Annotated in this window: 48 protein-coding genes, 1 tRNA gene and 1 pseudogene; 23 read left to right on the forward strand and 27 right to left on the reverse strand. The window is 74.6% G+C overall.

All coding sequences use genetic code 11. The features are described 5' to 3' along the window. A pseudogene (locus E9529_RS08380) lies at nucleotides 1-185 on the forward strand (uroporphyrinogen-III C-methyltransferase); the annotation flags it as partial. On the opposite strand, the gene E9529_RS08385 reads toward E9529_RS08380, so the two are convergent. Together E9529_RS08385 and E9529_RS08390 are read right to left on the reverse strand one after the other, a co-directional pair. Continuing rightward, nucleotides 182-808, reverse strand: coding sequence for a class F sortase (locus E9529_RS08385; RefSeq protein WP_236830697.1), 627 nt, complete (start codon nucleotides 806-808; stop codon nucleotides 182-184). The pseudogene E9529_RS08380 and the gene E9529_RS08385 overlap by 4 nt on opposite strands. Next, nucleotides 786-1628 (reverse strand): hypothetical protein, encoded by an 843-nt coding sequence (locus E9529_RS08390; protein WP_236830698.1) that lies wholly within the window; start codon nucleotides 1626-1628, stop codon nucleotides 786-788. Before E9529_RS08390 ends, E9529_RS08385 begins: the two co-directional genes overlap by 23 nt. 253 nt (nucleotides 1629-1881) lie before the next feature. On the opposite strand from E9529_RS08390, the gene E9529_RS08395 reads away from it, so the two are divergent. From E9529_RS08395 to E9529_RS08405, 3 genes are all read left to right on the forward strand, one after another. Beyond that, nucleotides 1882-2586: an ABC transporter ATP-binding protein gene (locus E9529_RS08395; RefSeq protein ID WP_236830699.1), complete on the forward strand. Its 705-nt coding sequence runs from the start codon at nucleotides 1882-1884 to the stop codon at nucleotides 2584-2586. A 194-nt stretch (nucleotides 2587-2780) separates the two neighbouring features. After that, a complete protein-coding gene (locus E9529_RS08400; RefSeq protein WP_236830700.1) occupies nucleotides 2781-3641 on the forward strand; it encodes an ABC transporter permease in 861 nt (286 codons plus the stop codon). A gap of 3 nt (nucleotides 3642-3644) precedes the next feature. Then, a complete protein-coding gene (locus E9529_RS08405) occupies nucleotides 3645-3935 on the forward strand; it encodes a helix-turn-helix transcriptional regulator (RefSeq protein ID WP_236830701.1) in 291 nt (96 codons plus the stop codon). A gap of 119 nt (nucleotides 3936-4054) precedes the next feature. Here E9529_RS08405 and ygiD read toward each other — a convergent pair whose 3' ends face one another. Together ygiD and E9529_RS08415 are read right to left on the reverse strand one after the other, a co-directional pair. Beyond that, a complete protein-coding gene (ygiD, locus tag E9529_RS08410) occupies nucleotides 4055-4906 on the reverse strand; it encodes a 4,5-DOPA dioxygenase extradiol (RefSeq protein WP_236830702.1) in 852 nt (283 codons plus the stop codon). Between the two features lie 83 nt (nucleotides 4907-4989). Beyond that, nucleotides 4990-5685 (reverse strand): (2Fe-2S)-binding protein, encoded by a 696-nt coding sequence (locus tag E9529_RS08415; protein ID WP_236830703.1) that lies wholly within the window; start codon nucleotides 5683-5685, stop codon nucleotides 4990-4992. A 133-nt stretch (nucleotides 5686-5818) separates the two neighbouring features. On the opposite strand from E9529_RS08415, the gene acs reads away from it, so the two are divergent. From acs to E9529_RS08430, 3 genes are all read left to right on the forward strand, one after another. Beyond that, complete coding sequence (gene acs, locus E9529_RS08420; protein ID WP_236830704.1) at nucleotides 5819-7768, forward strand: acetate--CoA ligase; 1950 nt, start codon at nucleotides 5819-5821, stop codon at nucleotides 7766-7768. A gap of 165 nt (nucleotides 7769-7933) precedes the next feature. After that, complete coding sequence (locus E9529_RS08425) at nucleotides 7934-8434, forward strand: phage holin family protein (protein WP_236830705.1); 501 nt, start codon at nucleotides 7934-7936, stop codon at nucleotides 8432-8434. A gap of 5 nt (nucleotides 8435-8439) precedes the next feature. Further along, complete coding sequence (locus E9529_RS08430) at nucleotides 8440-9366, forward strand: alpha/beta fold hydrolase (RefSeq protein WP_236830706.1); 927 nt, start codon at nucleotides 8440-8442, stop codon at nucleotides 9364-9366. Between the two features lie 93 nt (nucleotides 9367-9459). Here E9529_RS08430 and E9529_RS08435 read toward each other — a convergent pair whose 3' ends face one another. Genes E9529_RS08435 through nth form a run of 5 tightly spaced genes read right to left on the reverse strand, consistent with a single transcriptional unit; the run spans nucleotide 9460 to nucleotide 13094 of the window. Further along, nucleotides 9460-10641 (reverse strand): MarP family serine protease, encoded by a 1182-nt coding sequence (locus E9529_RS08435; protein WP_236830707.1) that lies wholly within the window; start codon nucleotides 10639-10641, stop codon nucleotides 9460-9462. A gap of 2 nt (nucleotides 10642-10643) precedes the next feature. Next, nucleotides 10644-11132, reverse strand: coding sequence for a plastocyanin/azurin family copper-binding protein (locus E9529_RS08440; RefSeq protein ID WP_236830708.1), 489 nt, complete (start codon nucleotides 11130-11132; stop codon nucleotides 10644-10646). After that, nucleotides 11129-11881 (reverse strand): CoA pyrophosphatase, encoded by a 753-nt coding sequence (locus E9529_RS08445; RefSeq protein ID WP_236830709.1) that lies wholly within the window; start codon nucleotides 11879-11881, stop codon nucleotides 11129-11131. Before E9529_RS08445 ends, E9529_RS08440 begins: the two co-directional genes overlap by 4 nt. Further along, nucleotides 11878-12450 carry a TlpA disulfide reductase family protein gene (locus E9529_RS08450; RefSeq protein ID WP_236830710.1) on the reverse strand — a complete coding sequence of 191 codons (573 nt, stop codon included), beginning with the start codon at nucleotides 12448-12450 and terminating at the stop codon, nucleotides 11878-11880. Before E9529_RS08450 ends, E9529_RS08445 begins: the two co-directional genes overlap by 4 nt. Beyond that, on the reverse strand, nucleotides 12450-13094 hold the full coding sequence (gene nth, locus E9529_RS08455; RefSeq protein ID WP_236830739.1) for an endonuclease III: 645 nt from the start codon (nucleotides 13092-13094) through the stop codon (nucleotides 12450-12452). The genes E9529_RS08450 and nth overlap by 1 nt, the downstream gene beginning before the upstream one ends. Here nth and E9529_RS08460 point away from each other — a divergent pair. The 3 genes from E9529_RS08460 to E9529_RS08470 all read left to right on the forward strand — a co-directional run bounded on the left by E9529_RS08460 (nucleotide 13077) and on the right by E9529_RS08470 (nucleotide 15379). Continuing rightward, nucleotides 13077-13334, forward strand: coding sequence for a hypothetical protein (locus E9529_RS08460; RefSeq protein WP_236830740.1), 258 nt, complete (start codon nucleotides 13077-13079; stop codon nucleotides 13332-13334). The two genes, nth and E9529_RS08460, sit on opposite strands and share 18 nt — an antisense overlap. A 178-nt stretch (nucleotides 13335-13512) precedes the next feature. Further along, a complete protein-coding gene (locus E9529_RS08465) occupies nucleotides 13513-14187 on the forward strand; it encodes a Crp/Fnr family transcriptional regulator (RefSeq protein ID WP_236828584.1) in 675 nt (224 codons plus the stop codon). Nucleotides 14188-14320: 133 nt separating this feature from the next. Then, nucleotides 14321-15379 (forward strand): iron-siderophore ABC transporter substrate-binding protein, encoded by a 1059-nt coding sequence (locus E9529_RS08470; RefSeq protein ID WP_236830711.1) that lies wholly within the window; start codon nucleotides 14321-14323, stop codon nucleotides 15377-15379. A 56-nt stretch (nucleotides 15380-15435) separates the two neighbouring features. Here the strand turns inward: E9529_RS08470 and E9529_RS08475 are convergent, their stop codons facing one another. Genes E9529_RS08475 through E9529_RS08485 form a run of 3 tightly spaced genes read right to left on the reverse strand, consistent with a single transcriptional unit; the run spans nucleotide 15436 to nucleotide 16861 of the window. Continuing rightward, a complete protein-coding gene (locus E9529_RS08475; protein WP_236830712.1) occupies nucleotides 15436-16227 on the reverse strand; it encodes an NUDIX domain-containing protein in 792 nt (263 codons plus the stop codon). Next, nucleotides 16224-16694: a RidA family protein gene (locus tag E9529_RS08480; protein ID WP_236828587.1), complete on the reverse strand. Its 471-nt coding sequence runs from the start codon at nucleotides 16692-16694 to the stop codon at nucleotides 16224-16226. Before E9529_RS08480 ends, E9529_RS08475 begins: the two co-directional genes overlap by 4 nt. Beyond that, nucleotides 16691-16861 (reverse strand): DUF4177 domain-containing protein, encoded by a 171-nt coding sequence (locus E9529_RS08485; RefSeq protein ID WP_236828588.1) that lies wholly within the window; start codon nucleotides 16859-16861, stop codon nucleotides 16691-16693. The genes E9529_RS08480 and E9529_RS08485 overlap by 4 nt, the downstream gene beginning before the upstream one ends. A gap of 182 nt (nucleotides 16862-17043) precedes the next feature. On the opposite strand from E9529_RS08485, the gene E9529_RS08490 reads away from it, so the two are divergent. The 3 genes from E9529_RS08490 to E9529_RS08500 are packed head-to-tail and all read left to right on the forward strand — an operon-like array spanning nucleotide 17044 to nucleotide 21549. Next, nucleotides 17044-18036, forward strand: coding sequence for an ArsA-related P-loop ATPase (locus E9529_RS08490; RefSeq protein WP_236830713.1), 993 nt, complete (start codon nucleotides 17044-17046; stop codon nucleotides 18034-18036). Continuing rightward, on the forward strand, nucleotides 18036-19259 hold the full coding sequence (locus E9529_RS08495; RefSeq protein WP_236830714.1) for an ArsA family ATPase: 1224 nt from the start codon (nucleotides 18036-18038) through the stop codon (nucleotides 19257-19259). The genes E9529_RS08490 and E9529_RS08495 overlap by 1 nt, the downstream gene beginning before the upstream one ends. Before the next feature lie 40 nt (nucleotides 19260-19299). Further along, nucleotides 19300-21549 carry a transglycosylase domain-containing protein gene (locus E9529_RS08500; RefSeq protein ID WP_236830715.1) on the forward strand — a complete coding sequence of 750 codons (2250 nt, stop codon included), beginning with the start codon at nucleotides 19300-19302 and terminating at the stop codon, nucleotides 21547-21549. A gap of 55 nt (nucleotides 21550-21604) precedes the next feature. On the opposite strand, the gene E9529_RS08505 is transcribed toward E9529_RS08500, so the two are convergent. Then, on the reverse strand, nucleotides 21605-22057 hold the full coding sequence (locus E9529_RS08505) for a GatB/YqeY domain-containing protein (protein WP_236830716.1): 453 nt from the start codon (nucleotides 22055-22057) through the stop codon (nucleotides 21605-21607). Nucleotides 22058-22108: 51 nt separating this feature from the next. On the opposite strand from E9529_RS08505, the gene E9529_RS08510 reads away from it, so the two are divergent. The 3 genes from E9529_RS08510 to E9529_RS08520 all read left to right on the forward strand — a co-directional run bounded on the left by E9529_RS08510 (nucleotide 22109) and on the right by E9529_RS08520 (nucleotide 25005). After that, nucleotides 22109-23020, forward strand: a complete 912-nt coding sequence (locus E9529_RS08510) for a metallophosphoesterase (protein WP_236830717.1) — start codon at nucleotides 22109-22111, stop codon at nucleotides 23018-23020. Between the two features lie 49 nt (nucleotides 23021-23069). After that, nucleotides 23070-23143: transfer RNA gene (locus tag E9529_RS08515), tRNA-Pro, on the forward strand. 68 nt (nucleotides 23144-23211) lie between these two features. Next, complete coding sequence (locus E9529_RS08520) at nucleotides 23212-25005, forward strand: prolyl oligopeptidase family serine peptidase (RefSeq protein WP_374201332.1); 1794 nt, start codon at nucleotides 23212-23214, stop codon at nucleotides 25003-25005. 58 nt (nucleotides 25006-25063) lie between these two features. Here E9529_RS08520 and E9529_RS08525 read toward each other — a convergent pair whose 3' ends face one another. Together E9529_RS08525 and E9529_RS08530 are read right to left on the reverse strand one after the other, a co-directional pair. Beyond that, nucleotides 25064-26110 (reverse strand): aspartate-semialdehyde dehydrogenase, encoded by a 1047-nt coding sequence (locus E9529_RS08525; RefSeq protein WP_236830719.1) that lies wholly within the window; start codon nucleotides 26108-26110, stop codon nucleotides 25064-25066. Continuing rightward, entirely contained in the window at nucleotides 26107-27375 is a 1269-nt protein-coding gene (locus E9529_RS08530) for an aspartate kinase (protein ID WP_236830720.1), read from the reverse strand. Before E9529_RS08530 ends, E9529_RS08525 begins: the two co-directional genes overlap by 4 nt. Before the next feature lie 74 nt (nucleotides 27376-27449). Between E9529_RS08530 and E9529_RS08535 the strand changes: the two genes are divergently transcribed. From E9529_RS08535 to leuA, 3 genes are all read left to right on the forward strand, one after another. Beyond that, on the forward strand, nucleotides 27450-29045 hold the full coding sequence (locus E9529_RS08535) for a phospholipase D-like domain-containing protein (RefSeq protein WP_236830721.1): 1596 nt from the start codon (nucleotides 27450-27452) through the stop codon (nucleotides 29043-29045). A 495-nt stretch (nucleotides 29046-29540) separates the two neighbouring features. Then, nucleotides 29541-30176: a helix-turn-helix domain-containing protein gene (locus E9529_RS08540; protein WP_236830722.1), complete on the forward strand. Its 636-nt coding sequence runs from the start codon at nucleotides 29541-29543 to the stop codon at nucleotides 30174-30176. Nucleotides 30177-30374: 198 nt separating this feature from the next. Continuing rightward, the gene (leuA, locus tag E9529_RS08545; protein ID WP_236830723.1) at nucleotides 30375-32111 is read left to right on the forward strand and encodes a 2-isopropylmalate synthase; all 1737 of its coding nucleotides are present in this window, start codon (nucleotides 30375-30377) and stop codon (nucleotides 32109-32111) included. Between the two features lie 21 nt (nucleotides 32112-32132). On the opposite strand, the gene mnhG is transcribed toward leuA, so the two are convergent. The 8 genes from mnhG to E9529_RS08585 all read right to left on the reverse strand — a co-directional run bounded on the left by mnhG (nucleotide 32133) and on the right by E9529_RS08585 (nucleotide 40565). Further along, nucleotides 32133-32585 carry a monovalent cation/H(+) antiporter subunit G gene (gene mnhG / locus E9529_RS08550; protein WP_236830724.1) on the reverse strand — a complete coding sequence of 151 codons (453 nt, stop codon included), beginning with the start codon at nucleotides 32583-32585 and terminating at the stop codon, nucleotides 32133-32135. Next, nucleotides 32582-32923, reverse strand: a complete 342-nt coding sequence (locus E9529_RS08555; protein ID WP_236830725.1) for a monovalent cation/H+ antiporter complex subunit F — start codon at nucleotides 32921-32923, stop codon at nucleotides 32582-32584. Before E9529_RS08555 ends, mnhG begins: the two co-directional genes overlap by 4 nt. Beyond that, a complete protein-coding gene (locus E9529_RS08560; RefSeq protein WP_236830726.1) occupies nucleotides 32920-33510 on the reverse strand; it encodes a Na+/H+ antiporter subunit E in 591 nt (196 codons plus the stop codon). The genes E9529_RS08555 and E9529_RS08560 overlap by 4 nt, the downstream gene beginning before the upstream one ends. Then, nucleotides 33507-35246, reverse strand: a complete 1740-nt coding sequence (locus E9529_RS08565) for a Na+/H+ antiporter subunit D (RefSeq protein ID WP_236830727.1) — start codon at nucleotides 35244-35246, stop codon at nucleotides 33507-33509. Before E9529_RS08565 ends, E9529_RS08560 begins: the two co-directional genes overlap by 4 nt. Next, nucleotides 35243-35782: a Na(+)/H(+) antiporter subunit C gene (locus E9529_RS08570; RefSeq protein WP_236830728.1), complete on the reverse strand. Its 540-nt coding sequence runs from the start codon at nucleotides 35780-35782 to the stop codon at nucleotides 35243-35245. Before E9529_RS08570 ends, E9529_RS08565 begins: the two co-directional genes overlap by 4 nt. Continuing rightward, the gene (locus tag E9529_RS08575) at nucleotides 35779-38664 is read right to left on the reverse strand and encodes a Na+/H+ antiporter subunit A (RefSeq protein ID WP_236830729.1); all 2886 of its coding nucleotides are present in this window, start codon (nucleotides 38662-38664) and stop codon (nucleotides 35779-35781) included. The genes E9529_RS08570 and E9529_RS08575 overlap by 4 nt, the downstream gene beginning before the upstream one ends. An 84-nt stretch (nucleotides 38665-38748) precedes the next feature. Further along, the gene (locus tag E9529_RS08580; RefSeq protein ID WP_308195266.1) at nucleotides 38749-39411 is read right to left on the reverse strand and encodes a response regulator transcription factor; all 663 of its coding nucleotides are present in this window, start codon (nucleotides 39409-39411) and stop codon (nucleotides 38749-38751) included. Continuing rightward, nucleotides 39408-40565 (reverse strand): histidine kinase, encoded by a 1158-nt coding sequence (locus tag E9529_RS08585; protein WP_236830730.1) that lies wholly within the window; start codon nucleotides 40563-40565, stop codon nucleotides 39408-39410. Before E9529_RS08585 ends, E9529_RS08580 begins: the two co-directional genes overlap by 4 nt. Nucleotides 40566-40710: 145 nt before the next feature. Between E9529_RS08585 and E9529_RS08590 the strand changes: the two genes are divergently transcribed. Continuing rightward, on the forward strand, nucleotides 40711-41424 hold the full coding sequence (locus E9529_RS08590) for a hypothetical protein (RefSeq protein ID WP_236830731.1): 714 nt from the start codon (nucleotides 40711-40713) through the stop codon (nucleotides 41422-41424). Between the two features lie 114 nt (nucleotides 41425-41538). Here the strand turns inward: E9529_RS08590 and E9529_RS08595 are convergent, their stop codons facing one another. Genes E9529_RS08595 through E9529_RS08605 form a run of 3 tightly spaced genes read right to left on the reverse strand, consistent with a single transcriptional unit; the run spans nucleotide 41539 to nucleotide 45274 of the window. Then, nucleotides 41539-43359 (reverse strand): ABC-F family ATP-binding cassette domain-containing protein, encoded by a 1821-nt coding sequence (locus E9529_RS08595; protein WP_236830732.1) that lies wholly within the window; start codon nucleotides 43357-43359, stop codon nucleotides 41539-41541. 26 nt (nucleotides 43360-43385) lie between these two features. Next, nucleotides 43386-44678: an MFS transporter gene (locus E9529_RS08600; RefSeq protein WP_236830733.1), complete on the reverse strand. Its 1293-nt coding sequence runs from the start codon at nucleotides 44676-44678 to the stop codon at nucleotides 43386-43388. Next, entirely contained in the window at nucleotides 44675-45274 is a 600-nt protein-coding gene (locus tag E9529_RS08605; protein ID WP_236830734.1) for a helix-turn-helix domain-containing protein, read from the reverse strand. Before E9529_RS08605 ends, E9529_RS08600 begins: the two co-directional genes overlap by 4 nt. Before the next feature lie 196 nt (nucleotides 45275-45470). Here E9529_RS08605 and E9529_RS08610 point away from each other — a divergent pair, with 196 nt between their 5' ends. The 3 genes from E9529_RS08610 to E9529_RS08620 are packed head-to-tail and all read left to right on the forward strand — an operon-like array spanning nucleotide 45471 to nucleotide 47912. Then, nucleotides 45471-46484 carry a pirin family protein gene (locus E9529_RS08610; protein WP_236830735.1) on the forward strand — a complete coding sequence of 338 codons (1014 nt, stop codon included), beginning with the start codon at nucleotides 45471-45473 and terminating at the stop codon, nucleotides 46482-46484. A 46-nt stretch (nucleotides 46485-46530) separates the two neighbouring features. After that, complete coding sequence (locus E9529_RS08615) at nucleotides 46531-47463, forward strand: pirin family protein (protein ID WP_236830736.1); 933 nt, start codon at nucleotides 46531-46533, stop codon at nucleotides 47461-47463. Between the two features lie 14 nt (nucleotides 47464-47477). Further along, complete coding sequence (locus E9529_RS08620; RefSeq protein ID WP_236830737.1) at nucleotides 47478-47912, forward strand: PPOX class F420-dependent oxidoreductase; 435 nt, start codon at nucleotides 47478-47480, stop codon at nucleotides 47910-47912. Between the two features lie 48 nt (nucleotides 47913-47960). Here E9529_RS08620 and E9529_RS08625 read toward each other — a convergent pair whose 3' ends face one another. Then, the gene (locus E9529_RS08625; RefSeq protein ID WP_236830738.1) at nucleotides 47961-48719 is read right to left on the reverse strand and encodes a VOC family protein; all 759 of its coding nucleotides are present in this window, start codon (nucleotides 48717-48719) and stop codon (nucleotides 47961-47963) included. Nucleotides 48720-48814 lie beyond the last annotated feature (95 nt).

Genomic DNA, 48814 nt, shown 5'->3' on the forward strand with positions numbered 1-48814 from the left:
CCCTGATCCCGCACGGCCGCGACCCGCACACCCCCGTCGCCGTCGTCACCGCCGGCTCCACCCCCCCCCAGCGCGCCCTGCGCCCCACCCTCGCCGACCTCCCCACCACCCTCACCCAGCACGCCGTCCGCCCCCCGGCCGTCTGGGTCGTCGGCGACGTGGCGGGGCTCACCGCGGAGGGCTAGGCGCCGGCCACCGTCGCGAAGACCACGGTGTTGTCGGTGCTGGTGCCTGCGGCGTCGTCGAACTCGCCGCCGCAGGTGACCAGCGCGAGGTCGGCCTCCGCCGGGTGCCCGTTGAGCGCGTCGGAGAGCGCCGGGGTGGCCTTGTCCAGCCCGGTCAGCGGCTCGCCCAGCACGGTCAGCCGCAGCGCCGCACCGGCGGCGTCGCGCAGCACCACCTCGTCGCCGGGGCGGAGCTCGTGCAGCCGGTCGAAGACGGCGTCGCCGCCGTCCTGCTGGTGCCCGAGGACCACCGCCATCCGCCCCGACCCCGGCGCCGGGCCGTCGGACCACCACGAGGTGGTCAGCATCGACTCGGGGACGCCGTAGCCCTCGACGGTGCGCCCGGTGAACGGGTTCTCGTAGGTGACCGTGCCGCGGTGCTCGACGGGCGCGTCGACACCGATCGCGGGGATGGCCAGCCAGGCCGGTTCGACCGGCCCTGCTGCCGCCTGCTCGGACAGCGCGAACACGTCGTCCCCGGCCGGCGGGCGGGCGTTGACCACCCACAGCACCGCGAGGCCGGCCGCCAGGACGACGACGAAGGCCGCGACGGTGCGCAGGTCAGGCCCCCGGGCCGGCCGCACGGCGGGACCTCAGCCAGCCGGCGCTCCCCGCGCCGGCCGCGAGCGCGACGACGAGGCCGGCCAGCGCCGGCGAGGGCCCGTCGTCCTCGGCGTCCCCGGCGGTCGGGGCGTAGCCCGGGTAGGACACCGGCTGGGCGACCGGGTGCTCGACCGGCGCGGGCGCCGCCGGCCCGGGGACGTGCGGCTCGGGCGCGGCCGGCGGCGGGGGCTCCTCCTCGGCCGGCGGGGCGGGCACGCAGGTGGGCAGGGTCTCGGCCAGGAGCTGCAACCCGTGGACGACGGAGGAATCGGCGATCACCGCGGGGGCGAACGCCCCCTGCAGCTCCTCCCGCAGCCCGAGCAGCCCCTCCAGCCCGCCGCCGCCGGCCAGCCCCTCGAGCGCCGAGCCGAGCTCGGTGACCACCCCGACCAGCTGCACGGGCACCGCCACCAGGCCGGCGACGACGAGCTCGACGGCGTCGGCGATCCCGGCCACGCAGCTGTCCGGGAGCTGCAGCGCCGCGCCGAGCTGCTGCAGGGCCGCCTCCAGCTCAGCGGGGACCTCCACGGCGGGCACCGGGACGACGTCGGGCTCCGCCTTCTCTCCGGGCGGGTCGGCCTCCTCGCCGGCCGGCGACCCGGGCAGCGCGGGCGCGGTGCCGAGATCGCCGATCACGCCCTCGAGCAGGTCGCTCACCGGCTGCAGGGGATCCGGCGGCGCCACCGGCTCGTCGGCCCGGGCGAGCCCGGGGACGCCCACCAGCGCGGCGGCGAGCCCGGACGCGACCAGGACCCGGCGGCCGCGCGGCCGTCCGGGGCGGGGCAGGGAACGCGACGACAAAGGGGCCTCCCGGAGCTCGTTACGTGTGACGCCACTTGCACAGCAGTAACGAGGGCCGGGAACGGCGGTGACGGATCCGTCCGTCCAGGCGGAGCGCCGTGACTCTTCGTGTGCCGATCAAGGCGAATCGTCGATCCGCCGACCGCAAGCCAGTGGCACTTGTGCTCTCGATGTAGCACTCCTACTATCTGCGGCACGACAGCGGAGAGGGGGCGAGGGCGTGGATCCTCGACCGGACGCGTCAGGCGGAGCGGTGATCCGGACCCGTGGCCTGCGGATGAGCTACGGCGCGCAGGAGGTCCTCTCCGGCGTCGACCTCGAGGTGCACCCCGGGGAGGTGGTCTGCCTGCTGGGCCCCAACGGCGCCGGCAAGACCACCACCATCGAGATCCTGGAAGGCTTCCGGCTGCCCTCGGCCGGGGAGGTGCGGGTGCTCGGCGAGGACCCGGCGGCGGCCGGCGAGGCCTGGCGGGCGCGGGTGGGGGTGGTGCTGCAGTCGTGGCGCGACCACGCGCGCTGGACCCCGCGCCAGCTGCTCACCCAGCTGGGCGGCTACTTCCAGCCGTGGTCGACCCCCGAGCGGCCCCGCCCGTACGCGGTCGACGAGCTGATCGAGACCGTCGGCCTCACCGAGCACGCGGACAAGAAGATCGTCCGGCTCTCCGGCGGTCAGCGCCGGCGGCTGGACGTCGCCGTCGGCATCATCGGCCGGCCCGAGCTGCTCTTCCTGGACGAGCCCACCGCGGGCTTCGACCCGCAGGCGCGGCGGGACTTCCACGAGCTGGTGCACCGGCTCTCCGACCTCGAGGGGACGAGCATCCTGCTCACCACGCACGACCTCGCCGAGGCCGAGAAGCTGGCCGACCGGATCCTCATCCTGACCAACGGCCGGATCGTCGCCTCCGGCAGCGCCGAGGAGCTCACCCGCCAGGTCGCCGGCACCGCGGAGGTGCGCTGAGCCTGCGGTCCCGACCGCTTCGTCCACCCGACCGACGACGTCGTCGGCTTCGTCCGCCGGCTGTTCGAGGAGCACGGCGACCGGCTCACCGACCTCGAGGTCCGCCGCGCCAGCCTCGAGGACACCTACCTGGCGATGGTGCAGCGAGCCGAGTCCGGCCGGCCGGCCGGGCCCGTCCTGGAGGAGGTCACCCGGTGAACGCCACCCGGAACGCCATCGGCCTGGGCCTGCGCCGCGGCTGGACGGAGTTCGTGCTGAGCCTGCGCAGCCCGCAGGACCAGGGCTTCTACCTGTTCATGGGCGGCGGCACGCTGCTCTACCTGTGGTTCAACCGCAACAGCGACATCACCGCCGACGGGGAGACCATCCCGGTGGTGGCCTACTCCCTGCCCAGCATCCTGGCCGCCCTGCTCGCCTTCGGTGTCGTGATCGGCCCCGCCTACGCGCTGGCGATGGAGCGGGAGGACGGCACGCTGCTCCGGCACAAGGCGGTCCCCCACGGCATGCAGGGCTACGTGACCGGCCAGTTGCTGTACCACTCGCTGGGCCTGGTCCCGATGCTGCTGGTCATCCTCGTGCCGAGCTTCCTGCTCTTCGACGACCTGATGGCGCGTGGCGCCTCGGGCTGGCTCACCGTCGCGTGGGTGCTCGCGCTCGGCCTGCTCGCCACCCTCCCGATCGGGATGGTGATCGGCTCGCTGGTGCCCGGCGTCCAGAAGGTCGGCACCTGGGGGATGCTGCCGATCATCGTGCTCACCGCGATCTCCGGGATCTTCTTCCCCATCCAGGCGCTCTGGGGCTGGGTGCAGGCGGTCGCGCAGGTGTTCCCGATCTACTGGATCGGGGTGGGCATGCGCTCGGCGTTCCTACCCGACACCGCGCTGGCGTTCGAGCTGACGGGCTCGTGGCGGACCGGCACGACGGTGCTCGTACTGTCGGCGTGGGCGGTCGCCGGGTTGCTGGTGACCCCGCGGGTGCTCCGCCGGATGGCGCGGCGCCAGTCCGGTTCGCAGGTGGCCGAGGCTCGGGAGCAGGCGTTGCAGTGGGTGCACTGATCGGTGGCTGACGATCGCCCGGCCGGCGACCGCACCGGCGACGCCGTCCACAACCGGATCGCGCTGCTGCGCGCCGAGCAGCAGGTGACCCGGCGGGAGCTGGCCGACGCCCTCGGCGTCCACTACCAGACCGTCGGCTACCTGGAGCGCGGCGAGTACAACCCGAGCCTGCACCTGGCGCTGCGCATCGCGGAGTTCTTCGGCGTCCCGGTCGAGGCGGTGTTCTCCACCCGCCCGTTCCCCCGGATCACCGACCTCCACCGCCCCGCCGACGAGGGCCCCCGCACCGCCTAGGAACGGGATGGAACGGCCCAGGCGACGGGCTGGAACGGCCCCGGTGACGTGCTGGAACGGCCCCCTCCCAGGGACCCGCCACGAGCGCAGCGAGTGGTGGGGAGGGAGGGGGTCCTTCTTCAGATGTTGGCGCCGTCCGGGGGCGGGCCCTCGGGCAGCGCCGCGGCGACCCCGGAGCCCGACAGCTCCGGGGCGTCCATGCCGACGCTGTAGGCGGTCATGGACAGCGAGCCGTAGGCGTACCCGTCGACCAGGACGTCGACCGGGGCGTCGGTGGCCCCCGCCGCGCCGGCGACGTAGAGCAGCGGGAGGAAGTGGTCCGGCGTCGGGACGGCGAGGTCGAAGTCGCGGTGGCCGTCCAGCCGGCCGACGTCGGTGGGGTCGGTGAGCATGCGCTCCTTGGCCGCCTCGTCGAACCGCTGCGCCCAGTCGAAACCGGCGTCGGGCATCGCCCGGCTGACGCCGCCGAGGTTGTGGACGACGTTGCCGCTGCCGATCAGCAGCACGCCGTCCTCGCGCAGCGGAGCCAGGGCCGCGCCGAGCTGCAGGTGGTAGTCGAAGGGCTTGAGCGCGTTGATCGACAGTTGGACGACCGGGATGTCGGCGTCCGGGAAGGCGTGCATGAGCACCGACCAGGTGCCGTGGTCGATGCCCCAGCTGTCGTGGTCGGCGCCGACCCAGGTGGGGTGCACGATGTCGGCCACCTCCTCGTACAGCTCGGGCAGCCCGGGAGGCTCGTAGCGGACGTCGAAGAGCTCGCGCGGGAAGCCGAAGAAGTCGTGGATGGTCCGCGGCCGCGGCATGGCGGTGATCGCGGTGGCCTGCACGTACCAGTGCGCCGAGACGACCAGGATCGCCCGGGGCCGCGGTACGGAGCGGCCGAAGGCGCGCCAGGCCTCCGTGTAGCGGTTCTTCTCCAGCGCGTTCATCGGGTTGCCGTGACCGAAGAACGCAGCAGGCATGACGGGCATGGGCCCTCCCTGGTCGCTCGACTGCGGTCGCCCCGCGATCATCGCCCCGGTGGCGTCCGAGTGCGAGGGCATGCGCGCTCCGCTCAGCCGCGCGCCGCCGCGTCCTCGAGCAGGACCTGCCGCTCGGCCGGGGGGCGGCGGGGGCAGGACAGGCAGGTGCCGCCACCGGGCAACCGGTCCACGAGGCAGCAGGACGCCCGGGCGGTGAAGCGCACCCCGTCGACGTCGACGTAGCGGGATGCCGGCAACGGCGGGCCCACCGCCTCGGCCAGCGGGGCGGCCAGGGCGGTGACGGCGGCGACGTCGCCGAGGGCCCGCCCGAGGGTCAGCAGCCCGTTGGCCAGCGAGTCGGTGGCGATCGCCCACAGCGGGCGGGACCGCATCCCGGCGACCGCGGCCACGGCCGGCACCACCGCCGCCAGGCACTCCCGCAACCCGGCGGCCGGGTCGGCCGCGGTAGCGGCCGAGACCGCGGCCACGGGCAGCCCGCCGGCCCCGAGGACGACGGTGGTGTCGGCGGGGCGGGCCGACAGCGGGCGCCCGACCGCGAGCCCGGCGAGCACGGGGGCCAGGAGCACCGCCGACGCCGAGTACCACCACACCGTCGCGTGCACCCGCGCGTCGCCACCGCGGGCGGCGCGCGCGGCGATCACCGGGCCGAGCCACGCGGGGTCGGCGAGCAAGCCGGCCGGCACCGCCGGGGCCCCGCGCGGGGGCACCAGGCCGAGGGCCGCGGCACCCGGGATGCGTGCCACGACCTGCGCCTGCGGACCGCTCACCGGGCCAGTGTGGCCGGTCGTCGCTCCGCGGGGCGCACGGGGCAGACGACCGGGCACCCCGGCCATACGGTGTGTCGTGGAACACGCTGCACCGCCGCGAACGGCACGCGGCGCCGTCTTTCGGGAGGACCCCATGAGCGAAACGACCCAGGTCGACGGCCGGAGCTTCGCCCCGCCCGAGGCCCTCGCGGCCCAGGCGAACGTCGGCCCCGACGTCTACGACGAGGCCGCGCGCGACCGGCTGGCGTTCTGGGAGTCCGCGGCGCGCCGGCTGACCTGGGAGCAGGAGTGGGACACGGTGCTCGACTGGAGCAACCCGCCCTTCGCCCAGTGGTTCGTCGGCGGCAAGCTCAACGTCGCCTACAACTGCGTCGACCGGCACGTGGAGGCCGGCCACGGCGAGCAGGTCGCCTACCACTGGGAGGGCGAGCCGGGCGACACCCGCACGATCACCTACGCCCAGCTCAAGGACGAGGTCTGCAAGGCGGCGAACGCCCTGGTGGAGCTCGGCGTGCAGGCCGGTGACCGGGTGGCCATCTACATGCCGATGATCCCGGAGACGATCGTCGCGATGCTGGCCTGCGCCCGCATCGGCGCCGTCCACATGGTGGTCTTCGGCGGCTTCTCCGCCGACGCGCTGGCCAGCCGGCTCGACGACGCCGGCGCCGTCCTGGTCATCACCGCCGACGGCGGCTACCGCCGCGGCGCGCCCAGCGCGCTCAAGCCCGCCGTGGACGACGCGGTGGACCGCAGCCCCGGCGTCCGCAACGTCGTGGTGGTGAAGCGGACCGAGCAGGAGGTCGCCTGGAACGAGGGCCGCGACCTGTGGTGGGACGACGTCGTCGGCCGGCAGTCCGCCGAGCACACCTGCGAGTTCTTCGACGCCGAGCACCCGCTCTACATCATGTACACCTCGGGCACGACCGCGAAGCCGAAGGGCATCCTGCACACCTCCGGCGGCTACCTCACCCAGGTCGCCTACACGCACTGGGCGACGTTCGACCTCAAGCCCGACACCGACGTCTTCTGGACGGCGGCCGACGTCGGCTGGGTCACCGGCCACAGCTACATCGTGTACGGGCCGCTGGCCAACCGGGCGACGTCGGTGATGTACGAGGGGACGCCGGAGACCCCGCACCGCGGCCGCTGGTTCGAGCTGATCCAGAAGTACGGCGTGACGATCCTCTACACGGCGCCGACGGTGATCCGCACGTTCATGAAGTGGGGCGAGGACATCCCCGCCGGCTTCGACCTCTCCTCGCTGCGGCTGCTCGGGTCGGTCGGCGAGCCGATCAACCCCGAGGCGTGGCTCTGGTACCACGAGCACATCGGCGGCGGCCGCTGCCCGATCATGGACACCTGGTGGCAGACCGAGACCGGGGCGCACATGCTCACCCCGCTGCCCGGTGTCACGAGTCTGACCCCCGGCTCCGCCCAGCACCCCTTCCCGGGCATCTCGGCGAAGGTCGTCGACGACGAGGGCAACGAGCTGGCCGACGACTCGACCGGCCTGCTGGTGCTCACCGAGCCGTGGCCGTCGATGCTGCGCACCATCTGGGGCGACGACGACCGCTACGTCGACACCTACTGGTCGCGCTTCGGCAAGGACGTCTACTTCGCCGGGGACGGCGCGAAGAAGGACGCCGAGGGCAACATCTGGCTGCTCGGCCGGGTCGACGACGTGATGAACGTGTCCGGCCACCGCATCTCGACGACGGAGGTGGAGTCCTCGCTGGTCGGGCACCCGACCGTCGCCGAGGCCGCCGTCGTCGGCGCCAGCGACCCGACGACCGGTCAGGGCATCGTCGCCTTCGTGATCCTGCGCGGGAATGCCGAGGACTCCGGTGACGAGCTGGTGCAGGCGCTGAAGACGCACGTCGCCAAGGACATCGGCCCGATCGCCAAGCCGCGGCAGATCATGGTCGTGCAGGAGCTGCCCAAGACCCGCTCCGGCAAGATCATGCGCCGGCTGCTGCGGGACATCGCCGAGAACCGCGAGCTGGGCGACGTCACCACGCTGACCGACTCGTCGGTGATGAACATGATCAAGGAGAAGCTGCCCGCCGCCCCCGCGGAGGGCTGACCGGCGTAGGCACAGGAAGCTCTCCCTGCGTCCCGGGCCTCCCCGCCGCAGGGAGAGCTTCCTGTGCCCCCACCCTTCCCCCGAGGGGGATCGGGACGCGGTCCCGGGGCGGATGGGGCACCATCGTCCTGACCAGCACCGTCCCGACCGGAGGAGGAGCCACCCGTGGCCCACAGTGTGTCGACCACCCGCACCGACGGCAGCAACGCGGCGGCCGAGCCCTCGATCGGCACGCTGGTGCAGAGCGCGATGGCCGACGTCTCGACGCTGATCCGGGGCGAGGTGGAGCTCGCCAAGTCCGAGATCGGCGCGTCCGCGAAGAAGGGCGCCATCGGCGGTGGGATGTTCGGGGCCGCAGGCGTCGTCGCCGGCTTCTCGATGTTCTTCCTCTTCATCGCCCTCGCCGAGGGCCTCACCGCGCTCGGCGTGCCCCGCTGGCTGTCCTACCTCATCGTCTGGGTGGCGCTGTTGGTCGTCGCCGGCCTGCTCGCGCTGATCGGCAAGCGGCTGATCAAGAAGATCGAGAAGCCCGAGCGGACGATCGAGTCGCTGCGGGAGCTGCCCGAGGTCATGCACCGCGAGGCCCCCGGTGCCCGGCGCCGCGACGTGCCCACCGTCAGCGGCGGCAAGGTGCAGCTGCGCGGCAACGAGCCCTACCGGGTCTGACGCCCGTGACCGTCCCCCCGGACGGCCGTCCCGACGCGATCAGCGTCCTGCTCCCGGGTCCCTGGACCCACCGCGACATCTCCGCCAACGGCGTGCGGCTGCACGCGGCGGAGGCCGGGGACGGGCCGCTCGTCCTGCTGCTCCACGGGTTCCCGCAGTTCTGGTGGACCTGGCGCGCCCAGCTCACCGGCCTGGCCGAGGCCGGTTTCCGCGTCGTGGCGCCGGACCTGCGCGGCTACGGGGCCAGCGACAAGCCGCCCCGCGGCTACGACCTGCCCACCCTCTCCTCCGACGTCGCGGCGCTGGTGCGGGCGCTGGGTGAGCGCGACGCGGTGGTCGTCGGCCACGACTGGGGTGGCCTGCTCGGCTGGACGGCGGCCGCGCTGCACCCGCGGGTGGTGCGCCGGCTCGTGGTCGTCTCGATGGCCCACCCGCGGCTGCTGCGGGCCGGCATGGCCGACCGCCGGCAGCGCCGGGCGCTGCGCCACGCGCTGGGGTTCCAGGTGCCGCGGCTGCCGGAGCGGCGGCTGACCCGCGTCGACGACGACCCGGTCGCCGACCTGATGCGGCGGTGGGCCGGGCCGGAGTGGGCCCGCACCGCGGACTTCGCCGCGGCCGTGGAGCGCTACCGCTCGGCGGCGCGCATCCCGCAGGCCGCGTACGGCGCGATGGAGTACTACCGGTGGGCCGGCCGCTCGCAGCTGCGGCCGGACGGGCTCCGGTACGCCCGGCGGATGGCGGCCCCCGTCACCGCCCCGACCCTGCAACTGCACGGCGCGGCCGACCCGTACGTGCTCCCGGGGACGGCCCGCGGGTCGGGCCGCTACGTCGCCGGCGCCTACGAGTGGCGCGAGCTCCCCGGCATCGGCCACTTCCCGCAGGAGGAGACCCCCGACGAGATCACCCGCGCCATCGCCGACTGGGCCGCATAGCGCAGCGGAGCGGCCCGCCGTGAGCGGATGGAACGGCCCCCGTTCAGGGGCCCGCCGCGAGCGGAGCGAGCGGTGGGGGGAACGGGGGTCCTTCTACTCGCAGGCCCCGGTCGGGACCTCGGTGCGCGCGACGCTGCCCGCCTCGGCGGCCCGGGCGACCTGCGGGCCGGTGAGGGCGTAGCCGGTCTGCGGGTCGTCGATCGCCGACGCGAAGACCACTCCCAGGACGCTCCCGTCGGGGGCGAACAGCGGCCCGCCGGAGTTGCCGGCGCGCACCTGGCCGAAGAGCGCGTAGACGTCGCGGACGACGGTCCGCGTGTTGCGGAAGTCGGGGCCGCTGATCTCGCCGCGGTCGCGGACGCGGGCGGGTCCGACGTAGAAGTCACCGCCGCCGGGGTAACCCATGATGATCGCGTCGTCGCCGGAGTCCGCCGTCCCGGGGCTGAACCGCAGCGGCACCTGCGGCAGCCCGGGCACCGCGAGCACCGCGACGTCGACCTCCTCGTCCACGACGACCGGGACCGCGTCGTACTCCCGGCCCTCCGCGACCACGACCGGGTCGGTGACACCGGCCAGCACGTGGGCGTTGGTCATGACGCGCTCGGGCGCGTAGACGAAGCCGGAGCCGTCGATCTGCCGCGAGCACGACGGGGCGACCCCGCGGATCCGCACGACCGAGCCCCTCACCGACTCCACGACCGAGCTGGTCTCCAGCTCGGGGTCGGGGGCCGGCACCTCCCGCGCCCGGGTGGGGGTGAGCGGGTCGAGGACGTCGGGCAGCCCGCGCCGGTCGATGGCCTCGCGGAGGTCCTCGTAGACGGCGCGCACCTCGTCGGGCACGGCGCGGTCCACGGCCTGCACCAGCGCCGACTGGCGCACCTGGCCGGCGACCTGGGGGAACGGTGAGCTGGCCAGCGGGGAGGCGACCATCCAGGCGACCAGCAGCACCGCGGCCGCCGACACCACGGCGCCGGCCACGGAGTCGACCATCTTGGCCGGCTCCCAGGTGACCCGCGAGCGCAGCGCCCGGCCCGCCGCGCCGGCCAGGATCTGGCCGAGCAGCGCCCCGGCGAGCACCACTACGAGCGCCCCGAAGACGCGGCTGACGCTGGAGCCGTCGATCCGGTCGGCGACCGGCCCGGCCAGCTGCGCCCCGAGCACGGCCCCGCCGAGGAAGCCGAGGATCGAGGTGGCGGAGACGAGCAGGCCCTGCCGGAACCCGGAGAGGGCGAAGACCAGCGCGAGCGTGATCAGCAGCAGGTCGACCAGGGACACCGCTACCCGCTGACCGTCATGCTGCCCACCTGCCCGAGCTGGAGGTGGAAGGTGCAGGCGAACGGGTACTCGCCCGGCGTCGACACCTCGAACTCGATCGTCTTCTCCTCACCGGCGGCGAGCATGGAGATGCCGGCGTCGATCGGCTCCGGCAGCTCCGCGTCGGTGAACTCGAGGTTGTGCGGCATCTCCTCGGCGACGTTCACCACGGTCAGCCGCACCGGCCCCGGGGCCACGGTGAAGGTGGCCGGGGTGAACTCGTAGTCGTCCTGCGTCTGGACGGTGACCTCCTGGACGCCGTCCTCGGCGATCGTCACCTCGCCGAGACCCTCGGGTACCGGCGCCTCGGGGGCCTCCTGCGCCGCCCCGCCACCGCCGCCGCAGCCGGTCAGCAGCACCAGCGCGGCGGCCAGCGCCGCGAGCCGGCTCCGCCCCGGGGATCCCCACGAGCGCGCCGACGGTGCGGGAGCCGGGACCCTTCTGCTGGTCATCGGGGCCGAACCGTACGCGCCGCGGCGCCGTCGGGCGCAGGATCGGCCACCGTCGGCGCGGCGCTGTCGCCCGCCGGGTCGTCGTCCCCGGAGCCGGGCAGGGTGTACGGGCGGAGCAGCTCGGGGTTGATCGGCCGGACGTCGGTGGCGTCCCACGGCCGGGCCAGCCCGGCGGCCTCGAGGATGGCGTCGAGCAGCCCGGCGGTGAAGCCCCACACCTCCATGTCGGCGACGCAGAACGCCGGCCCGATGAAGCCGGCCGGGTGCTTCACCCGGTAGCGGTTGGCCGGGTCGACGAGGTCGGCGAGCGGTACCCGCGCGACCCGGGCCACCTCGTGCGGGTCGCCGACGGCGACGTCCCGCGGGTCGTCCCACCAGCCCACGACGGGGACCACCAGCCGGTCCGACGGCGGGAGGAACAGCTCCTGCAGGGTCGCGACGACGCGGACGCCGTCGGGGTCGATGCCTGCTTCCTCGTGCGCCTCGCGCAGCGCCGTGCCGACCGGGAAGTCGTCCCCCGGGTCGACCCCTCCCCCGGGGAAGGCGGGCTGGCCCGCGTGGCTGCGCAGGTGCGGCGACTTCTCGATCAGCAGCAGGTCGGGACCGGACGGGCCCTCGCCGAACAGGATGAGGACGGCGGACCGCCGGGCGGTGGCGGTCCGCTGCGGCATGCGGTGGCGCAGCGGGAGGTCGTCGGCCCGTTCGACCAGCCGCTGCAGGTACGCGGGCAGCCCGTCGGTGCCGGTCACAGCTGCACCCCGAGGTGCTCGGCGACCAGCCCCCGGAGCTCCTCCACCGAGCTGACCGGGCCAGCCTCGGTGTGCACCAGCGCGCCTCCGGCGTCGACGAAGTAGGTGAACGGCAGCGCGTTCAGGCCCAGCTCGGCCATCAGCTCGCCGTCGCCGTCGAACGCGCTGGGGAAGGTGACCCCCGCGTCCTCGGCGAAGGAGGCCGCCTGGGGCAGCCCGTCCTTGCTGATCACCCCGACCACCCGCACCTGGTCGCCGGCGGCCGCGGAGAACTCCTGCAGCAGCGGCATCTCCTCCCGGCACGGCGGGCACCAGCTGCCCCACAGGTTGACCACCATGGGCACGCCGGGGGCGCGGGCGAGGTCCAGGGCGCCACCGCCGGGGCAGTCGAAGGCCAGCGGCGGCAGGCGCTCGGCGCCGGCGGCCTCGTCCGCGGGCTGCTCCGGGCAGGGGGTCAGCACCGCGGCGGGCGACGCCGTCGGCGACGGCGCGGCGGCCGTCCCGCTCCCGCCGGAGGTGCAGCCGGCGACGGCGAGCAGCGCGACGGCGCCCAGCGCGAGACGGCGCATCACTCGGTGTCCGAGGCGGCCGGGGTCTTCACCAGCTTGACGGCGAGCTCCGGGTCGACGGGGCCGATGCCGAACGACGGGCACCACTGCGCCAGACCGCACGCCCCGCAGGCCGCCTTCTTGGCGTGGCAGACCCGCCGGCCGTGGAAGATCACCCGGTGGCTGAAGTCGGTCCACTCCTTCTTCGGCACCAGCTGGGCGATCTCGGCCTCGACCTTGACCGGGTCCTCCTCCGCGGTCCAGCCGAACCGGCGCACCAGGCGGCCGAAGTGGGTGTCGACGGTCAGCCCCGGGACGCCGAAGGCGTTGCCCAGCACGACGTTCGCCGTCTTCCGCCCGACGCCCGGCAGGGTCACCAGGTCGGCCATCCGGGCCGGCACCTCGCCGTCGAAGCGCTCCACCAGGGCCTGGCTCAGCCCCAGCACCGAGTTCGCCTTGGCCCGGAAGAAGCCCGTGGGCTTGAGGATCGTCTCCAGCTCCTCGCGGTCGGCGCCGGCGAGGGCGACCGCATCGGGGTAGCGGGCGAACAGCGCCGGCGTCACCTTGTTCACCATCTTGTCGGTGGTCTGCGCCGACAGCACCGTGGCGACCAGCAGCTCGAAGGCGTTGCTGAAGTCGAGCTCGCAGTGCGCGTCGGGGTGGATGACGGCGAGCTCGGTGTCATCCTCTTCCCCCCGCTGCTGATCGCCTTCCTGCTGGTCATGGAACGGGTCGAGGAGCCCCTGCGCCGCCCGGCCTCCCCGCGCGAGGTCAGCGAGTTCCTCGACACGGCGACCCCGGGCGAGGTCGACACGCTCGCCACCTCGGGCATCCGGCGGGCGCTGTTCCGCTGGCGGCGCCGTCGCCACCGCGGCCGGCGCTCCCAGAACCCGCCGCTGGTCTAGCGGCCTCCCTGCAGGGTCCCGCCGCGAGCCTGCGAGTGGTGGGGGGCAGGGAGGTCCTTTTTCTCGCTCGGAGGGGGGACGACGGTGCCACCGAACGGGTGACGGACTGCACAGCCGCCTAGACTCTCCGTCGGACGCGGGCACACCTGCGCCCGCAGACAGTGCGAGAGGACGTGCAGTGGACGAGGTGCTGGCCCAGTCGGGGCTCTTCCAGGGGCTCTCCGATGACGCGGTGGACCCCGTCATCAGCCGCCTGGAGACGATCACCCTCCCCCGGGGCCGGGTCGTCTTCAACGAGGGCGAGCCGGGCGACAGCCTCTACATCGTCCTGACCGGCAAGATCAAGCTGTCCCGCCGGTCGCCCGACGGCCGGGAGAACGTGCTGGCGGTCATGGGCCCCTCGGACCAGTTCGGCGAGCTGTCGGTCTTCGACCCGGGGCCGCGCACGGCGACGGCCACCGCCGTCACCGACGTCAAGCTGGCGCGGATGCCGCAGTCGGTCCTGCTGCCCTGGATCGAGGCGCACCCGGAGATCGGCGAGCAGCTGCTGCGCGTGCTGGCCCGCCGCCTGCGCCGGACCAACGACTCGGTCGCCGACCTGATCTTCACCGACGTCCCCGGCCGCGTCGCCAAGGCGCTGCTGCAGATGGCCGACCGCTTCGGCAGCCGCGACACCGACGGCCTGCGGGTCAAGCACGACCTCACGCAGGAGGAGCTGGCCCAGCTGGTGGGCGCCTCCCGCGAGACGGTCAACAAGGCGCTCGCCGACTTCGTGCACCGCGGCTGGATCCAGCTGCAGGGCAAGTCGGTCGTCGTCCTCGACGAGGAGCGCCTGCGGCGTCGCGCCCGCTGACACCGACCCGCTGACGCGAGAGGCCCAGGACCGCCACGGTCCTGGGCCTCTCGCGTCCCGTGCGGGGTCACCCCGGGAGTCGCGGACGGGTTGGCTAAGGTACGCCTAACCTAAGTCGCTCCCTGGAGGAATCATGTCCGCACCTCGCACCGCGAGCCGACGGCGCCACCGCCTCGCCGCCCGCGCCCTGGCCGTCGCCGTCCTGCTCCCCCTGGCCGCCTGCGGGGAGGAGGCGGCGGAGAGCACCGACGCCGGGGCGGCCACCGGCGGCGCCGCCGACAGCGCCTTCCCGGTCACCATCGAGCACGCCCTCGGCACGACCGAGGTGACCGAGGAGCCCGAGCGGGTCGTCACCTGGGGCTGGGGCAGCACGGACGCCGCGATCGCCCTGGGTGTCGTGCCGGTCGCCATCCCGACGCAGTCCTACGGCGGCGACGAGGAGGGCGTCCTGCCCTGGGTGCGCGAGCGCCTGGAGGAGGACGGCGCCGAGCTCCCCGAGCTGCTCCCCGACCAGACCGAGGCGCCGGTCGAGGCGATCGCGGCAGCCGACCCGGATCTCATCCTCGCGCCCTACTCCGGCCTCACCGAGGGCGAGTACGAGCTGCTCTCCCAGATCGCGCCGACGGTCGCCTACCCCGAGGAGCCGTGGGCGACGCCGTGGCGGGAGACCATCGAAATCGTGGGCGAGGCGCTGGGCCGTGACGAGCAGGCCGCGAACCTCCTCGCGGACATCGAGGAGCAGGTGGCCGCGCAGGCCGAGGCGCACCCGGAGCTCGCCGGCCTGACGGTCGCCGCCGTCTGGCCCGCGCCCGAATCGTTCTCCGTCTACAAGCCGGCCGACGCGCGGGTCGACTTCCTGCTCGACCTGGGCATGGAGAGCGCCCCGAGCGTCGCCGAACTCGGTGACGGGGAGGGCGAGACCTTCTACTACACCCTCAGCCCCGAGCGCCTCGGCGAGCTGACCAGCGACGTGCTGGTGGCCTACTCCGACACCGAGGCCGGCATGGAGGAGTTCCTCTCCGGCCCGCAGGGCCAGCTCATGGAGCAGGTCCGCACCGGCGCGGTCGCCCAGGTGGTCGGGCAGCAGCTGATCGCCGCGGTCTCCCCGCCGACGGCCCTGTCGCTGACCTGGGGGCTGGAGGAGTACGTGGCCGCGCTCTCCGCGGCCGCAGAGGCCGCCGCCGGCGCCTGACCGGCCGCACCGAACGCTGACCAGCGCCCCCTCCCCGCACGGGGAGGGGGCGCTGGTCATGACGGGAGCGGGACGGCCAGGCGGATCCGGGTGCCGTCGGGCAGCACCGCCCAGCGACCGTCGGGCGTCTCCTCGAACCGCGGGCTGATCGGGTGCATCGGCTGCGGGGGCGAGCCGGCCAGCGCGGCGGCGACGTCGGGGAACCCCGCCAGCTGGCCCAGCGTGTGCGACGTCGGCGGCAGCATCGGCCGCGTGCCGGCACCGAGCTCGGCCAGGGCGTCGGCCGGGCGCAGCCACGCGGCCTCGTCGGCCTCCCCGGACACGTCCCGCGCCTCCTGGCCCACCGGGAGCGCGGCGGCGAAGAACTTGGTGTCGTAGCGGCGGGGCTCCACCGGCGGGGTGATCCAGTGCGCGAACGGGCGCAGCAGGTCCGACCGGAGCACCAGCCCGCGGTCGGCGAGCAGCTCGGCCAGCGACAGCTCCCGGCTGAGCAGCCCCTGCCGCTGCCGCTCCCAGTCGTCGCCGGACACGTCCGGCACGACGCCGCCGTCGGGCAGCCCGGCCAGCAGGACGCCGGCCTCCTCGAACGTCTCGCGCACCGCGGCGCAGACCAGCTCGCGGGCCGTGCGCTCGTCGCACCCGAAGGCGGTGGCCCACTGCGCCGGGTCGGGGCCGGCCCAGCCGGTCTCGGTGTCGCCGTCCCGGGGGTCGACCCCTCCGCCGGGGTAGGCGGTCATGCCGCCGGCGAAGGGCATGCCCCTGGTGCGGCGGAGGAGGTAGACCTCCAGGCCCGGCTGCCCGTCGCGCAGGAGCAGGACGGTCGCCGCCTGCTTGGGCTCGGCGGTCACCGCAGCTCGACGGTGAGCTCGACCTCCACGGGGGCGCCCAGCGGCAGCTCGGCCACGCCCACGGCGCTGCGGGCGTGCTGCCCGGCCTCGCCGAAGATCCGCCCCATCAGCTCGCTGGCACCGTTGACGACGCGCGGCTGCCCGGTGAAGCCCTCGACGCTGGCCACGTAACCGACCACGCGGACGATGCGGGCCACCGAGTCCAGGCCCACCAGGTCGTCGACGGCGGCCAGCGCGTTCAGCGCGCAGACCTTGGCGTCGGCGGCAGCGGCCTCCACGTCGACCGACCCGCCGACCTTGCCGGTGCGGCGCAGCCCGCCGTCGACGAACGGCAGCTGGCCGGAGGTGAACACCAGCGACCCGGCGCGCACGGCCGGGACGTAGGCGGCGACGGGCGCGGCGACCGGTGGCAGCCGGATGCCCAGCTCGGCGAGCCGGGCGTGCCACCCCTGCGCGGGCGCGGTCACACCGGCCGCTTGAGGTACGCGACCAGCTGCTCCGCCCCTCCGGGGCCGGGGAGCACGGTCACCAGCTCCCAGCCGTCGACGCCCCAGGAGTCGAGGATCGCCTTGGTGTTGTGGACGAGCAGCGGGATGGTCGCGTACTCCCACTTCTGGCGGGCGGTTTCGCTCATGGCCCGACGCTAGCGCAGCAGGTGACCCGACCGGGCGGCCCCGTGCAGGGCCCCGCTGGTGACCTGACCGGGCGGCCCTCCTGCAAGGTCCCGCTGGCGACCTGACCGGGCGGCCCTCCTGCAGGGTCCCGCCGTGAGCTCGCGAACGGCGGGGGGCAGGAGGGTCGTTCTAGGCTGGTGCGGTGCCCCCCGAACTGACACCCGCGCGCCTGCACGTGGTCACCGGCAAGGGGGGCACGGGCAAGACGACCGTCGCCGCCGCCCTCGCCCTGGCGCTCGCCGCCGACGGGCGGTCGGTCCTGCTGGTGGAGACCGAGGGGCGGCAGGGCATCGCCCAGCTGTTCGACACCCCGCCGCTGCCCTACGAGGAGCGCCGGGTCGCCGTCGCGCGCGGCGGTGGTGAGGTCAAGGCGCTGGCGATCGACGTCGAGGAGGCGCTCCTCGACTACCTGGACATGTTCTACAACCTGCGCCGGGCGGGCCGGGCGCTGCGCAAGATGGGTGCGATCGACTTCGCCACCGCCATCGCCCCGGGGCTCCGCGACGTGCTGATCACCGGGAAGATCAAGGAGGCGGTCACCCGCCGGCGGGACGGCCGGCCGGTGTACGACGCCGTCGTCGTCGACGCGCCGCCCACCGGCCGGATCACCCGTTTCCTCGGCATCACCGGGGAGATGTCGCAGCTGGCCCGGTCCGGCCCGATCAAGACCCAGAGCGACGGCGTCATGGCGGTGCTCCGCTCCCCGCAGACGGCGGTGCACCTGGTGACGCTCCTGGAGGACATGCCCGTGCAGGAGACCGCGGACGCCATCGCCGAGCTGGCGGCCGCCGGGCTGCCGCTGGGCTCGGTGGTCGTGAACATGGCCGCCGAGCCCGTGCTGCCGCCCGAGGCCCTGACTCGCGCGGCCGCCGGCGAGCTGACCGGCGCCGACCTCGCGCCCGCGCTGGGCACCGTGCACCTGCCCGATGCCGGCGAGCTGGCCGACGCGCTGGTCGCCGAGGTGGTGGAGCACGCCCGCCGCTGGGCCGCGCAGGACGCGCTGCGCGCCCGGGTCGAGGAGTTGGGTCGCCCGACCGTCGAGATCCCGCTGCTGCCGGGCCCGATGGACCTCGGCTGCCTGTTCGAGCTCGCCGGGCGGCTCGAGGAGCACCTGCCGACGGCGGTGACCCGCTGATGGCCGCGGACACCACCACCCGGACCGCCGCCGGTGCCCGCGCGCCCCGCCAGGCGCCGGCCATGGAGCTCGCGGAGCTGATCGCCGACCGGCAGACCCGCATCGTCGTCTGCTGCGGCGCCGGCGGCGTGGGCAAGACGACGACGTCGGCCGCGCTCGGGCTCGCCGCCGCGGAGGTCGGGCGCACCGTCGTCGTCCTGACGATCGACCCCGCCCGCCGGCTGGCGCAGTCGCTCGGGCTGACCGAGCTGGACAACGAGCCGCGGAAGGTCGACGTGCCGGGGGCACCGGGCCAGCTGCACGCCATGATGCTGGACATGAAGCGGACGTTCGACGACATCGTCACCGCTCACTCCACGCCCGAGCGCGCGCAGCAGATCCTCGAGAACCCCTTCTACCAGGCGCTCTCCTCCTCCTTCGCCGGCACGCAGGAGTACATGGCGATGGAGAAGCTGGGGCAGCTGCGCGCCAGCGACCAGTGGGACCTCATCATCGTGGACACCCCGCCGTCGCGGTCCGCGCTGGACTTCCTCGACGCCCCCAACCGGATGGGCCGCTTCCTCGACGGCACGATGATCCGGCTGCTCATGGCGCCCAGCCGCGCCGGGTTCAAGTTCGCCAGCGCCGGCTTCCTGTTCTTCAGCCGGATCATCTCCAAGATCCTCGGCGGGCAGCTGCTGCGCGACATCTCCGCCTTCGTCTCCGCGCTGGACACGATGTTCGGCGGGTTCCGCGAGCGGGCGACGGCGACGTTCGAGCTGCTGCGCCGGCCCGGCACCTGGTTCGTCGTCGTCGCCGCGCCCGAGCCCGACGCGCTGCGCGAGGCCTCCTACTTCGTCGACCGGCTGTCGGCCGAGGGGATGCCGCTGGCCGGGCTGGTCGTCAACCGCACCCACCCCCCGGCCACCACCGCCCTGTCCGCCACCCGGGCGGAAGGGGCCGCCGAGGAGGTCGCCGAGAGCGGGGACGACGGCGCCGCGCTCGCCGCCGCGGCCCTGCGGGTGCACGCCGAGCGGATGCAGCTGGCCACCCGCGAGCAGCACCTGGCCGACCGCTTCACCAGCGCGCACCCCGACGTCGCCCTGCGGACGGTGCCGGCCGCCGCCGGGGACGTGCACGACCTGGAGGGACTGCGGGTGATGGCCGCCGCCCTGACCGGGCCGGACCACGACACGCCGACCGGCACGCCGCGGACGCGCGTCCTCCCCGCGCGCCGCGGCTGACCAGCGCTCCCACCCGTCCGGGCGACGTACCCTGACCGCGATGTCGGAGAACGCGCGCGCCACCACACGTCTGCTCGCCAAGCTCGCCGTGACGATCGTCGTCGCCGGCGCGCTGCTGGCCGGCCTCATGCTGCCCTGGGTCGGTGGACCGGGGCTCGCGGCACGCAACTCCGTGTCGCTGCTCGACGCCCTGCCGGTCGAGCTGACCGACAAGACGCCCGCCGGCGTCACCCGGGTGCTGGCCTCGGACGGTTCGCTGATCACGAACTTCTACGAGCACAACCGCACCCCGGTGACCTCCGACCAGATCGCCGACGTGATGAAGCAGGCCCTCGTCGACATCGAGGACTCCCGCTTCTACGACCACAACGGCCTCGACGTGCAGGGCACCATGCGCGCGCTGGTGCGCAACGTCGCCGCCGGCGAAGTGCAGGAGGGCGGCTCCACCCTCACCCAGCAGCTGGTGAAGCAGACCCTGCTGCAGACGGCCACCACGCCGGAGGACCGGGAGGCCGCCGACGCCAGGACCGTCGGCCGCAAACTGCGGGAGGCGCGGCTGGCGCTCGCCCTGGAGGACACCTACTCCAAGGACGAGATCCTCACCCGCTACCTGAACATCGTGTACTTCGGGCAGGGCGCCTACGGCATCCAGGCCGCCGCCCAGCGCTACTTCAGCGTGAACGCCGCCGACCTCACCCTGCCCCAGGCGGCCATGCTGGCCGGGCTGGTGCAGACCCCGCTCTACGACGAGCCGATCAACAACCCGGAGAACGCCCAGATCCGGCGCAACCAGGTGCTGCAGCGGATGCTCGACCTGGGCAACATCTCGCAGCAGGAGTTCGACGCGATCGCCCCGACGCCGGTGGAGGTCACCCCCGGCCAGGCCCCGCCGAACGGCTGCATCGACGCCTCGATCGGCGGCTTCTTCTGCGACTTCACCCGGCAGTACCTGATCCAGGAGCTGGGGCTGACCAAGGCGCAGCTGGAGAAGGGCGGTCTCACCATCACCACGACGCTGCGCCCGGACATGCAGCGCGCGGGTGACCAGGCCGTGCTGGACACCGTGGCCATGGGCGCGGGGACCGTGGCCGTCTACGACGCGGTCCAGCCCGGCACCGGGCAGGTGCTCGCGATGAGCGTCAACCGCCGCTTCGGCTGCGACGCCCCCGAGTGCGAGTCGGTCAACTTCGCGACCATCCCCACCAAGGGCTCGGGGTCGACCTTCAAGATGTTCGTCGCCGCCGCCGCGCTGGAGCAGGGCCTGCCGGCGAGCCACACCATCACCACGAACGAGCCGTACCGGTCGCGGGTGTACGAGAGCTACAACCCCGAGACCCGGCGGATCGAGCCGTACTCGGTCGGCAACGTGGGGAACAACTACCCGCGCACGCTGACGATGACGCAGGCGCTCTACATGTCCTCCAACACCTACTTCCTGGCCCTGGAGGACGCGCTCGGCCGCATCGAGCCGGCCGTCCGGATGGCCGAGCGGCTGGGCATGACCTTCGACTACTCGGTCACCCAGACCCCCGCGCAGCAGATCATCGACGAGAACCGCCCCTCGTTCGCCTTCGGCACCGACGGGGTGAGCCCGCTGGACCTGGCCAACGCCTACGCGACGGTCGCCGCCCGCGGCGTCAAGTGCACCCCCACCCCGGTGCTGTCCATCACCACTCCCAACGGCGAGCCGCTCCTGGGCGAGGACGGGCAGCCGGTGGTCGGCGAGAACACCTGCGAGCAGGTGGTCGAGCCCGGCATCGCCGACACCCTGAACCAGATGATGGTCAAGGACACCGCGCCGGGGAACCCCCTGCAGACCGGTGCCCGCGCCTACATCCCCGGGCACCAGATCGCCGGCAAGACCGGCACGGTGCAGGAGCGCGACTCGGTGGCCTTCGTCGGCTCGACCCCCCAGTACACCGCCAGCGTCATGCTGTTCCGCCCGCGGGACACCAACGACGTGGGCAGCTACGGCGGCGGGCTGCCGGCCGGGATCTGGCGCCAGGCGATGGCACCGGTCCTCACCGCACAAGAGCCGGTCCCCTTCCCGCCGGCCGACCCGCGCTACGCCGGCCGCGGCGTCGACGCCACGCCGCAGGGCCCCACCCGGCCCGCCGGCAACGCGTCCAGCCGCTCGGCGAACCGGCCGGGCCCCACGCGGAGCACCACCCCGCCGCCGCCGGCGCCCGAGGCGCCGGCGCAGCCGGAAGCGCCGGCGCAGCCCCCGACGGAACCCCAGGTGCCGCCGCCCGCCGAGGCGCCGGAGCCGGAAGAGCCCCCGACGAACTGAGCCGCGCGCGAGGGGGCCGGACCGCCAGGTCCGGCCCCCTCGCACGTCCCCGGTGTCAGCCGAGCTGGCGGCGCACCTCGGCGGCGACCCGGGCACCCTCCGCGCGGCCGGCCACGACCCCGTTGGCGGCCCCCATGACCTTGCCCATGTCCTTCATGCCGGAGGCCCCGGTGCGGGTGATGGCGTCGGCGACGATCGCGGTCAGGTCGGCGTCGTCGAGCTGGGCGGGCAGGTAGCCGGCCAGGACCTCGCCCTCCGCCTGCTCGCGGGCGGCCTGCTCGGCGCGCCCGGCCGAGCCGAAGGCCTCGGCGGCCTCCCGGCGCTTCTTCGCCTCCCGGCGGACGACGGCCTGCACCTCGTCGTCGCTGAGCTCGCGCGACTCCTTGCCCGACACCTCCTCGGCGCTGACGGCGGCGAGCACCATGCGCAGCGTGGCGGTGCGCAGCTCGTCGCGCGCCTTCATGGCGGTGGTCAGGTCGGTGCGCAGCTGTTCCTTGAGGTCGGACACGGGCCAAGCCTTGCACGGCGCGGCGTCCGGGTGCGCCCGTAGGCTTCGCGGGTGCGCTGGTACACCGCCCTCCCCGCCACCGCCGTCGCCTCGGGCGCGGCCGTGACCGCCTACGCGAGCCTCTACGAGCGCACCCGCTGGACGCTGCGCCGCTTCGACGTCCCGGTGCTGGCCCCGGGGTCGGCGCCGCTGCGGATCCTGCAGCTGTCGGACCTGCACATGACGGCGGGGCAGCGGAGCAAGCAGGAGTGGGTCGCGGGCCTGGCCGAGCTCGAGCCCGACCTGGTCATCAACACCGGCGACAACCTGGCCGGCTTCGACGCCGTGCCCGGCACGCTGAAGGCGCTGGACCCGCTCATGGACCTCCCCGGCGCCTTCGTGCTGGCCAGCAACGACTACTACGCCCCGCGGCCGAAGAACCCGCTCAAGTACTTCAAGCGGGACCACGAGCGGGTGCACGGTGACGAGCTGCCCTGGCGCGACCTGCGCGACGGCATGCGCGACCGGGGCTGGCTTGACCTCACCAACGACCGCGGCGAGCTCACGGTGGGCGGGCGGCGCATCGTCTTCGCCGGCGTGGACGACTCGCACCTGGAGCGGGACCGCTACGACCTGGTCGCCGGCCCGGCCGACCCGGGCGCCGACGTCCGCATCGGCCTGGCCCACTCCCCCGAGCCGCGGGTGCTCGACCGGTTCGCCGCCGACGGCTACGACCTGCTGCTCTGCGGGCACACGCACGGCGGTCAGCTGCGGGTGCCCTTCTACGGCGCGCTGGTGACCAACTGCGGCATCGACCGCGACCGGGTGCGCTGGCTGCACCGCTGGGCGGAGCCGACGCCGGGGCACCCGGCCGGCACCTGGCTGCACGTCTCGGCCGGCCTGGGCACCAGCCCGTACGCGCCCGTGCGGTTCGCCTGCCCGCCCGAGGCGACGCTGCTGACCCTCACCGCGCGCCCGGCCTGACCCGCCGCCGGGGCCCCCGCGGGCGGGCGTTAGACTCGTCGACGCACCTCGGGGTGTGGCGCAGCTTGGTAGCGCGCGTCGTTCGGGACGACGAGGCCGCAGGTTCAAATCCTGTCACCCCGACCCTCCGCTCAGGGGCCGCCGGAAGGCGGCCCCTGAGTCGTTCCCGGGCCGCTGCGAAGATGGGTGACGTGACCGCCGAGCAGACCGCCCCCGCCCTTCCCCCCGAGGTCACCGCCCGCTGGCAGGCCCGGTTCCGCGCCCCCCGGGTGTCGCTGCCGGACTGGGCGTTCGACGCCCCGGACCGCAACCTCTACAGCTCCGACGTCAGCGGCGTCGTCGAGCAGTACGCGTGGGACCGGTCCACCGGCAGCCACCGGCAGGTGACCGACCGGCCCAACGGCACGCTGATCGGCACGCTCAGCCAGGACGGCGCGACCATCTGGTGGTTCGCCGACACCGACGGCGACGAGTTCGGCGTCTGGATGACCCAGCCGTTCGAGGGCGGCGAGGACGCCGTCGCCGTCCCCGAGGTGGGGCCCGCCTACCCGGCCGGGCTGGAGCTCGGGCACTCGCTGGTCGCCATCGGTCGGTCGACCGACGACGGCAGCGAGCTGTGGGTGGCGCCCACCAGCGGGACGCCCCGCGTGGTCTACCGGCACCCCGACCCGGCCTCGGTGGACGCGCTCACCCGCGACGACGAGCTGCTGGTCGTCTCGCACTCCGAGCACGGCGACCCGCGCTACCCCGCGCTCCGGGTGCTCCGCACCGCCGACGACGCCGTCGTCGCGGAGAAGTGGGACGGCGAGGGCCGCGGACTGCACGCGCTGGAGTTCGCGCCGCTGCCGGGCGACCGCCGGCTGCTGGTCGGCCACGAGCGCCGGGGCCGCGAGGAGCTGCTGGTCTGGGACGTCGCCACCGACACCGAGACCGAGCTGGTGCTCGACCTGCCCGGTGACGTGACCGCCGGCTGGTACCCCGACGGCTCGGCGCTGCTGGTCGGCCACGACCACGCCGCGCGCAGCGAGCTGTACCGCTACGACCTGGCCACGGGCGCGCTGGAGAAGCTGGACACCCCGCCGGGCGTCGTCCGCGGTGCCACCGCCCGCCCCGACGGCACGGTGGAGCTGGCCTGGTCGAACGCCGAGCTGCCGCCGGTGATCCGGCGGGCCGACGGCCCCGTCGTCCTGTCCGTGAGCGAGGAGGAGCCGCCGGCGGCCTACCCGGTCGAGGACCGCTGGGTGCCCGGCCCCGGGGGCGAGATCCACGCGCTGCTGGTGCGCCCGGCGGGCGAGGGCCCGCACGCGACGGCGTTCCTGGTGCACGGCGGCCCCGAGGCGGCCGACGACGACTCCTACCGCGCCCGGCGGGCCGCCTACGTGGACGCCGGTTACGCCGTCGTGCACGTCAACTACCGGGGCTCCACCGGCTACGGGTCGGCCTGGCGGGACGCGCTCACCGGCCGGCCCGGGCTGACCGAGCTGGAGGACGTCGGCGCGGTGTACGACGCGCTGGTGGCCGAGGGCGTGGTCGACCCGCAGCGGGCCATCCTCAGCGGCGGCTCGTGGGGCGGCTTCCTCACGCTGCTCGGCCTGGGCACGCAGCCGGAGCGCTGGGCGGCGGGCATCGCCGAGGTGCCGGTGGCCGACTACCTGGCCGCCTACGAGGACGAGATGGAGGGGCTGCGGGCCTACGACCGGGCGCTGTTCGGCGGCTCACCGGAGGAGGTGCGCGACGTCTACGTGCGCTCCTCCCCCATCACCTACGTCGACGCCGTCGCCGCGCCGGTGCTGGTGGTGGCGGGCGCCAACGACCCGCGCTGCCCGATCCGGCAGATCGACAACTACCTGGAGCGGCTCGCCGAGCTCGAGAAGCCGCACGAGGTCTACCGCTTCGACGCCGGCCACGGCTCGCTGGTGATCGAGGAGACCATCCGCCAGGTCGAGGTCGCCCTCTCCTTCGCCCTCCGCCACGTCCAGCCGTAGCCCCCGGGCGTTTTGTGCACCAACCGCCGGGGCGGTTGGTGCACAAAACGCGCAGGGGTCAGCGGGAGGCGGCGATCAGCTCGGCGATCTGGACGGTGTTGAGCGCGGCGCCCTTGCGCAGGTTGTCGTTGCTCACGAAGAGCACCAGCCCGCGGCCGTCGTCGACGCTCTGGTCCTGCCGGATGCGGCCCACGTAGCTGGGGTCGCGGCCGGCGGCCTGCAGCGGGTTGGGCACGTCGGAGAGCTCCACCCCGGGCGCGGCCCGCAGCAGCTCGGTGGCCCGCTCGACCGACAGCGGCCGGGCGAACTCGACGTTGAGCGACAGCGAGTGCCCCGTGAACACCGGCACCCGCACGCAGGTGCCCGCCACCCGCAGGTCGGGGATGCCGAGGATCTTGCGGCTCTCGTTGCGGAGCTTCTGCTCCTCGTCGGTCTCGAACGAGCCGTCGTCGACGACGGAACCGGCCATCGGCAGCACGTTGAACGCGATCGGGGCGACGTACTTGACCGGGTCGGGGAAGGCCACGGCCGACCCGTCGTGGGCGAGCGCGTCGGCCTTCTCCACGACGGCCTTCGCCTGGCCGTGCAGCTCCTCGACGCCGGCGACGCCGCTGCCGGAGACCGCCTGGTAGGTGCTGGCGACGACGCGGGTCAGCTGCGCCTCGTCGTGCAGCGGCTTGAGCACCGGCATCGCGGCCATGGTCGTGCAGTTGGGGTTGGCGATGATGCCCTTGCGGATCTCCCCGAGGGCGTGCGGGTTGACCTCGCTGACGACCAGCGGGACGTCGGGGTCGCGCCGGAACGCCGAGCTGTTGTCGATCACGGTCACGCCGGCCTCGGCGAACCGCGGCGCCTGCGCCCGCGACGTCGTGGCCCCGGCGGAGAAGATGGCGATGTCCAGGCCCGTCGGGTCGGCGGTGGCCGCGTCCTCGACGGTGATCTCGCCGCCGGCCCAGGGCAGCGTGCTGCCGGCCGAGCGGGCGGAGGCGAAGAACCGCAGCTCCGCGATGGGGAAGTCCCGCTCCGCGAGCAGGTCGCGGACGACCCGGCCGACCTGACCCGTGGCGCCGACGATGCCGACGCGCAGCCCACCGTTCGTGCTCATCGTCCGGTCCCTCCGTAGACCACGGCCTGCGCCTCGTCGGTGCCCAGGTCGAAGGCGTCGTGCACCGCGCGGACGGCGATGTCGACGTCGGTGTCGCGGCAGACCACGGAGATGCGGATCTCCGAGGTGCTGATCAGCTCCAGGTTGACCCCGGCGTCGGCGAGCGCGCCGAAGAACTTGGCCGAGACGCCGGGGTGCGAGCGCATGCCGGCGCCGACCAGGCTGACCTTGCCGATGTGCTGGTCGAAGCTGACGCCGGTGTAGCCGACGGTGTGCTTGACCTTCTCCAGGGCCGCCAGCGCGGTCGGGCCGTCGCTCTTGGGCAGCGTGAAGGAGATGTCGGCGAGCTTGCTGGCCTCGGCCGAGACGTTCTGCACGATCATGTCGATGTTGACCTCGGCGTCGGCGAGCACGCGGAAGATCTGCGCCGCCTCGCCCGGCCGGTCCGGCACCCCGAACACGGTGATCTTGCCCTCGGAGCGGTCGTGCGCGACGCCGGAGATGATCGCCTGTTCCACGGTGAGGTCCTCCATCGAGCCGGTCACGGTCGTGCCGGGGAGCTGGGAGTAGGAGCTGCGGACGTGCACGGGGATGCCGTAGCGGCGGGCGTACTCGACGCAGCGGAGCATGAGCACCTTCGCGCCGGAGGCCGCCAGCTCGAGCATCTCCTCGTAGGTGATGGTGTCCAGCCGCCGGGCGTTCGGGACGATGCGCGGGTCGGCGGTGAAGACGCCGTCGACGTCGGTGTAGATCTCGCAGACGTCGGCGTTCAGCGCCGCGGCGACGGCGACGGCGGTGGTGTCCGAGCCGCCGCGGCCGAGCGTGGTGATGTCCTTGGTGTCCTGGCTGACGCCCTGGAAGCCGGCGACGATGACGACCGAGCCCTCGTCCAGCGCCGACTTCAGCCGGCCGGGGGTGACGTCGATGATCCGCGCCTTGCCGTGGCTGGACGTGGTGATGACGCCGGCCTGCGACCCGGTGAAGGAGCGCGCCTCGTACCCGTGCTCGGAGATGGCGATCGCGAGCAGGGCCATGGAGATCCGCTCGCCCGCGGTCAGCAGCATGTCGAGCTCTCGCCCGGGCGGGGTGTCGGTGATCTGGCTGGCGAGGTCGAGCAGCTCGTCGGTGGTGTCACCCATCGCCGAGACCACGACCACGACGTCGTCGCCGTTGTTCTTGGCCGCGACGATCCGTTCCGCGACGCGCTTCATGTGCTCGGCGGAGGCGACGGACGAGCCGCCGTACTTCTGGACGACGAGGGCCACGGGACATGAGGCTACCGAGGCCGTCCACCACCCGGGCGCTTGCATCCGGCTGCCGGGGCGGTTGTGATCACCGGGTGGACGATCCGGGCCGCTGGCTGCTGACCTCCGAGGAGCGCGACAACAGCGGCGCCGCCGTCCCGGGCTGGACGGAGGGCAACCTGGTCCGCCCGCTCGTGCACGGGGCGGCGTACTTCGAGCGGCTCGTCGAGGTGGTCGAGCAGCTGGGCGAGGGCGACCGCCTGTGGTTCACCGACTGGCGCGGCGACCCCGACCAGCGGCTGGGCCCGGACGGGCCCACGGTGAACGAGCTGTTCAGCGCGGCCTCGCACCGCGGCGTCGACGTGCGCGGCCTGGTGTGGCGCTCGCACACCGACGCGCTCTCCTACAGCAAGGAGCAGAACCGCTCGCTGGACCGGGAGATCGAGGAGGACGGCGGGAAGGTCGTGCTGGACCAGCGCGTGCGCCGGGTCGGCAGCCACCACCAGAAGGTCGTGGTGATCCGGTGCCCCGCGGACCCGTCCCGCGACGTCGCATTCGCCGGGGGCATCGACCTGTGCCACAGCCGCCGCGACGACGGGCGGCACGACGGCGACCCGCAGGCGGTCGACATGCACTCGGCGTACGGCCCGACGCCGCCGTGGCACGACGTCCAGGCCGAGGTCCGCGGCCCCGCGGTCGCCGTCCTGGAGACGGCGTTCCGCGAGCGCTGGGACGACCCGACCAGCCCCGTCCAGGGCAACCCGATCGCCTACCTCGTCGACCGGTTCCGGCGGGCCCGGCTGGACCCCGCGCCGCTGCCGCCCGAGCTGCCGCCGCCCCCACCGGCCGGGCCGCACCTGGTGCAGATCCTGCGGACCTACCCGAAGATCCTCCCCCGCTACGACTTCGCCCCGGAGGGCGAGCGCTCCGTGGCCCGGGGGTACTCGAAGGCGGTGCGGCGCGCCCGCCGCCTCATCTACCTCGAGGACCAGTACATGTGGTCGGGCGAGGTGGCCGGGCTGTTCGCCGACGCCCTGCGGGACAACCCGGAGCTGCACCTGGTGGTGGTCGTGCCCCGCATCCCCGACCAGGAGGGGGCGTTCAGCGCGACGCCGCAGTACGTGGGCCGCCGGCAGGCGATCGACCTCTGCGTGGAGGCGGGCGGCGAGGACCGCGTGCACGTCTTCGACGTGGAGAACCACGCGGGGACGCCGGTGTACGTGCACGCGAAGGTGTGCGTCGTCGACGACGTCTGGGCGTGCATCGGGAGCGACAACTTCAACCGCCGTTCGTGGACCCACGACAGCGAGCTGTCGACCGCCGTCCTGGACACGACGCAGGACCCGCGCGAGCCCCTGGACCCGGCGGGGACCGGTGACTGCGCGCGCACGCTGGCGCGGGACCTGCGGCTGGAGCTGGCGCGGGAGCACCTGGACCTCGACCCCGACGGCGGCGAGGACGACCTGCTGCTCGACCCCGAGCGCTTCGTCGCGACGCTGGAGCAGCGCGCCGCGGCCCTGGCCGAGTGGCACGAGGGCGGGCAGCGGGGCCCGCGCCCGCCCGGACGGTTGCGGCCGCACCGCCCGGAGAAGCTCGCCTGGCACACCCGGCTGTGGGCCACGCCGGTCTACCGGCTGCTGGTCGACCCCGACGGCCGCCCGCTGCGCCTGCGGCTGCGCAAGGCGTTCTGACCTCTCCCGGTGCAGCACGCACGCTGCACCGGGCCGCACCCACCGCCGAAGCCGCGCCGCCAGGAAGCACCCCGCCGTCGAACCCGCGCCGCCGGGGAGCCCCCCCCCCCGCCTTCGAGCGGCACCCCTTCCGGAGATCTCCTCCTGCCCGGAACCACATACCCCGGCACGCTCTGCCTCTGAGTGCCCCTGCACTCAGAGGCAGAGCTTCCGCAGCACCCCGCGGCCCCCATGACCACGACGGGGTCGCGGCCGGCGCCCACAGGGAGTCGATGTGCTGGCGCCCGCTCGCACCTGGGGTGATCCGACCCAGGGGTCCCGCCACGCAGCACGGTCTGCCTCTGAGTGCCCCTGCACTCAGAGGCAGAGCTCCCGCAGCACCACCCGTGCCCCGGACGAGAGCTGCACCGCGGCCCCCTGTCCACAGCGATCCCGGGTCTCCACCGTCCTCGTCGCGCGTGTCCGAGCGGCGTTCGGGTGATGGACGTTGGGACGGTGCAGGAAGACCCCTTCGACCTCCCGGGCCTGCTGCGGCGGATCCGCCGGCAGGCCGACCTGTCCCAGCGGGAGCTGGCCGCGCGCTGCGACCTCTCGCAGTCGGCGGTCGCCTCGGCCGAGACCGGGCGGCGGGACCTGCGGGTGACCGCGCTGGTCAGGGCGGCTGCGCTCGCCGGGTTCCGGCTGGTCCTGCTGGACGAGGACGGGGCGGAGGTCCGGCCGATGTCACCGGAGGCCGTGCGCGACCTGGGTCGGCGGCACTTCCCGGCGCACCTGGACACGGAGCGGACGGCGGCGGGCCTCTCGTTCCACGAACAGCGCCGGGACCGGCCGGAGACCGCCTACACCTTCGTCCGGGACCGGTCGGCCAGGGACGGGCGCCGCGCCGCACGGGGCGCGCCCAGCGACCACCACCCGTGGCTCCCCGGCGACACACCGGCCGAGCGCCGGGCCACCCGGCGGGCGGAGGCGGCGCAGCGGCGGCGCGAGGAGTTCGAGCGCCGGCGGGCCGCCGGTGAGCTGCCCCCGCTGCCCGACTTCACCTGCGAGTGCCCGCCGGCGTGCGCCGAGGGGGACGACGGCACGCGGCCGTTCCACGTCGACGGCTGCCCCTGCCGCTGCGACGTGGGCTGAGCGTGGTCCTGCGCCCCCGGCCGGCGCGCTGCTACCGTGGCGGCGTGCGCGGCAGCCTCCTGCTTACCCGCCGCGGCGAGGCCCTCTCCTAGGTCGGCCCCCTCGCCGCGGTGTCCTGGCGTCCCCGGCGTCCGCTGACCGTCCCGGAGCCCGTGCGCACCCCCCGCGCACGGCAGCCCGCCACAGGAGCCCTCCCCCATGAGCAAGACCCACCCGCACGCCCGCCACCCCCAGCAGCCCTCCGGCATGCCGATCCACCGCTACGCACCCTTCGCCCCGGTGGTGCTGCCCGACCGCACCTGGCCCGACACCGTCACGACGCAGGCCCCGCGCTGGTGCGCCGTCGACCTGCGCGACGGCAACCAGGCGCTGATCGACCCGATGACGCCCGACCGCAAGCGCCGGATGTTCGAGCTGCTCGTCCGCATGGGCTACAAGGAGATCGAGGTCGGCTTCCCGGCGGCCAGCCAGACCGACTACGACTTCGTCCGCCAGCTCATCGAGGACGACCTGATCCCCGACGACGTGACGATCCAGGTGCTCACCCAGGCGCGCGACGAGCTGATCGAGCGCACCTTCGAGTCCCTGCGCGGCGCGAAGCAGGCGATCGTGCACCTCTACAACTCGACCTCCACCCTGCAGCGGCGGGTCGTGTTCGGCCTCGACCGGGCCGGGATCGTCGACATCGCCGTCCACGGCGCCCAGGTGGTGCGCAAGCTCGCCGAGCAGATGGGTGAGACCGACATCCGCTTCGAGTACTCCCCCGAGTCGTTCACCGGCACCGAGCTCGACTTCGCCGTCGAGATCTGCAACGCCGTCATGGACGTCTGGGAACCCACGCCCGAGCGCCCGACGATCATCAACCTGCCGGCGACCGTCGAGATGGCCGAGCCGACCGTCTACGCCGACCAGATCGAGTGGGTGCACCGGAACATCGGCCGCCGCGACTCCGTCGTGCTGAGCCTGCACCCGCACAACGACCGCGGCACCGCCGTCGCCGCCGCCGAGCTCGGCTACCGCGCCGGCGCCGACCGCATCGAGGGCTGCCTGTTCGGCAACGGTGAGCGCACCGGCAACGTCGACCTGGTCACCCTGGGCCTGAACCTGTTCAGCCAGGGCATCGACCCGCAGATCGACTTCTCCGACATCGACGAGATCCGCCGCACCGTCGAGTACTGCAACCAGCTGGGCGTGCACGAGCGGCACCCCTACGGCGGCGACCTGGTCTACACCGCCTTCTCCGGCTCGCACCAGGACGCGATCAACAAGGGCTTCAAGGCGCTGGAGGCCGACGCCGCGGCCGCCGGGGTCCCGGTGGAGCAGCAGGCCTGGGCCGTGCCCTACCTGCCGATCGACCCCAAGGACGTGGGCCGCAGCTACGAGGCCGTCATCCGGGTGAACAGCCAGTCCGGCAAGGGCGGCGTCGCCTACATCATGAAGACCGAGAACCACCTGGACCTGCCGCGCCGGCTGCAGATCGAGTTCAGCGCGGTCGTCCAGCGGCACACCGACGACGAGGGCGGCGAGGTCACCGCCCAGCAGATGTGGACGGCGTTCAGCAACGAGTACCTGCCCGACCCGGCCGCGCCCTGGGGCCGGTTCTCCCTCACCGGGCACCGGCACACCGCGCACGGTGACGGGCAGGTCGACGAGATGGTCGTCGAGCTCGTCGACGCCGGCGTACCGGTGACCGTGGAGGGCCGCGGCAACGGCCCGATCGCGGCCTTCGTCGACGCCCTGAAGAGCCTGGACGTCGACGTCCGCGTGCTCGACTACGCCGAGCACGCCATGTCCGCCGGCGGTGACGCCCGGGCCGCCGCCTACGTCGAGTGCGCCGTGGGCGACCGCGTGCTGTGGGGCGTGGGCATCGACCCCAACATCGTCACCGCCTCGCTGCGGGCGGTCGTCTCCGCGGTCAACCGCGCCGAACGCTGATCCGGCCGGACGGGGCGCGGCTCAGCGCGCCCCGTCCTCCCGGCGCTCCTCCCGGCGGCTCTCGGCCAGCGCCTGCCCCGAGTTCTCCGGCGGGGCGTCGGCCGGCTCGTCCCCGCGGTAGACCCGGTCCGGCCGCCGCTCGGAGCGCAGCTCGTCGACCAGCAGCCGGTCCCGGCGCACGTGCCGCCGGCGGTAGGCGACCCGGCTGATCATGTGCGCGCTGACCGGCGCGGTGAGCATCTGGAAGGCGGCGACCAGCAGCAGCATCCACGTCGCCGACCAGCCCTGCAGCCGGATCGCCGCCCCGACCATGATGAGCAGCACCCCGAGCACCTGCGGCTTGGTGCCCGCGTGCATCCGGGTGAGGACGTCCGGGAAGCGCAGCAGCCCGAGCCCCGCGGTGAGGCACAGGAACGAGCCCAGCAGCAGGAAGACGATGGCGATGACGTCGGCCACCGTCCGCAGCTCGGTCATCGTCCCTCCTCCGCGTCCCGGGCCACCCGCTCCTCGGCCGCCTCGGGCAGCCCCACGTCCTGGCCGTCCGCCGAGGACAGGAGCAGCATGCCGCCGATGTACCGGGCCACCGACACCGAGCCGACGAACGCGAGCAGCGACACCACCACCAGCACCGGGACGACCGTCGGGTCCCGCTGCAGGCCCGCGTGCACGGCCAGCCCGGCCGCGATGATCACCAGCAGCGTGTCGGTGGCCACCACGCGGTCGAGCAGCGAGGGTCCGATGCCCAGGCGCACCAGCGCCAGCAGGGCGCCGACCCCGAGCAGCCCGTACCCGAGCCAGAAGACCACGGTCACGGCGTCCTCCGTCCCGCCCGCGCCGGTTCCTCGCCCGGTGCGAGGCCGAGCGCCGCGATCTCGTCCGGCGAGCCGAAGGCCCGCACCACCCGCTCCTCCTGCGCCAGCACGGACGCGCGCTGCCGCTCGACGTCGTCCTCGTTGCTCACGTGCAGGATGTGCAGCCCGAGCGTCCGGCGCTCCCGGTCGAGGTCGATCACCATCGAGCCGGGCACCAGGGTCAGCGACTCCGCCAGGATGGTCAGCAGCAGGTCGGAGTCCGTGCGCAGCTGCACCGTGACGATCGCGCTGCGGTCGATGCCCGACGGCCGCACGGTCTGCCACGCCACGAGGGCACCCGAGCTGACCAGGTCCACCACGAAGTAGGACAGGAAGCGCACCAACGCGACCGGTCGGACGCGGGCTCCGCCGACGACCGGGGGCAGCGGCAGCAGCAGCGTGACGGCGAGCGCGACCACGATGCCGCCGAGCAGGTTGGCCCACGACCAGGTGCCCCAGAGGAGGTTCCAGACCAGCACCAGCCAGACCAGGAGCGGCAGCTGGTGCCGCAACCGGTACGTCGCCGCGGGCGCGGGGTCGCCGGTCACGGGACGTCCTCCCCGCCGAACACCGACGAGATGTAGGGCCCCCGGTCGAGCAGGTCCCGCGCAGCCCGGTCGGTGATCTGGTAGAGCGGCCCGGCGAGGGCCGTCAGCGAGACGGTCACGACGACCATCGCGGCGGTGGACCCGACCATCACCCGCGGCAGCGGCCGCAGCGGCCGCTCCCGGTCGGCGTCCTCCCCGAGCCCGTCGGTGGGCGGCGCCGTCGCCGTCGCGACGGCGGTGTGCCGCTCCCAGGCCGCCCGCCGGGCCTCCGCCCGACCACCGGCCGCGGTGTCCACCGGGTCCTTCTCCGCGGCCGGCTCGCGCTGCTCGGCGAGGCCCGGAGGGGGTCCGGACACGAACTCGGGGCCGGCGTCGGCCGCTGCGGCGTCGTCCGTGTCGCCGACCGGGGACTGGGTCGAGAGCCGCCAGAAGGCGCGGTTCCACACCCGGGAGATCGCCAGCAGGGTCAGCAGGCTGGTGACCGCCCCACCGGCCACCAGCACGATCGGCAGCCAGCCGCCGTCGGCGACGCCGGCCTCGAGCAGGCCGAGCTTGCCGATGAAGCCGGAGAACGGCGGGATGCCGGCCAGGTTCATCGCGGGGACGAAGAACAGCACCGCCAGCACCGGCGACGCCGCCGCCAGCCCGCCGAGCCGGTCGACGCCGGTCGAGCCGCCCTGCCGCTCGACGAGACCGGCGACGAGGAACAGCGTGGTCTGGATGGCGATGTGGTGGACCACGTAGAAGATCGCCCCGGCCAGCCCCGCCTGGGAGGCCAGGGAGATGCCGAACACCATGTAGCCGATGTGGCTGACCAGCGTGAAGGAGAGGATCCGCCGGATGTCGGTCTGGGCGACCGCACCCAGGATGCCGATCAGCATGGTGGCCAGCGCCGCCCACATGAGCACGGTGTCCAGCGCACCGCCCGGGAACAGCAGGGTCTGCGTGCGGATGATCGCGTAGACGCCGACCTTGGTGAGCAGGCCGGCGAACACCGCGGTCACCGGCGCGGGCGCGGTCGGGTAGCTGTCGGGCAGCCACGCCGACAACGGGAAGACCGCCGCCTTGATGCTGAAGGCGATCAGCAGCATCGCCTGGAGCAGGAGCTGGGTGCCCTCCGGCAGCTCCTGCAACCGCACGGCCAGCTGCGCCAGGTTCACCGTGCCGGTCGCCCCGTACACCAGCCCGATCGCCGCCAGGAACAGCAGCGAGCTGAGCAGGCTCACGATGATGTACGTGACGCCGGCCCGGATGCGGGGCGCCGAGCCGCCGAGCGTCAGGAGCACGTAGCTGGCGGTCAGCAGGATCTCGAAGCCGACGTAGAGGTTGAACAGGTCACCGGCGAGGAACGCGTTGGCCACGCCCGCGATGAGCACGAGGAACGTCGGGTGGAAGATCGAGATCGGCGTCTCCTCGTCGCCGTCGGCCGCGCCCTGGCCGACGGCGAAGACCAGCACCCCGAGCGCCACGGTCGCGGCGACGACCAGCATCAGCGCCGACAACCGGTCGACGACGAGCACGATGCCCAGCGGCACCGGCCAGGCGCCGACGGAGATCGCGTCCGCGCCGTCGGCGTCGGCGAGGAGCAGCAGCGCCACCGACACGGCGAGCACCGTGGAGAGCACGACGACGCTCAGCGTCCGCTGCACCCGCGGGTGCCGGCCGCCGACCAGCAGCGCCGCCGCGGCGCCGAGCAGCGGCAGCAGCACCGGCAGCGGCGTGAGGACCCGGATCACCGCTTCCTCCGCCGGGTCGCCGGGAGGTCCACGTCGTCGGAGGCGACGCCGGAGAACTGCCGCGCCAGCCCGCGCTCGGCGCCGGCGTCCCGCTCCCGGTCGGCCGCCAGCGTGTCGGCGTGCATGGCCGGCCGGTCCTCGGGCGCCAGGTCGTCGGGGTCGATGTCGTCGGCGTCGGTGTCGGAGCGGCGGGCGACCCGGCGGTCCTCCTCGTCGACCTCGATCACCTCCTGGCGCACCAGCCGCCAGGACCGGTAGATCAGCGCCAGCACGAACGCCGCGATCCCGAAGGTGATGACGATCGCGGTGAGGATCAGCGCCTGCGGCAGGGGATCGCTCATCTCCTCCGGCTCGGCGTAGCCCAGGATCGGCGCCAGCCCGGCGGGCCCGCCGGCCGACAGGAGCAGCAGGTTGGTGGCGTTGCCGAGCAGCAGGAAGCCCAGCAGGACGCGGGTGAGGCTGCGGTCCAGCAGCAGGTAGACGCCGGCCGCGTAGAGGCCGCCGATGATCACCGGCAGGACGACGGTGGGGGTCATCGGAGAACCACCTCTCCCGGTGCGACGTCGATGGGGTCGTCCTCGTCGACCTGGCGGTCCAGCTCCGCGCCGAGGCTGCGCAGGATGTCCAGCACCAGCCCGACCACGATCAGGTAGACGCCGATGTCGAAGAACAGCGAGGTCACGAGCTTGACGTCGCCGAGCACCGGCAGCGTGGTCTCGAGGATCGCCGTCTGCAGCACGTCGGCGCCCAGCGCCAGCCCGACGACGCCGGTGCCCCCGGCGAAGAGCAGCCCGACCCCCAGCAGCAGGCCGGGGTCCACCGGGGCGGCCTCGCCGAGCTCGTAGCGGCCGCCGGCGAGGTAGCGCAGGACCAGGGCCAGGCCGGCGACCAGGCCGCCCGCGAAGCCCCCGCCCGGCTCGTTGTGCCCGCTGAACAGCAGGAAGAGCGAGAAGACCAGGATCGTGTGGAACAGCACCCGGGTGATGACCTCGAGGATCACCGACCGCCGCTCGGGTGCCAGCACCGCGGAGGCGGCCAGCCACTGACCGCGGGGCGCCCGGCGCGAGGAGCGCTGCTGCCGCGCCAGCTGCACGGGGTCCAGCCGGTCGACGACGCCGGTGCGCCGGCGCAGGAACACGAGGCTGGCCACCCCGGTGGCGGCGACCACCACCAACGAGATCTCCCCGAGGGTGTCCCAGGCCCGGATGTCGACCAGGGTCACGTTGACGACGTTCTCACCCCCACCGAAGTCGTAGGCGGCTTCGGGGTGGTCCACCGAGACCGGCGTCGCGGTGCGGGCGCTCAGCGCCACCGCGCCGGCGGCGGCCATCAGCGCGCCGACCGCCACGGCGAGCAGACCGCGGCCGACCCGTTCCCGCGGACGGTGCCGCTCGGTGATGTCCTTGGGCAGCTTGCGCAGCACGAGCACGAAGACGACCAGCGTCAGCGTCTCGACCAGGAACTGGGTGAGGGCGAGGTCGGGGGCGCCCTGCAGCGCGAAGAGGACGGCCAGCCCGTACCCGGTGACGCCGACGACGAGCACCGCCGAGAGCCGCTGGCGGATCCGCAGCGCCATGGCGGCGGCGAGCAGCACCACCGCCCCGACGAGGGCCTGGATGGGGGTGTCCCACGCCCGCCACTCGCCCGGCCACGGCGCCTGGAACAGCAGGATCGACCCCGGCAGCGCCAGGACGACGACGAGGATGGTGCCCAGGTAGGCCGGCAGCGACCCGCGCTGCGTCGTCCCGGTGACCAGGACCGCGAGCCGGTCGAGCGCCTGGAGGGTGTTCCAGTACCCCTCGTCCGCGGACGCGCCGACCGCCAGCCGGCGCTGCGTGCGGAAGACCGCCGACCGGCCGAGGAAGAGCAGCGCACCCCCGATCAGGGTCACCGCGGACAGCGCCAGCGCCGGCTGCCAGCCGTGCCACAGCGCCAGCTTCTCCGCCTCCGGCGCCAGCAGCGGCATCGTGTCGGCGTAGCGGGCGACCAGCGGCTCCAGGAGCGGGCTGAACGGCCCGGCGAGCAGACCGGTCAGGGCCAGCGTCGCCGGGGCCGCGAGGAACAGCGCGGTCGGCGGGTGGACCAGCTCGGCCGGCTCGGTCGCCTCGAGCCACGGCTTGCGGGCGAAGGCCCCCCACAGGAACCGCGCGGTGTAGCCGGCGGTCAGCACCGAGCCGAGCACCAGGCCGGCGAGGACGACGACGGCGGCGGTCCGGTCGGGCAGCCCGCCCTCCCACAAGGCCGTGAACGCCGCCTCCTTCCCCACGAACCCGAGCAGCGGTGGCAGGCCGGCCATCGAGGCGGCGGCCAGCGTGCCGATCGCCGCCAGGACCGGCAGGCGCCGCCCCAGCCCGGAGAGCTTGCGCAGGTCGCGGAGGCCCGTCGCGTGGTCGATGACGCCCACGGTGAGGAAGAGGGTGGACTTGAAGAGGGCGTGGGCGAGCGTCATCGCCAGCCCGGCGGCGGCGAGCTCCCGGCTGCCCCCGCCGACGAGCACCATGAGGAAGCCCAGCTGGCTGACCGTGCCGAAGGCCAGCAGCAGCTTGAGGTCGTTCTGCCGCAGCGCGCGGTAGCCGCCGACCAGCATCGTGGCCAGGCCCAGGCCGAGGACGACCGGCCGCCAGCCGGGCACGTCGGCGAACCCGGGCGCGAGCCGCGCCACGAGGTAGATGCCCGCCTTCACCATGGCGGCGGCGTGCAGGTAGGCGCTGACCGGGGTCGGCGCCTCCATGGCGGCGGGCAGCCAGAAGTGGAAGGGGACCATCGCCGACTTGGTCACCGCCCCGGCGATGACGAGCACCGTCCCGGCGACCAGGAACGGGCCGCTCCCGGGGTCGGCGACGACGTCGGACAGCAGGTAGCTGCCGCTGGTCTCACCGAGCATGATCAACCCGACCAGCATGGCCAGGCCGCCCGCGGTGGTGAGGATCAGCGCCTGGCTCGCCGCCCGGCGGGCGGCCAGCTTGGTCCCCGCTCCCCCGATGAGCAGGAACGAGAAGACGGTGGTGAGCTCCCAGAACACGTAGAGCATCAGCAGGTCGTCGGCGAGGACCAGGCCCAGCATGGAGCCGGCGAACGCGGTCAGGTTGCCGGCGAACCGCGGCGTCGCGTCGTCGCCGGGCTCGAAGTAGCGCGCGCAGTAGACCATCACCAGGGCGCCGACCCCGGTGACCAGGAGCGCGAAGGTGAGCGCCAGCGCGTCCAGCCGGAGGGCGATCTCCAGGTCGAGCGCCGGCACCCAGGGGACGCTCTCGGTGACCTCGCCGCCCCCGGTCACCGTGGTGAGCCGCGTCAGCACCCACGCGAACCCCGTCGCCGGCACCAGCGCCAGGGCCAGGAAGGCGTTCCGTCCCCACCAGCGCGCGAGCAGCGGTGCCAGCAGGGCAGCCAGCAGGTGCAGCAGCAGGACAGCGAGCACGGGTCTCCGGGAGTCTCGGTGGGCTCGGGGACGACCACTGACGTCCAGGGACGACCGGCGGTGAGCTCAGATTAGTGCCCGACCTCAGCGCCCGCCCGGCGTGAGCAGGCCGCTCTCGTAGGCGAAGGCGACCGCCTGCACCCGGTCGCGCAGCCCCAGCTTGAGCAGCACCCGGCTCACGTGGGTCTTGACGGTCGCCTCACCGAGGTAGAGCCGGGCGGCGATCTCGGCGTTGGACAGCCCCCGGGCCACCAGCGCGAGGACGTCGGTCTCCCGGTCGGTCAGCGCGCGCAGCGCGGCCGCCCGCCCGGGGTCCGGCACGGGCGCGGCGGCGAAGGACTCGATCACCCGCAGCGTCACCGCCGGGTCGAGCAGCCCCTGCCCGGCGGCGACCGTGCGCACGGCGGCGACCAGGTCCTCGGGCGGGGCCACCTTGAGCAGGAAGCCGCTCACCCCGGCGCGCAGCGCGGCGGCGACGTGCTCGTCCTCGTCGAAGGTGGTCAGGACGACGACGCGGGTGGGGAGCTCCTCGGCGAGGATGCGCCGGGCCGCCTCCAGCCCGTCCATCCCGGGCATCCGGACGTCGAGCAGGACGACGTCGGGCCGCAGCCGGGTCACCGCGCGGACGCCGTCCGCACCGTCGGCCGCCTCGCCCACCACCTCGATGTCCGGCTCGGCGGCCAGCACCATGCGCAGCCCGGTGCGGACCATCGCCTGGTCGTCGACGAGCACCACCCGGATCGTCACGCGGTCACCGCCACCGGCACGGGGAAGGTGGCCCGCACCCGGTAGCCGCCACCGCGGAGCGGGCCGACCTCGAGCGTGCCGCCGGCCACCGCGACGCGCTCCCGCATGTGCAGCTGGCCGTGGCCGCCGCTGCCGTCGGTGCGCGGCGCCGGCACGCGGGCGCGGCCGTCGTCGGTGACCGTGACGGCGACCCGGTCGCCCGCCCAGTCGACGCGCACGCAGGTGGCCGCCGCCCCCGCGTGCCGGACGACGTTGGAGAGCGCCTCCTGGACCACGCGCACCGCCGAGACGTCGACCAGCTGCGGCAGCTCCAGCGGCTGCCCGCTGACGGCGAGCTCCACCGGCATCCCACCGGCCCGCAGCTCGTCGAGCACCGCGTCGAGGCGGGAGAGCGAGGGCTGCGGCGCGGGGGCACCCCCGCCGTCCTGCTCGCGGAGGATGCCGACGACGCGCCGCATCTCGTCGACCGCCTCGCGCCCGAGCCGCTCCAGGCCGCGCAGCACGTCCTGGGCCTCGGGGTGGTCGGGCAGCAGCCGTCGCAGGCCCCCCATCTGCAGCACCATCACGCTGACCGAGTGCGCGACCGAGTCGTGCACCTCGCGGGCGATCCGGGCCCGCTCGGCGACCGCGGCCGAGGCGGCGACCGCCTCCTGCTGCTCGGCGAGCCGGGCGGCGAGCACCTGCAGCTCGGCGGCACGGCGCCGAGACTGCGCCACGAGGCTGCCCACCGCGGCGGCCGCGCCGAGCACCAGGACGTAGAAGATCGACTCCCAGGGGTTGGGCGCCAGCAGCGACCCGAGCACCGTGGCCACCACCATGGCGACCGCCGCCGCGACGGCGCCGCGCCGCGCCGGGAGGGCCGCCGTGGCGTGGCCGACCAGCAGGCCCATGCCGACCAGCTGCGCGCCCCCCGGCCCGGGCGCGCCGCCGAGCAGGTTCACCGCGACGGTCAGCGCACCGAGGACGGCGGCCGCCGCGGGCAGGCGGGGGCACACCGCGAGCAGGGCGGCCACCAGGACGCCGGGGGTGGCCAGCGGAAGGCTGTGCTCGAGCCCCTCCAGCAGCCACTCGGCCAGCGAGAGCGCCCCCACCAGCCCGCCCACCGCCGGCCAGAGGAGGCGGCGGGCGGTCGGGGAGCCGGTCCAGCGGGGCATGGAGCGCACGCTATTGGCCGCACGGCCCCGCGGGCATCCCCCTCGCGACCGAACGCGCGGCCCGGCGCGTCCCCCGTACGGCGGACCCCGGTCGGTGCGCTCCGGCGGACGCCCCGCACCCCCGCCCGTTCCTAGCTTCTGCGCCATGACCTCGAACCTCGTCTCCCCCACCCCCGCCACGACGCCCGCCGCCGTCGCCGAGCGGCCCGCCCGCTCCGCCGGCTCGCGGCTGCTGCCGGTCGCCGGCGGCGCGCTGATCGCCGGCTCCCTCCTCTACGTCGCCGGCATGGCGACCTCCCCGCCGCAGGCCTCCATGGCGAACGCGGACTACATCGCCGCGCTCGCCCGCGACGAGGGCCGGACGGCGCTCTCGGCGATGCTGCTGCACTACGGCAACCTCGCCCTCGCGCTGGCCTGGCTCGCCGCGCCGGCGCTCGTCCGCGGCCGCCGCGGCAGCGCCACGACGATCACCGGGGCGCTGCTGTCGGCGATCGGGCTGGTGAGCGTGACCGGCCTGGTGCTCTTCGACTACTGGACGGGGGCCATCGGCCGCGAGCTGGACCCGGCGACCGCGCTGGCCCTCTTCGAGGACGTCTCCGGCTCCGCGGCCGTCGGCGTCGCGGGCACCCTGACCCTGTTCGGGCTGCTCGGTCCGCTGGTGGTCATCGCCGGGCTGGCGCGCGCCGGCGTCACCAGCTGGTGGCTGTTCGCCCCGGCCGTGGCGGCGCTCGGCCTGTCCGCGTCGATGCCCTTCAATCCGCTGCCGTTCGCGGCGTTCGCGCTGGTCGGCGCCGTCCCGGCGGTGGTGATCGGGCTGCGGATGATCCAGCGGCACCGCGCCGAGACCGCGACCGCCTGACCGCGGGCAGCCGGCGCCCGGGTCGCGCAGCGGCCCGGCACCGTCCCCCCAGGAGCTCTGCCTCTGAGTGCAGCCGCACTCAGAGGCAGAGCTTCGTCACGGGTGGGTGCGGGCTCAGCCCTCCGCGGTCTCCGCGGCGGCCAGCCACTCCTCCTCGACCTGCTCCTTCTCCGCCTGCAGCTCCCGGAGCCGGGCGTCGAGCTCGGCCGCCGTCGCGTAGTCGGCGGCGGCCGCGGCCAGTTGCTCGTGCAGCTTCTTCTCGTCGGCGTCCAGCTTGAGCATCCGCCGCTCCAGCTTGGCCGCCTCCTTCCTCGCCGCCCGCGCCTCCGCCGCCGACACCGCGGGCGCCGCGGTGGAGGGCGCTCCGACCGGGCGCGGGCCGTCACTCCCGGCCGCGGTGGTCAGCGGGGCACCGCCGGCAGCCCGTCGGCGCAGGTACTCCTCCACCCCGCCGGGCAGCTCGGCCAGCGAGCCGTCGCCGAGCAGCGCGACCACCTTGTCGCAGACGCGGTCGACGAAGTAGCGGTCGTGGCTGACCACCAGCACGGTGCCCGGGAAGCTGTCGAGCAGGTCCTCGAGCGCGGTGAGGGTGTCGATGTCCAGGTCGTTGGTGGGCTCGTCGAGGACCAGCACGTTCGGCTCGGCCATGAGCAGCCGCAGCAGCTGGAGCCGCCGCCGCTCGCCGCCGGAGAGGTCGCCGACCGGAGTCCACTGCCGGTTCGCGGCGAAGCCGAAGCGCTCGGCCAGCGACGAGGCGGAGATCTCCTGGTTGCCGATGCGGGCGACACGCGCCACCTCCTGCACCGCCTCGACCACGCGCAGCGTCCGGGGCAGCTCCGTGACGTGCTGCGACAGGTAGGCCGCCGCCACGGTCTGCCCGACGACGACGGTCCCCGAGTCCGGCTGCGTCTCCCCCACCAGCAGTTTGAGCAGCGAGGTCTTGCCCGCGCCGTTCACCCCGACGATGCCGATCCGGTCGCCGGGGCCGACGTGCCAGGTGAGGTCCTCGAACAGGGTGCGCGGGCCGTCCTCGGTGGGGACGGCGTAGTCGACGTCCTCGACGTCGTAGACGGTCTTGCCGAGGCGCCGGGCGGCGAAGCCCTTGAGCGCCATCGAGTCGCGCGCCGGCGGCTCGTCGGCGATCAGCGCCTGGGCGGCCTCGATCCGGAACTTGGGCTTGCTGGTCCGCGCCGGCGGGCCGCGGCGCAGCCAGGCCAGCTCCTTGCGCACCAGGTTCAGCCGGCGCTCCTCGGTGACCGAGGCGATCCGCGCCCGCTCGGCCCGGGCCAGCGTGTACGCCGAGTAGCCGCCCTCGTAGGAGTGCACGTTCCCCTCGGCGACCTCCCACGTGGTGGTGCAGACCTCGTCGAGGAACCACCGGTCGTGGGTGACGACGACCAGGCCGCCGCTGCGCTGCTTGACGTAGTCGGCCAGCCACGCCACGCCCTCGACGTCGAGGTGGTTGGTGGGCTCGTCGAGCACCAGCAGGTCCAGCGGGCGGATGAGCTGGGCGGCCAGCGCCACCCGCCGCCGCTCGCCGCCGGACATGGGGGCGACGGGGGCGTCCAGGCCGAGCCGGTCGAGCTCCAGGCCCGTGAGCACCGAGCGGACGGCCGGGTCGCCGGCCCACTCGTGCTCGGCGGCGAACATCGAGGGCGGCAGCACGACGTCGCGCACCGTCGTCCCGGGCGGGAGGGTTCCGGACTGGTCGAGCACGCCCATCGCGAGGTCGCCACGGCGGGTCACCCGGCCGGAGTCCGGCTCGTCGGCGCCGGTGATCAGCGAGAGCAGCGTGCTCTTGCCGCCGCCGTTGCGGCCGACGATGCCGATGCGCTCGCCGGCGGCGACGCCGAGCGAGACGTCGTCGAGGACCACGGTGGTGCCGTGCGCCTTGTGCACCCGCTCGAGGTTGACCAGGTTGAGGGGGGCGCTCATCGGCTGCGGGGAGGAGTCATGGGCCCTCAGTATCCGACGCCCGCCCCCTCCGGGACCACGGTGGCCCCGGACGCGGTCGACCGCGGCAGCCGCAGGCAGGCCAGGAGACCGAGCGCGACGACGGCGCCCACGCCCAGGAACGCGCCCTCGAGCCCGGCGGTGGCCACCAGCGGCGGGATCGCCAGGTTGCCGGCGATGCCGCCGAGCGCGAGCGCCAGCGACATCGCCGAGACGGCGGTGGCCCGGTGCGCGGCGGCCACCCGCGTGTGCAGGACGGCGCTGAGCAGCGGCCAGGCCGAGCCGTGCGCCAGGTACTGCAGCACGAACCCGGTGGCGGCGACGGCGAGCAGGTCGGGCCCGGCCAGCGTGGCCAGCGCCGCGCCGCCGAGGAGCGAGAGCACCGCGCAGGCGGCCCGGGTGGAGCCGCGCAGCAGGCGCCTCAGCGCGGGCGCGGCCGCGGCGCCGAGCGCGGCCGCGGCGAAGGACCCGGCGAGGACGACGCCGTAGACGGCGGCCCCGTCGTCCGGGTCCCCCGCCAGCTCGCTGAACCGCACCGGGCCGAGCAGCTCGCAGGCCACCAGCCCGACCCCGCCGATCCCGGTGAGCAGCAGGACCACCCGCATCGGCCCGTCGGTCACCGACAGCCGCACGGCCGCACCCACCGTCGCCGGCACCGCGCGCAGCCCGCCGGCCAGGGCGGCCCGGGCGCTGCCCTCCCGCGGGGGCCGGACCTCGGTCAGCAGCCGCAGCACCGCGGCGATGTAGACGACGTCCAGCACCGCGGCGCCGAGGTAGGGCAGCGCCAGCGCCGCGGCCCCCGAGCCCCCGGCCAGCGCCGGGAGGAAGCCGCCGGCCACTGCCCCGAGCGCGAGGCTCGCCCCGTCGGCGGCCCCGTGCTTCGCCAGCCCGGGGGCGACGTCGGCCCCGGGTTCCAGCCGGTGCACGGTATCGACGTACCAGGCCTCGACGGGGCCGGAGTCCAGCACGCGGCCGACCCCGAGCGCCAGGACGCCGGCCAGGAACCCGGCGAAGGAGGTCGCCGTCGCGAACAGCAGGCAGGACACGAGGTGCAGCAGCGCCCCGGCGACGACGACCGGGCGGCGGCCGAGGACGTCGGCCAGCCCGCCGGTGGGCAGCTCGAGCGCCACGACGACGACGCCGTGCACGGTGAACAGCACCCCGATCTCGCCGAGCGTGAGGCCGCGCGCCTGCGCGAGCAGCACCGTGATCGGCGTGGTGAGCCCCACCGGCAGCCAGCGCAGCGCCGTCAGCCCGACCAGCCGCCGGGTGGCCGAGCGGACCGTCGCCGGGCCGGTCACGAGGGCCACTCCCGCAGGGGCAGCAGGTCGAGCAGCACGCAGACCTGCTCGCCGTCGGCGTCGGGGGCGCTCGCCGGGTGGGCCGCGACCCAGCGGGCCAGCGTGGCGGTCAGCTCGGCGGCCAGCGCACGGGCCTCCTCGGCGGTGAGCCGCAGCGCGTAGTCGTTGAGCGAGGCGGCGTCCGCCCACTCCGGGTCCAGCTGCTGCCGCTGCGCGTACCAGGCGTCCACCACCGCGGCCTGCCGGTCGACCTGCAGCCGCGTCATCTCCTCCTGCGCCTCCGCGCCACCCTCCTGGGCGAGGAGGTCGGCGGCCCGCCAGCTGGTCATCCGGTGCCGCGCGCGCCACCAGCGCTCGCGCCCGCTGCCCTGCTCCTCGACCTCCTCGACGAAGCCGTGGGCCGCGAGCTGGCGCAGGTGGTAGCTCGTCGACCCGCTGCTCTCCCCCACCGCGCGGGCCAGCCCGCTCGCCGTGGCCGGGCCGTGCAGGCGCAGCAGGCCCAGCAGGCGGTTGCGCAGCGGGTGCGACAGCGCGCGGAGCGCCCGCACGTCGGTGACGCGGACGGCGGGCTCCAGCGGGTCGGTCGGCGGCACCATGGCCGGAGACTACGACTGCAAAGACTCCTTTGCAAAGTAATCTCTGCACTCCCTCGCGGGGCGTTTTGTGCACAAAGCGCCCCCCTCCTCGGTCGCCGGGGATGGCGCGAGAGACCACCGGCGGACGAGGGGAAGACAAGGGCCGACCACAGGGTTACGCTCGGCAGTAGTTGAGCCCTCAACCAAGGAGGCCGGCATGCCCGCCGTGACCGTCGAGGACACCACCACCCTGCCGCGGGTCCCGCTGCCCGCCCCCCGCACGGTGCGCCGCCGCACCCGCTCGGTGACGACGGCGCCCTCCGGCTTCGAGGGCGAGGGCTTCCCGGTGCGCCGGGCGTTCGCCGGGGTCGACCTGCGCGCGCTCGACCCCTTCATCCACATGGACCAGATGGGCGAGGTCGAGTACGCCTCGGGCGAGCCCAAGGGCACCAGTTGGCACCCGCACCGCGGCTTCGAGACCGTCACCTACCTCATCGACGGCACCTTCGAGCACGCCGACTCCCACGGCGGCGGCGGGACCATCAGCAACGGCGACACCCAGTGGATGACCGCCGGCGGCGGCGTCCTGCACATCGAGCGGCCGCCGGAGCAGCTGGTCGTCAGCGGCGGCCTCTTCCACGGCCTCCAGCTCTGGGTCAACCTGCCGCGGGCGCAGAAGTGGGTCGAGCCGCGCTACCAGGACCTGCGGGCCAAGGAGTCGGTGCTGCTGGCCAGCGCGGACGCCGGTGCGCTGCTGCGGGTGATCGCCGGCGAGATCGGCGGGCACACCGGCCCGGGCTCGACCTACACCCCGATGGCGATGGTGCACGCCACCGTGGCCCCGGGCGCGACGCTGGACCTCCCGTGGCGGCCGGACTTCAACGCGCTGGTCTACGTGCTCTCCGGCGCCGGCTCGGTGGGCATCGACGGCGCCCCGGTGCGCACCGGCCAGCTCGCGGTGCTCGGCCCCGGCGACACGGTGACCGTGCGCGGGGCGGTGCACCAGGAGTCGCGCACGCCGGCCCTCGACGTCGTCGTCCTGGGCGGGCGGCCGATCAACGAGCCGATCGCCATGTACGGGCCGTTCGTCATGAACACGGCCGACGAGGTCAGGGACGCGTTCGAGGACTTCCGCGCCGGCCGGCTCGGCTCGATCCCGGCACAGCGCGTCGAGGGACCGGTTCCGCACGCCGCCGTCCGGGGTGAGACTGCTGGAGACGACGAGCGGTAGGAGCCGTGCCATGAGCAACCTGTAACCGCGCCCGCCCGCCCGCGACATGGGTGGGCTGGAGAGCACCACCGCCGGGCCCGCGCTGGACCTGCTGCCGGCCAAGGAGGTGCTGCTGGGCGAGAGCACCCGCGTGCGCCGGCTGCTGCCGACGCTCGGCCGGCGGATGGTCGGCGCCTGGGTGTTCGTCGACCACTACGGGCCCGACGACATCACCTCCTCCCCCGGCATGCAGGTGCCGCCGCACCCGCACACCGGGCTGCAGACGGTCTCCTGGCTGCTCGATGGCGAGGTGCACCACCGCGACTCGCTGGGCAGCGACGTGCGGTTCCGCCCCGGCGAGCTGGCGCTGATGACGGCGGGGCACGGGATCGCCCACTCCGAGCAGTCGCCGGCGACCCACCCGCGCCTCCTGCACGGCGCCCAGCTGTGGGTGGCGCTGCCCGACGGCGACCGCGAGGTGGCCCCGCACTTCGAGCACCACGCCACGCTGCCCGGCTTCACCTCCGACGGGCTGACCGCGACGGTGCTCATGGGTTCCTTCGGCGGGATGACGTCACCGGGCCGGGCCTACACGCCGCTGGTCGGCGTCGACCTGGCGCTGGCCGGCGGCGCCGACGTCGAGGTGCCCCTGGAGCCCGGCTTCGAGCACGGGCTGCTGACCTCCTCGGGGTCGGTGACGGTCGACGGCGTCCCGCTGGAGCCCGGCGCGATGCTCTACCTCGGCACGGAACGGCGGACGCTCCGGCTGCGCGCGGGGACGGCGTCCCGGCTGCTGCTGCTGGGCGGCGAGCCGTTCGAGGAGCGCCTGGTCATGTGGTGGAACTTCATCGGCCGGTCCGGGGACGAGGTCGCGGAGTACGCCGAGCAGTGGAACGCCGAGTCGCGGCGCTTCGGCACCGTCGTCGGCTACGACGGCGACCGGCTGGAGGCCCCACCGCTGCCGCCGGTCGCGCTCCGGCCGCGCGGCCGCGTCCGCTGAGGGAGGCTGCGGCCATGACCGAGCCCACCGGACCCGACCCACGGTTGCTGGAGTTCGCCGCCGGCCGGCGCTGGGGCGTGCTGACCACCATCAAGCGCGACGGCCGACCGCAGCTGTCCAACGTCGGCTACGCCTGGGACGACGGCCTCGTCCGCGTCTCGGTGACCGCCGACCGGGCCAAGACCCGCAACCTGCAGCGCGACCCCCGGGTCACGCTGCACGTGTCGTCGGAGGACTTCTGGTCCTGGGTCGCCGTCGAGGGCACCGCCGAACTCACCCCGGTGGCGCAGGACCCGCACGACGCCACCGTCGAGGAGCTCGTCGCCTACTACCGCGGCATCTCCGGCGAGCACGAGGACTGGGACGAGTACCGGGCCGCGATGGTCGCCGACCGGCGGCTGGTGGTGCGGTTCCGCCCCCAGCACGCCTACGGCCAGCTGCGCGGCTGACCCCGGCCCCGCCGGTGCGCCCCGCTCGCACCGGCTGCCGGGCACCGGTCACCCGGCGGGGAGCTCCATGACCGAGAACGACGCGCCCCACGGGTCGGCGACGACCGCGAACCGGCCGTACTCGGTGTCCTCCGCCGGGAGCAGGACCTTCCCGCCGGCGGCCGTCACCGTGGCGACCGCGCCGTCGGTGTCGGTCACCGCGAAGCACGTCGCCCAGCCCTTCGGTGCCCCGGGGACGACGCCGCCGAGGCCGCCGAGCGGATCCCCGTCGGTGGCGAAGGTGGTGTAGCCCTCGCCGCCGGGGACCTCCTCGAACCGGAAGCCGAAGACCGCGGCGTAGAACTCCCGGGCCGCTGCCGGATCGTCGGCCGCCAGTTCGTTCCAGACCAGCGAGCCGGGCTCGTTGTAGCGCTGCACCCCGGCGTGCTGGCCGGCCTGCCACAGGCCGAACGGGTTGCCCTGCGGGTCCAGCGCGATGGCCATCGTGCCGAACGGGCCGACCTCCATCGGCTCCATGAGGACGGTGCCCCCGGCCTCCCGGATGCGGGCGGCCGCGGCGGCCGCGTCGTCGGTCGCGAAGTAGGTGGTCCACCGGGGCGGGTCGTCCGGGACCTGCTGCGGGCCCATCCCGGCCACCGGCCGCCCGTCCTTCTCCGCGTCCGGGTAGCCGCCGAACTCGGGGTCACCGCCGGTGTACTCCCAGCCCAGCAGGCCGGCGTAGAACTGCTTGGCGGCCTCCAGGTCGGCGGCGCCGTAGTCGATCCAGCTGGGGGTGCCGGGCGGCCAGGGGGTCTCTCGGGTGGGCATGGTTGCCTCCTCCTGTTGTGGGGGAGGTCACGGTCTCACCGGGCACCGACAGATCCGGTAGGTCAGAACGTCCCGCCGCCGCTGCGGCCGCCACC

This window comes from Blastococcus sp. KM273128 (assembly GCF_021698975.1).
GTDB lineage: Bacteria > Actinomycetota > Actinomycetes > Mycobacteriales > Geodermatophilaceae > Blastococcus.

Excerpts from the sequence above, each read along its gene's own strand:
- ygiD (WP_236830702.1), bottom strand. The coding sequence starts at position 4,906 with ATGCCCGTCATGCCTGCTGCGTTCTTCGGTCACGGCAACCCGATGAAC.
- acs (WP_236830704.1), top strand. The coding sequence starts at position 5,819 with ATGAGCGAAACGACCCAGGTCGACGGCCGGAGCTTCGCCCCGCCCGAG.
- E9529_RS08440 (WP_236830708.1), bottom strand. The coding sequence starts at position 11,132 with ATGACCAGCAGAAGGGTCCCGGCTCCCGCACCGTCGGCGCGCTCGTGG.
- E9529_RS08450 (WP_236830710.1), bottom strand. The coding sequence starts at position 12,450 with ATGCGCCGTCTCGCGCTGGGCGCCGTCGCGCTGCTCGCCGTCGCCGGC.
- E9529_RS08470 (WP_236830711.1), top strand. The coding sequence starts at position 14,321 with ATGTCCGCACCTCGCACCGCGAGCCGACGGCGCCACCGCCTCGCCGCC.
- E9529_RS08485 (WP_236828588.1), bottom strand. The coding sequence starts at position 16,861 with ATGAGCGAAACCGCCCGCCAGAAGTGGGAGTACGCGACCATCCCGCTG.
- E9529_RS08495 (WP_236830714.1), top strand. The coding sequence starts at position 18,036 with ATGGCCGCGGACACCACCACCCGGACCGCCGCCGGTGCCCGCGCGCCC.
- E9529_RS08500 (WP_236830715.1), top strand. The coding sequence starts at position 19,300 with ATGTCGGAGAACGCGCGCGCCACCACACGTCTGCTCGCCAAGCTCGCC.
- E9529_RS08525 (WP_236830719.1), bottom strand. The coding sequence starts at position 26,110 with ATGAGCACGAACGGTGGGCTGCGCGTCGGCATCGTCGGCGCCACGGGT.
- leuA (WP_236830723.1), top strand. The coding sequence starts at position 30,375 with ATGAGCAAGACCCACCCGCACGCCCGCCACCCCCAGCAGCCCTCCGGC.
- mnhG (WP_236830724.1), bottom strand. The coding sequence starts at position 32,585 with ATGACCGAGCTGCGGACGGTGGCCGACGTCATCGCCATCGTCTTCCTG.
- E9529_RS08570 (WP_236830728.1), bottom strand. The coding sequence starts at position 35,782 with ATGACCCCCACCGTCGTCCTGCCGGTGATCATCGGCGGCCTCTACGCG.
- E9529_RS08585 (WP_236830730.1), bottom strand. The coding sequence starts at position 40,565 with ATGCCCCGCTGGACCGGCTCCCCGACCGCCCGCCGCCTCCTCTGGCCG.
- E9529_RS08590 (WP_236830731.1), top strand. The coding sequence starts at position 40,711 with ATGACCTCGAACCTCGTCTCCCCCACCCCCGCCACGACGCCCGCCGCC.
- E9529_RS08595 (WP_236830732.1), bottom strand. The coding sequence starts at position 43,359 with ATGAGCGCCCCCCTCAACCTGGTCAACCTCGAGCGGGTGCACAAGGCG.
- E9529_RS08605 (WP_236830734.1), bottom strand. The coding sequence starts at position 45,274 with ATGGTGCCGCCGACCGACCCGCTGGAGCCCGCCGTCCGCGTCACCGAC.
- E9529_RS08610 (WP_236830735.1), top strand. The coding sequence starts at position 45,471 with ATGCCCGCCGTGACCGTCGAGGACACCACCACCCTGCCGCGGGTCCCG.
- E9529_RS08615 (WP_236830736.1), top strand. The coding sequence starts at position 46,531 with ATGGGTGGGCTGGAGAGCACCACCGCCGGGCCCGCGCTGGACCTGCTG.
- E9529_RS08620 (WP_236830737.1), top strand. The coding sequence starts at position 47,478 with ATGACCGAGCCCACCGGACCCGACCCACGGTTGCTGGAGTTCGCCGCC.
- E9529_RS08625 (WP_236830738.1), bottom strand. The coding sequence starts at position 48,719 with ATGCCCACCCGAGAGACCCCCTGGCCGCCCGGCACCCCCAGCTGGATC.